Genomic DNA, 54,638 nt, shown 5'->3' on the forward strand with positions numbered 1-54,638 from the left:
AAAAGGCCCCATTCCGCCCTTGATCGGCAGACGCCTGACGACGCATATTGGGTAGGCTTGGAACAACAAGAAGCAGCATGAAACCTAAACCCGATACACCTTAGAAAAGCTGCAAACATGTCCGAAAAGGTGGGACCACTTCAATCTGCCTCGCCATCGATAACGATGCCGTCCACATATTCTGCAGCTTCCGTAAAGACTTCGCGGAACATGCCCTGATCTTCATCCGAAAGACCGTTCCACGCGGGCTGCGACATCGTCAGCCCGGAACTAGCAAGCATATGCCCGGTGAGGACAAGATAATCCTGCACCTCGAAAAGCTTCATAGCGCTAATCTGGGTGAAAGGATTTTCTTGCGCATCTACCACACCGTTTGACAGCGCGAGATAGACATCCGCGACGGGCAACGGAGTGCCAGTAGCTCCCAGCACAGTGGCCGCTTCGGGGTAGGGCGCAAAATTAACGACACGGAGCTTGAGTTTGCTAAAATCCTCAAGCGTTGTCGCAGGGGTGTCGCCTGTAGTGATATGACGGAAACCGAAGGTATACAGACTCAGCTGTTCGACTTCGCAAGCGTCGCTAATATCTCCCAGCAGTGAAGTATATACGTCACTCGCCTTGAACGCACGCCAATGATCGTAGTCCCGGAATGTATAGGGTGACAGCATCACGCCCGATGCGGGCAGGCAGTCGATGGCTGTGTCCAGAGGCGCCATGTCAAGCGTTCCCAACTGAACAGCGGTAATCGCGTCACGGTAGCTCGCAAAGGTGCCTGACGGAAAGACCTGCAGCGCAAAGCGTCCGTCAGACTTCTCCCGCAGAAGCTCATCGGCTTTCATCACTCCTAGATGCACCGGATGGTCAGTACTAAAGACGTGGGCTAGCTTGAACGTCTTTTCCTGCGCCATGGCACTACCGGCAGCGGATATGGCAGCGATTGTCATCGCCATAACTATAGAATTCACTCTCAAAATTCTTCCTCCCAGATTGCGTAACCTTTCATTCTCGTAACCTTGCGGAAAGAAAGGTTCCTTCGTTCTCGCCGATTAATGCAGATCAGGCAAACCGCATTGAGGTATATTAAGAATTTGACTTACTTATACGTTTAGCAGTTCGATCCGGGTTGAGGTAAGCGGAGTCGCAGCTACGCACTAAACATTGTTCCGCGACAGGCCCGCACGACTAGAGCAAAGACCGAGGTGTTGTCACGTTAACGGGTCTGCGGTTTCTGGTTCATTGATCCGGGCGAAGGCGGTGTCGATGCAGCCACAAAAGATCAGCTACAAGGGGCTCAATAATCGAGCAGAGAACAGTCATTTGCCTTTCCGAAAACGAGAGCGGGTAATGCAAGGGTTCTGATCGCCGGGTAGTTTACAACGCTTCGTCTCGATGCAACCCGTAATTCCTTCTCCGTACCAGCCTGCCGTCGTTCCGCTCTCACCATCCGCTACCATCGGCTCAAAGCTTCCGAGGCGTTGAAATTCGCGGGACATGCCGCTTGATCAACGACCGGCATGCCAAATTGCAAACTCGGCGAGTTATCGTGACAAACGCATTGGAACGGTTTCTGGTCGGACCGTTTTTCAAAACACCAGGCGTCGCGTCTATCAAAAGCTCGATCCCTTTGCGGCGGGTGAAGGCGGGACCGGCGCGGCTCGATTAGGATCAGCGTGCGGCGGGGACCATCGCCAAAGCTTCGACCTCGACCAGAAATTCGGGTTTGGTAAAGCCTGTGACGATCAGCAACGTCGATGCAGGTTTCACCGCGTGTGCGCGCACCAAGGCATCGCGTACCGCCATATAAGGCGCGAAATCCTCGCGGCGGGTGACATAGCCGGTAAAGCGCATCACATGGGAAAAATCCGCACCCGCTTCGGCCAGAATGACACGGATGTTCTCAAAACACATCTCGGCCTGTTCGCGAACATCCGCCGGAATCCGGCCATCGGGCGACATCGCCAACTGGCCCGAGGTGACGATCAATTGCCCCGCCTGAACGCCGTGTTCATAGGCACCGAAGGGGGCGGGCAGGCTATCGGGTGTCAGCCCCTTCATATGCGGCGACCTTTTTCGTCCATACCGCAGCGGCGCAAGAATAGCGCGGTCGCTTCGGCAGCGATGCGGTCCGCATCCATTGGCTGGCCGTCCGGTGCTTCCATCAACATACGCACCTGTGCTTCGTATTCGGCATAGTGCTGGGTGACGGCCCACATATTAATCTGGAACAGCAGCGGATCGACGGGTGCGATCTTGCCCGCGTCGATCCATCCGCGAATGGTGTTGTTGGCATCTTCGACAGACGCGCTCAGCGGGGCCCAATGGTCGCTCATCTCAGGTGCGCCGCGCGCCATTTCATTAGCAAAAAATCTGGATACATCAGGGTGCTCCAACGCGTGTTCGATTTTACGCCTGATGTAATGGGTGATTGCTTCGGCGGGGTTTTCCAACGAAGAAGAGAGCGAAAATAGCTCGCGCCAGTGCGACACGATATAGCCCAGAACGTCCTGATACAGGTCTTCTTTCGAAGTGATGTAATAGTGCAATTGCGCCTTGGATATGCCTGCCGATTTCGCAATCGCTTGTGTCGATGTACCCGCCAGACCGTTGCGCGCGAATTCGCGGATGGCCGCATCGCGGATCGCTTCTTGAATGGCGCTGCGGCGTATCTTTGCAGTGGTCATGGACGGTCCTTGGGTGATCACAGGGAAGCCTGAAATGGCAGATATAGCACAAGCTTTACCGCGCACTAGCCGGGAAAGGGTGGCGCGCAGTTGACCCACGCCGCCGCCATGTTCCAATCAGTTGCTTTTCAGCGCGGCCTTAATGTCCAGCCCGTGCCCCTTGTTGACGAACTGGCTGGTGGCCACTTTGGACAGATCAACAGCGCCCTCTTCGATAATGCCGCTGGACACGGCCAGATCGTGAAACGCCTTGATCCGCTCTTGCGACATTGCACCGATCCCGTGTTCCAGCGCATCGCCGCTGTCGATGATCTCAAGCGCCTTTAGTTGGGCCACTTCCTTGTCCAGTTTTTCGACTGTCATCTCGGGGTTGGCCGCCATGATCGCATCGTACGCGGGCGTGTGATCGCCATAGAGAAAGTTCACCCAGCCCTCAATTGTGGCATCCACGAATCGCTGGACCAATGTGGGGTTCTCGTCGATCAGTTCCTGACGGGTTTCAAGCGTAGCAGCATAGGTGTTCCAGCCGTTATCGGCCAACAGGAACACATCAACGTCGGCACCTTGAGCGCGGGCATAAATGGGTTCCGCAGTGCCATAGGCCTGTTGAACCAATCTTTCGTCGGCCAGAAACTGGGCAAGATTATAGCCGTAGGGACGCAATTGTTCGTTTTTAAAGCCTAGGGCCTGCACCATCCATTCCCAAAAGCTGAACTGCCCGTCTTTTGATACCAGCACCGTGGGCGCATCCGACAGGGCGGCGAAATCGGAGTATTGCCCTTTGTGTGTCATCAACGCTTGGGGGTCTTTTTGATAAAACGCAGCGACGACGGTGGTCGGAATACCGTTGCGCACGTTGTCAAAGGACAGCAACAGGTTGCCTGCCATCAGAAAGTCCAACCGCCCCGCCGAGAGCATCGGACGGTTGTTGACCTGCGGACCGCCGGGGCTGATTTCAACGTCTAACCCGTATTTTTCATAGGTGCCGTCGGCCAGCGCCTGATAGAACCCGCCGTGCCCGCCTTGGGCCAGCCAGTTGGTGCCCATCACGACCTTATCGTTGGCCCATGTGACCGTGGCAGAAAGCAGTGCGCAGGCGGCGGCGAATGCTGTAACTGTCTTCTTCATGCTGTTTCTCCTTGTCGGTGTTGGTCATCACGGCGCGCCATATCATCGGTCCAGCCGCGTGTTTTTCCGGGGTTCATCAGGCCATATGGGTCTGCCCGTTTTTTGAAATCGATCTGTGTGGTGTCGATTTCTTTCATGCCGCCATCTTCGATGGTGACGACATGGGGATCGAAAATTGTGCATCCGTCCGTCTGTTCCAGTTCGGCAATCAGGCGGTACATCTCTTCCTTGCCGCGATAGCGGACCAGAGGCAGGGCAAAAATCTGGATGTCGCCGTCCTGTCGCGCCATTTCGTGGTGCCAGAACATCTCGTCGCCGTGGCGTGCCATCTGTCGCATCACCAGATCAACGTCGAAGGGACGCGGATAGGCAACCTGCAGATAGGTCCAGCCCGGATCAACCTTGAGCGCCTGCAAAGTGGTATGGTTCCAGCCGCATTCATAGGCTGGTTGCAGGCCCGCTTCGCGGACCTTTTCCTTGGTCATGGCAAAGGACACATGCCCGCCCTGCGCTTCGGCCTCGGCTGTGAAACGGTCCATTTCATCCGGTGCCACCATCGCAAAAATAGCGTCGCGATCAGCTGGGAACAAATCTCCGAATTTGGTGTAATAGGGGGCAAAGCGCCGCTCTACCGCTGTCAGCAAATAGCAATCCATCCCGCCTTTTTGCGCCAGTGTCGCAAAGTTCAGAGCGCGGTCATAACCGTCAAACAGGGCGGCGGTGTGAATCCAATCGGTCTTGGGCGTCAGGGCCAGACCCATTTCCACCACGATCCCATTGGTGCCATAGGCGTGCTGCACCTTCTGGATGTCGTCGCCGTGCAGTTCGATCACCTGTGGCTCTTTCTCAACGGTGATCACTTTGACATAGCTGACATTTCCCGGATCGCGCAGCATCCCGTGACGCAGCGATCCGATGCCGCCCGACCCACCTGCCAGAAATCCGCCAATCGTCGCCATCTGGCGGGTTGACGGGTACATCAGCAACTCTTGTCCGGTTTCGTGCGCTGCATCGTCCAGCCGCGAAATCCGCGCGCCAGCCTGTGTGCGCACATGGCCTTGGGTGATCTCCAGCACCTTATCCAGACGGGTTAAATCCATGATCACCCCGCCCTCCATCGGTACGCACTGGCCATAGTTTCCAGTTCCGCCACCGCGCAAAGTCAGGGGCAGTTTGTATTTGGCGATCAGCCCTGCCACCTTTATCACTTCCTCGACCGATTGCGGGACGACCAGCAGCTCTCCCAGTTTGTCGGTGAGTTGGTCGTTCAGGATCGGGCTGTACCAGAAATAGTCGTGCGAGCGTGCTTCCAGATGTTTTTGGCCATCGTGAAAGCGAATGCCACCAAGTGCGGACTTAAAGTTATTCAGATCGGAAGTGCGGGACATCAAAGGTCTCCATGAAAAGGGGACAAAACCGCACCGTCACGCCAGACACGCCGCACAGCAGAGGGGCGGCTGATCACATCGTTCAGGTCGGTTGCGTCAAAGTGGATGAAATCGGCAGGACCGCCAGAGCGAAGGCTCAGGTCGTGGCCCATCCATGCGGCGGGCCGTGCGCTGATCCCGTCCAGCCAGTCTTCGGGTGGCAGATGACCCATCAGCACGCCCATTCTCAAAACGTCGATCAGGTCGTAGTCGCCATAAGGAAAGAACCCATCGCGCACATTGTCCGACCCGAGCATGACCGGAACGCCAGCGGCGGCGGCCTCTCGTAAGGGCGCAAGACCCCGCAGACGGGGGGTGCGGCCTGGACCTGCATCCTGAAGATAGCTGTTGGCACCGGGCAGGACGGTCAGGCCGATGCCCGCTTCGGCGGCGCGACCCAGCAGGGTTTCAACCTCGGCAGGGTCGCGCACGGACAGCGCACAGCCGTGTCCGCAAAGCACACGACTCGCCATGCCGCGCCGTGCGGTCTCGTCGATGATCGCGTCGATGCCTTGCGCCTCTGTGTCCAGACCTTCATCGACGTGAAAGTCAAGATGCAGGTCGTGGGTCTCGGCCAGATCAAAAACGGTCTTGAGATGCGTTGCCAGATCATCGTTGCGATAGACAAAGGCCCCCAGAATGCCACCGTCACGACGTAAGGCCGGTGCGATGTCAGCCCCTATCCGGGCCAGATCATCCAGAGCCGTCAGCGACGACAGTTGCAGATCGACCCGCCCACGCCAATCCTGCGCCAGTTCGTTCAGAACGTGCCAGCTGCGCGGTGCATCGGCGTGGGACCAATCCACGTGGCTGCGCATCAGAGCTGTGCCGTGGTGATAGGCCTTGGCCAGTCCCTCTGTCGCGCGGTTGCGTAGATCCTCGTCGGTCCAGCGGGTCGCGTCCTGCCCCATAATCTCAATCGCATCAAACAGCGATTGCGCCCGATGCGGCATGCGCGGCGCTGTCATGGTTTTGTCCAGATGGGTGTGCACATCCGCCAACAGCGGCATCACGTATCCGCCGCCGCCCGTGGGCGTAGGACGCAGCGCCGTAATGCGCCCCGCCTCCTGCTCTAGATCCCAAAAGCCGCTTTGTCCGGCCAGAGTGATGCCTTGCAACCTTGCACGCTTGTCGGTCATCAAAATTAGCCCTCGCGCTTTATCTCGCTCTCGTGCCAGTGGCCAAGAACGGCGCGGGACAGCCACGCGGTGCTCAGGAAAATACTAACGCCCAGGACCGACACCAGAAACAATGCGGCAAACATGCGGGGAATCTCGTTACGAAAGCTGGACTCAAGGATACGCGACGCAAGGCCGGTGTTCTGTCCCGCGGTGCCTGCCACAAACTCGGCCACCACCGCGCCAATCAACGCCAGCCCGCCCGCAATTTTCAGGGCGGCCATGAAATAGGGCAATGCCGTCGGGATCAGCAGATAGCGCAGACGCTGCCATGGCGTTGCCTGATACAAGCGAAACATATCGCGCAGGTTATGGTCGGCACTGCGCAACCCGATGGCCGTGTTCGACAGGATCGGGAAAAACGCCACGATCCACGCACAGATCAGCAGGGCGGCGAACGTATTGCTGACATAGATCAGGATCAGCGGCGCAATGGCCACCACCGGCGTGACCTGAAGGATTACGGCAAAGGGAAACAGGCTCATTTCAATCGGGCGCGACAGGGCGAACAACATGCCCAAGACCACACCGCCGACAATTGCCAGAGCCAAGGCCATCAGCGTCAGCTTGACGGTAAACATCGCGCTTTGCATCAGGCTGGCCCCGTCTGTCACCAATGTTTTGGCAATCAGGCTGGGGGCGGGGATCAGGTAGTGCGGCACGTCATTGTACCAGACCAGAAATTCCCACACCCCCAGCGCAAAGGTGATCGCAGCAAGGGGCAGGATGTAGCGCAATCGCTGTTCACGGCGTTCGCGAATAATGCGCGGGTCCAGCTGTGCGGCGGGGGATTCAGTGGTTAAGGTCGACATGGTCCATGGTCCCTTCCAGTGCTGTGCTGACACTGCGGCAGCTTTCTGCGTATTCCGGTGACATGCGGTAGGCCGCGTTGCGTGGATATCTCCCGCTGAGCGCTATATCATGCACCACACGTCCCGGACGGGCGGCCATGACAGTGACGCGGCTGGACAAATACACGGATTCAAACACTGAGTGGGTCACAAAGATCACCGTCAGACCCAGCGATTTCCACAGGGACAGAACCTCGTCATTCAGCTTGGTGCGCGACATCTCGTCCAGCGCGGCAAAGGGTTCGTCCATCAGCAGCAGCTTGGGTTTTGTCACCATAGCGCGGGCGATGGAGACGCGCATCTTCATGCCGCCCGACAGTTCGCGCGGGTATGATTTGGCAAAGTTTGCCAGCCCCACCATCGACAACGCCTCTTCGACACGGGTGCGGGCTTCGGCCTTGCTGACGCCTTGCAGTTTCAGCGGTAGATTGACGTTTTCAAAGACCGTGGCCCATGGCATCAACGTTGCCTCCTGAAAGACAAAGCCGATGTCGCTGCCTGTTGTGCTTTCGCCCGGACGGTGTCCGTTAACGGTGATTGTGCCTGCCGAGACCGACAACAGCCCCGAGATCATTTTCAATGCCGTGCTTTTTCCACACCCCGACGGGCCGAGGAAGCTGACAAATTCGCCTTGCCGGATCGTCAGTGACATATCTCGCACGGCGACGGTGCCATTGCCGAACCGTTTGTCGACATTGCGCATGTCGATCAGCGGCGTGTCGCCTTCGGGGGCTGGGATGGGTGTCATTGCTCAGACCTCCGGTTTGCTGTGCAGCCAGTCGGCTGGCATCGCGTCAATTTCGGCCATCGCCTCGGCCAGACGCGCAACCGCGTGATCCAGCGTGGCTTCGCCCTTTTCGGCAGTGGCCAGATGCGCCTCGCCGCAGGCACCCGAGGGGCTAAGATCCTGGGTCTTCCACGCAGGCTTGCCCGCACGGCTTAGGCCCAGATGAGTGGTTCCCTCGAACAAATCCTGCCCGCGCGACCGGAAATTGCGGGCTTGGGTCATGTCCACATTGTCCCCATCCAACGCCAGCATCACAGATGTTTCCATATCGCCTGCGTGAATGCCGTGGGTGCGTTCGGTTTCAGAATACACCCCGTCCGGCATGCCAAATCCGAACCAGTTCACCGAAAACACCAGCATATCGTGAGAGATACGCAATTGCCGCGCGGCTATGTCCATTACCGGAATGTTGCCGCCATGCCCGTTCAGCAGTACCAACTTGCGCACACCCGCCCGCGCCACGCTAGCGCCGATTTCGCTCAGAATGCGGATCAGCGTTTCCGCCGTCAGCGTGAGGGTGCCCGGAAAGTCGATATGTTCGTCACTTTTGCAAATGGCCTGTGTGGGTAGAAAAATCACCGGGCTTTCATCGGGCAGAGCATCGGCCAATCGGTGCGCCACGCCTGTCACGGTGCAACTGTCAACGGACATCGGCAGATGCGGCCCGTGCTGTTCAATCGCCCCGATAGGCAGAACCGCGATCAAGCGTTCGTGGTCGAGCGCCGCAAATTCACGCTGGCTGTGATCGGCCCAGAAACGTTTCATATCGTCACCCTGCAGGCGTGTAAATGATTGCAGAAATTCGTCATGCGCCCCCCGTGTTTCAGGCAAACATAGCCATCGTCATACCAAGCGGTCAAACTGTTCGTTCAGGCTTTTCAAGGTCTGCGCGTGGTCACCGCTTGGTTTGCCTGAAAAAGCAACAAATTACGCGGGACGATGGTATAGGATAGCCAAATTGGAGAGGGGATCAGTGACTTCGAATATTCAAAAACGGTCAATTTATAGGGCCGTTGGTATAAGCTGAGAACCTCATCACGCACCCCACCACCGGTAATTGCAACTGCCAGCTTGTCCTTCGAAACGCCGATCCCGGCATGGATCGTCGATTGTTCTTTTGTCATGCCTTTCTCCACCGCAAATAGACAGCGCTTGCCGCCATGCGATCAGAATGCAGGCTGAACCGTCATGCGCGCGCCGCTGGAGATAGGCATGCGGTCTTACAAGCGTCTATGCTTTGCCGATGCCGAAAGGGGCGGCGATTGGTTGTGGCGTACCTGGGATTGAGTGGCGTAACGGTGGTCCGATGAGTTCAAGCACGCCAGTAGATCAAGACGTTTCTAACGCGTCGGCTTCGGTCAAGTTTTCGTGATGCCTTGTTAGGTGACACTTTACCCTGAATGTGGTCTCGCTCGCCTTTGAAATGTTGTCTGTGAAGTGGAGATAATGTGATGGGTGTAAGACGGCTTTTTGCGCGCGCCAAGAATGTCGAAGCAGACCCATCAGGGTCAGAGACCGGACACTACATTCGATCTGTCATCGACCATGTGCCGCACGCATTTTCGATAGGGCCTTTTCTGGTGGTGGCGCTGTTTTTCTCCGTATCCAGTGCGAGCGCAGAAGGCCGGTCTGTTCGCGATCAGACCTTGCAAGCTTTGGGCGGTCTTCCTGCGCTTACAGCGGTCAAGGCCGTGGAAATCAAAGGAAGTGGTTCAAATTTCGAGCCCTTCGAGAATGTCGTGAGCGAAACACCCATCCACACATCCGATGATACAACTCAAGTCACCTGGCAGCCCGCATCGGGCGAATTTCACCGTGAGGTCGGCCTGCAGACAGCATTTCCCTTTCCCGGACATTGGGATTTTGTCGAAATCTTTGACGGTACAAGGGGATATCGAAACGGCAGGGACGGTTTTCGCCCCAGTACGGGCGGGATACTGGCGCCTGCGCGTATCGGAGCCACGCAAAAGGATATCTGGCTGCTCAACCCGCAATTCCTTGTGGCCTATGCCGAGGCGGTTTCCGAGAGGGCAGGATCAACCGGCGCGGATCAATATCGGCTGGCTCTGAAATTGCCCGATGCGGGCACCGTCTGGACTGTCGATCTGGATCACGCAACGATGCTACCCCGCCGGATTACCGTGACGGAAACAGATCCGCTTCTCGGTCAGGTGAAAGTTACCGCGAGCTATGATGATTGGCGGGCCGTCGCAGGGATCAAAACGCCGTTCCGGATTGCCAAACATGTCGATGGCGCATTGGTGCGCCGCGAGATCCGGGACGATATCAGCTACTCGCAAACTAACCTTGCGGGCCGGTTTTCCATTCCCGAAGGGCAGGGTGCGCCCGATGACACGGGTGACCTGTATGACTGGGGTTGGGACATGTCACATTGGTTTCTGCGCCGGGCGGGCATGGCGGCCCCGGCGGATGAGGATCAATCTTCAGATGTCGGGTTTCTCGAGGTCGGCAATGGCGTTTTTCAGATCACCGGGAGCAGTCACCATAATCTCGTGATTGAAGGCTCTGCCGGATTGATCATCGTCGACGCACCGCTTTATGATCGCCGCTCAAGAGCCGTCTTGCGCGCCCTCAAAGAGCGGTGGCCCGGTAAGCCGGTTACGCAGCTCGTCCTGACCCATCACCACAATGACCATGTTGGTGGTCTTCAGCCCTATATCTCTGCGGGCGCTGAATTGGTCGTACCCGCCGGCACCAGAGACCTCTTTGACGATGTTGTGAAAAGAACGCTTGGTGTCTCCGCTGAAATCACGGCTGTGACAGAACATGCGACGCTGGCCGGATCTGGGCGAGATGTGGCATTATACACGGTGCCAAACTCCCATGCCAACGACATGCTTGTCGTGTATCTGCCTTCCGAGCGCTTACTGTTCAACAGTGACCTGTTCTCGCCGGGGCGCGATACCCAACACCCGCTTTGGGCTGGTGAATTACTTGCCGCGATCCGCTTTCTGAACCTCGATGTTGCCAATATCGTCGGCGGGCACGGCCATGGAGCCGAGCCGTTACAGGCCCTTGAGAGAGCCGTCTCCGCGCAGTAGCGCCACCATAACCCGATCACTTACCTTTTGGATACAGGAAGACCAAATGCAAACCGATGACGCCATGGCGGTATCATCCGCCCCAAGCCCGACCCGGCACAGCGACACCCTTTTGCTCATCCTCTATGCGGGGGTTATCGGAGAGGTCGTGCTTGAATTTCTCGCGTGGTTCATCGCCCCGTCGATCGTCGGCATGCCGATGCGACCGCATTTGCTTCTTGAGGCTCTTGGTCAGAACCTTTTAGGGGTATCCCTTGGAACGCCGTTGGCGGTGAGCCTGCATTTGATTTTAGGCGTGGTCGTCATGCCGCTGAGCTTTGTTGCCTTGCGTAACCTGCTTGGATGGTATGGCGGAATAGGGGCGAGCATCGCATGGGGCGTGTTGCTGTGGTTGGTTGCTCAGGCTATTCTGGCACCGCTTGCTGGGCGGCCGATCTTTCTTGGCTTTATCGCCTATAGCTGGCTCTCCCTCGTGGCGCATGTGGTCTATGCGGTTACGGTGGATATCGCATTGAGAGGCCTTCATCGGCGGTTTGTCACGCCGTAGAGCAGACCCATCCAAACGAGGGGTGGTCGCAGAAATTCAGGCCCGTCGTTATGGTGGATCGCATGACGAGAGAGACGCTCCGAAATGACAAAGAGAAAGACGCATATGCCTGAGTTCAAGGCGAAGGTCGCGCTTGAAGCGACCCGAGAAGAGCTGACGCTGCACGAGCTGTCGAAGAGCTATTGACACATTAACTCGTCCAGTCTGCAATTTGGCATGCCGGTCGTTGATCAAGCGGCATGTGCCGCGGATTTCCAGGCGTCGAATGCTTCGAGCCGATGGTAGCGGATGGTGAGAGCGGAACGACGGCAGGCGAGGACGGAAAAGGAATTACGGATTACAGATTGCATCGAGACGAAGCGCTGCAATCTACCCAGTGATCGGAAGCCCTGCATTACCCGCTCTCGTTTCCTGAAGGGCAAATGGCGGTTCTCGGCCCGGTTATTGAGCCCCTTGTAGCTGACTTTTTGTGTCTGCATCGACAGCGCCTACGCCCAGATCAATGAACCAGCAACCTCAGCCCCGTTAATGTGACAACACCCCTGGTGTGCTATACCACCGGACGCGGCTCTGCTTTTGAGTCCAAACCCAGCCCTACAATCAAGGTGGCCACCAACACCGAAATGGCAACCCGCATGGCCGAGGATATCGACGTGGATGCCGGCACCATCCTTGGTATCGGCGCCAGCGACGCTGAGAAGGGCCGCGAGATTTACGAGATGTTTCTGAGGGAGGCATCCGAAGAGGCCGGCAAGTTCGAGGCGCTGGGGTTGGGAGATTACGAATTCGTGCCGTGGCAGATCGGGGCCGTCATGTGAAAGGCACTCGTAAGAACAATCTTGACAAATTTTTACAAAAAGTGTCAATTCTTGCTCTGTGGCTTGATTTACCTCGCGTAAACGTAAAGTCTAACAGACGAACGCGGTAGTCCCTTCGGCAAAGCCGCGTCACTTCAGGGAGGAATGACATGAAATCCACTAATACAATTGCGCTTGCCGCTTCCGCTGTTGCCGCGCTGGGGCTTTTGCCCAGCCTGGCCGCCGCCGAAACCAAATTGAAATGGGCCCACGTCTATGAAACGAGCGAACCTTACCACACCTGCGCCGTAGCCGCGAACGACCTGCTGATGAGCGCGACCGACAACCGCTATGGCATTGAAGTGTTCCCGGCATCCTCGCTGGGTAAAGAGGTCGACATCAACGAGGGACTCGGCTTTGGCACGGTCGATATCATCTACACCGGACAATTGTTTGCCGGCCGGTCGTTTGGACCCATCGCCATCGGCGGCGCGCCGTTCATGTTCCGTGACTATGAGCACTGGGATCACTATCGCAACTCGGATCTGTTCAAGGAATTGGCCCAAGGCTACACCGATGCCACAAACAACCACATCACCGCGATGACCTATTATGGCGCGCGCCATGTGACATCGAACAAGCCGGTTCTGAAGCCGGAAGACATGAACGGCATGAAAATCCGGGTGCCGAACGCCCCGCTTTACATGATGTTCCCCGAGGCCGTTAGCGCGAACCCGGCACCCATCGCCTTTGCCGAAGTCTATCTGGCGTTGCAGCAAGGCACCGTGGATGCGCAGGAAAACCCCCTGCCCACGATCCAGGCCAAGAAGTTCTATGAAGTCCAGGAAAACATCAACCTGACCGGCCACATCACCGACGCACTACTGACCATCGTGGGTGGCCCTGCGTGGGACGCCATGGACGATGCCGATCGCGCGGCCCTGAGCGACGTGACAAAGGAAACCGCTGTCTGTGCCACCAACGCCATCATCAAGGCCGAGGGCGAATTGGCCGAATGGTTCCGTGGCGAAGGTCTACAGGTGAACGAGGTCGACCGTGCCCCGTTCATCGAAGCGGTAAAAAAGCTGCATAACGGCCCGGCGGCAACATGGGATCAGGCGACTTATGACCGCCTGCAAGCCATCGAGTAACCCTTCCAATCCTTGCACTTTGTGACAGGGCGCAGAGCGCGCCCTGTCCATCTATCAAAGGATTTCGCGATGAAAACGCCCTCCGATGATGCCCCTCTCACTGCGCCGATCAAGCTAGACGAAGAAAAGATAGATCTGTCCGATCAGCAATGGGATGACGGCCTTGTGCTGATCCTGTTCTGGGTGTTGGCGGGAATCGTGTTCCTGCAGTTCTTCACGCGGTATATCCTCAACGATTCAGTCGCCTGGACCGAAGAAATCGCGCGGTTTCTTCTGATCGGCGTGACCTTCATCGGATCGGTCATGGCCACGCGCAAGCAAAGCCACATCGCGGTGGAGTTCATCTATCGTTGGGTGCCCCGTACGGGCCGGAAGATTGCGCAATTCCTGATCGACGCGATCACCACCGGGTTCTTTGTCGTGCTGGCAATCCTCAGCGGGCAAATTGCTGGTCGCACCCGGCAGTTGATGGTCTCTATCGAATTGCCGAAATCTTCCGTCTACTGGGTCGTCGCTGCGGCCTTTGTTTGTATGGCGCTCTATTCCGCCTGGAACATGTGGACCCACCTGCGGGACGGCACGTCAAAACTGATCGACCCCGAGAAATATGCGGATCAGGTCCGCGCAATCGACTAGGAGCGCACTTTTGGACATCATTTGGCTTTTTGCGATGCTGTTTGGCATGCTCGTGTTCGGGGTGCCCGTCGCTGTCGCCCTGGCAGGTGCTTCTGCAATCTTCATTTTTGCCAACGGGATGCCGCCCACGATGGTCGTCGCACACCGGATGATCAACGGGGTCGACAGCTTTCCACTGTTGGCGGTTCCGTTCTTCATTCTGGCGGGCAACCTGATGAACACTGCCGGTATCACCGAGCGGATATTTAATTTTGCCCTTGCAATGGTCGGCTGGATGCGCGGCGGGTTGGGCCATGTGAACGTCGGCGCCAGCGTAATCTTTGCCGGCATGTCAGGTGCGGCGGTGGCGGATGCTGGCGGCCTTGGCGCGATAGAAATCAAGGCGATGCGCGATGCCGGGTATGACCCCAAGTTCGCGGTGGGCATTACCGCCGCGTCCTCGACCATCGGGCCGATCATTCCGCCCTCGCTGCCGATGGTCATCTACGGTGTCGTTGCGGGCACCAGCATCGGGCAGTTGTTCGTGGCCGGGTTCATCCCCGGATTGCTGATGGCGGTGTCGCTGATGATCATGATTGCGATCATGGCCCGCACCCGTGGCTTTGGACGGGATCAGGCCTTCTACTGGCCGGTCCTGTTTTCCACGTTTCGGCGCGCATTCCTGTCGTTGCTGACCCCTGTCATCATTGTGGGCGGTATCCTTTCGGGTGCCTTCACCCCGACCGAGGCAGCGGTGGCGGCCTGTGCCTGGGCCCTATTCCTTGGAATGGTAGTCTATCGCACCCTGACGATCCCCCGGTTCCTGCGGGTCAGTTTCGACACCATCGAAACGACTGCCGTGGTTCTATTGGTTGTCGGCGCGGCGGCAATCTTTGCCTGGATACTGACCAGCAACCGCGTGCCCGAACAATTCGCCGCCGGGTTGCTGGCTGTGTCCGACAAGCCGTGGGTTATCCTGATCGTGATGAACCTGATTCTGCTGGCTGTCGGGTGTTTCATGGAAACGGTGGCCGCGATCACGATCCTGGTGCCGGTCATGCTGCCCATCGCAGTGACGCTGGGCATCGACCCCGTTCATTTTGGCGTCATCATGGTGCTGAACCTGATGCTGGGGCTTTTGACGCCGCCGGTGGGCATGGTGCTTTATGTGCTTTCGCGGGTTGCGAAGGTTTCGTTTGAACAATGCGTTGTCGGCACGGTGCCGTTCCTGATCCCGCTGGTGATTGTCCTGTTGCTGGTCACGTTCATTCCCAGCATCACGATGTGGCTGCCTACCCTGATCTATCGCTAGGATCTAGGCGTCGGGAGCAAGCTCTTTTAAAGGGACAATTGCCCCTTTGTGCCGGATCACCTGACCTGCGCAATTCTGTGCAGTGCGGATCGCATCCTTGATCGACAGCCCCCGCAGGAGCGACGCGATGTAAGCGCCGTTAAAGGAATCTCCGGCGGCGGTTGTGTCCACGACCCCCTCAACCGGTGCAACCGGAAACGCCGTCATCTGGCCTGCCTGAAGATGGATCGTGTCGGATGCGCCATTCTTGACCACGACATGATCCACACCCAGATTGGCATACCGCCTTGCACTGATTTCAGGCGTGGCGTCTCCAAAAGCTGTCGCCTCGTCATCGAAACTTGGCAGGACAAGATCGCTTTGCGTTGCAGCACGTGTTATGACATCCAGCATCCGGTTTTTATCCTGCCACAGATGGGGGCGGATGTTGGGGTCAAAGGCCAGAACCGCGCCGTCCTTCTTATGCTGCTCTAACCCGACTAGCAGGTCTTCCAGGTCCTCCTGCGGCAGGATCGCCAGCGTGATGCCCGAAAAATAGATAACATCCGCCGCCGCAACCTTGCGCCAAAGCGAACCGGGCTGACGCACCATCATCCGCGCGGCGGACGTGTCGCGCCAATAGGTAAAGCTGCGCTCTGCCCCGTGCAGGTGGATCGTATAAAGCCCCGGACGGCGATCTGCGATGCGCGGTGTGTCGTCACATCTGATCCCGCAGGATTGCACAAACGACAGCAATTGATCTGACATCGGATCGGTGCCGACAGCGGTATGAAACCCGATTTCCGTGTCGTTGAGGGAATGTGCCCGCGCGTACCACAAGGAATTGAAAACATCGCCCGAGAATTTCTGCCGCCACAGATCCCGCCCCTCGGAGGACAGTTCGATCATGCATTCGCCAATGCCGAGAATGGAAGTCATTGCAACGGGTTCCTGTCAGGTGCGGTAAGGGGATGATCGGCGACTGCAGAAAACGCAGCCCACGCGCCTCTGAGTTCAGCCAGCCCTTTCAGGCGGCCAAGATACGAATAGCCGGGATTGGTTTTCTGGTCCCGCTCGAATGCCAGAAGGTGGCCGTGGTCAGGGCGCATGGGAATGTTGCGGGCGGGATCTGCCCGTTCAGCCTGCCAAAGGGCTGCAAGCACGCCAAGCATCTCGGCGCTGCCATCCAGAACCGCTGCCTCAAAGAAACTGCCGTCCGCCTCACGTTGAACATTGCGCAGATGCGCAAAATGGATCTGTCCCGCAAACCTGTGCGCCATCGCGGGCAAATCGTTGTCGGCCCGCGCCCCCAGCGAGCCTGTGCAAAACGTCAGACCATTTGCCGGGCTGGGCTGGGCAGCAAGCAGAAACGCCAGATCATCAGCGGTAGAGACGCAGCGTGGCAAGCCAAATAATGGAAACGGAGGATCATCGGGGTGGATGGCCAGACGGACGCCCAATGCCTCGGCTTCGGGAACCACAGCCTCAAGAAATGATGCGAGGTTTGCTTGTAAATCGCTGTGGGACAGCGATGAGAAGTCGTCGATCCCGGCGGCCAGATCGGCGCGCGCAAAGCCTTTTGCACTGCCGGGCAGGCCCGCGATGATGTTACGCTCAAGTGCCGCCTGCGCGTCCGGGGACATCTGGCGCCATCTGGTCTGCGCCGCTGTCAGCAAATCAGACGCATGATCCGCCGCCGCATTTTCGCGGGCCAGAATGTGCACATCGTAGACCACGAAATCAACCATATCAAAGCGCAGGGCCTGCCCTTGTCCGGGCAGATCAAACGCCAGATCGGTGCGGGTCCAATCCAGCAGCGGCATGAAGTTGTAGCAGATCGTTTTCACCCCTGCGCCGGCGAGATGGCGCATCGTGTCAATCCACGCCGCGATTTCCGCCTGCGCCGCGCGGCCGTTCAGCTTGATCGCATCCGGCATCAAGATCGACTCGCACACATCCCATGTCAGCCCGCCGGCCTCTATCAGGGCTTTGCGGGTGTCTATGTCCGCGCGCGACCAGATCGCGCCGGGGGCGTATTCGTGCAGGGCCGTGACCACGCCGGTCGCCCCGGCCTGCCGAATGTTGTTCAAAGTGACCGGATCATCCGGACCAAACCAACGCCACGTTTGTTTCATGGTCCTATCCCCTCAAACCAGGCCGCAGTCACTGAAACGTCATCAGCATTAGCGCCCGGGGCAACCAAAGCGCGATCTCGGGAAAAAAGATCAACAACATTGGCACCAGAATGATGCACACGTCCTTGAGCACCTTCACGACATTCATGCCCCCGATTGCTGCTGATATCAACAGGCGCAAAGGTGTTGTCACGTCAACGGGCCTGAGGTTGCTGGTTCATTGATCCGGGCGTAGGCGGTGTCGATGCAGACAAAAAAGATCAGCTACAAGAGGTTCAATAACCGCGCAGAGAACAGCCATTTGCCTTTCCGAAAACCAGAGCGGGTAATGCAGGTCTTACGATCGCCGGGTGAATTGCAGCGCTTCGTCTCGATGCAATCTGCAACCCGTATCTTTTCTTCATGCCAGCCTGCCGTCGTTCCGCTCTCACCATCGGCTCGAAGTTTCTTCAGGGTCGGGACAAGACCGTTCTGCGTCAGCGACTAGATCGCTGACGCTATCTGTTTTTGGTCAGGAAAACAGCGTGCCGCCGTTGATATCCACATTTGTACCGGTGATGAACGCGGCATCATCGGATGCAAGGAACACAGCCAGCTTGGCCACGTCTTCGGATGTGCCTTCCCGCTTGAGCGGTGTGACATTCGCAACATGGGTGCGTACTTCGGGCTTGGTAAAGATGTTGTGGAAATCGGTGTCGATCATGCCGGGGCAAAGCGAATTGACGCGGATCTTTGGCCCCAGTTCCTTGGCCAGACCGCGCGTCAACGTCATCAGTGCCCCCTTGGAGGCGCCATAGGCGGACGCACCCGGCCCGCCGCCATCGCGACCCGCTTGCGACGCCAGCCCGACAATGGATGACCCTTCTGTCATATGCGGCAGGCAATCACGCACCATCAGCACAAAGGAGGTCAGATTGACATCCATCACCGCCTGCCAGTGATCCATTGTCATTTCGTCCATTTTGACACGTGCAAGGATACCGCCGGTCACATGGATCAGCGAATCTATTCCGCCGAATGTCTCGACCGTCTTGCTGACCAGCGCCTTTACATCGGCTTCTTTAGTCATGTCGCCTTGCAGGGCAAACGCCTTGCCACCAGCGGCTTGGATTTCGGCAACCGCGCTGTCGGCCCCTGCAGAGCTTGCGAAATAGTTGATGGCGACATTGGCACCCTGCGCCGCAAGTTCCATCACGCATGCGCGTCCGATGTCACGCCCGCCGCCGGTCACGATTGCGGTTTTTCCTTTAAGGTTCATATATTTCTCCTCCAAAGTTTTGCCTCTGGCCGGACCCTGGCGGGCGGGCACCTGAGCGCTGTGTTTAACACCGATGCCTTCACATCACTTCTCGCACTGGCATAGTCCAATGCCGCGCTCGCTACAATACAAATTATTACAAATAATCCGGCAATTTTTGCCCCGGCTCAATCGCAATGGAACGCCATCGACGGCCTGTTTCCAGAATCAACGTCTCCAAATATAAACCATATCACAGGGCTTTCCGCCCCTCTGCATCGTTTCAAGAACAACTGGGAATGGTTGACAAGTCACCGGAAAAATAACAAATTATTACAAATATCGAGATTTCTCAAAGGAAGGTTTTCCTGATGGTCGATACTTCTGAAACGCCGCAGGACTGGATGACGTCCGGGCCGGGCGCACAACGCCGCATTCTGTATCAGGACAAGGCGTCGATGATCGGCGAAAGGGATGGCGAGGGCATTCCACATTCCCACCCCCATGTCCAGACAACCTATGTCTCAGCAGGTCAGCTCCGGTTGAATGTCGCCGGGGTAACAACGGTTCTGAACCCGGGGGATGCCATTATCATCCCGTCCATTGCTGAACATTCCTGTGTTTGCCTGCAAGAAGGACGCCTGCTGGATAGCTTTGCACCGCGCAGCGATGACTTCATGACAGCCCAAGGGCTTGCATTGAACTGATCAGGCGCGGGCTAGCCCTGAAACACCCGTTTTCTCGCGTTTTCGACATGGCGACGCATCGCAACGCGCGCCCCGTCCTGATCGCCGCGTTCAAGCGCGTCCAGAACTAGAAAATGTTCCTGTTGCACAAGTTCCATACGCTCTTGTGATTTGGTCAACGATAGGTTCCGGGTCAGGTTGAGGCCGGTCAGGATGTTAGCCTTCATCGACGTCCGCGCCGCGGTGAAATACTGATTGCCCGAGGCCACAGAGATCGCCTCGTGAAAGGCTTCGTCGGCGTCCACGCCCAGTTCGCCCTCGCGGATGCAGTGGTCCAGCTTTTGGAGTTGTGCACGCATCTGCGCCAGATCACGGTCGGTGCGCCGTGCGGCGGCCAGATAGGCCGCCTCGCCTTCGATGGCGGCGCGAAACTCGAATGTGCGCTGGATATCCGCGATGGACCCCACCGGTGCGAATTCAAGAACTGCCGTTTCAGGGCGGCGCTTCACAAACGATCCCGAGCCCTGCCGCGATACGACCACGCCGTCCTCGCGCAGTTGTTTCAACGCCTGCCGCAGGACGGGCCGGGACACTTCGAGCATTTCGCTCATCGCATGTTCGGTCGGCAGTTTGGCCCCCACAGGCGTTTCCCCGCTCAGGATCATCGCGAGGATTTTTTCGTAGACTTGATCAGAAAGCGTCCGGTCTTTTCCGGTGCTTACAGGATTAGACCTGACCGCCGTCGCTCCTGCTACCTGTTGTTTTGCTGTCGCCATGTCTTAAATTTTTCTTTCGACTTTGGATCAGTGGGCGGATACAGGCCAAAGATCGACTCCCCATTCTGCACCATTTCCAAAACGAAGTCCTCAAATACTGTCATTTCTGCGGTTTCTTCTGCTACTTCTGTCACCAGATGCAGCGGGATGCAAACCACGCCTTCGTTGTCGCCCACCATGATATCGCCCGGAAATACCGAAACCCCGCCACAGGCGATAGGGTCATTGTTTGCGACAGCATGGTGCTTTGTCAAATTGGTCGGCGCACTGGGGCGCGTATGGTAGGCGGGCATCTGGAGAGCAGAGATTTCGGGTGTGTCGCGAAAACCGCCATCTGTCACAATCCCGTTGCATCCGCGCATCTGCAAACGGGTGGCAAGGATACACCCGGCAGACGCCGCTGATGAATCCTGCCGCGAGTCGATGACGAACACGGCACCTACCGGACATTCCTCGACCCCTTTGCGCTGCGGATTTTCCCGGTCGGCAAAGGAGTCAAGAACATCCAGGTCCTCGCGCGCGGGAATGTAGCGCAGAGTATAGGCAGGTCCGACCATGTTCGGCCCCGGATTCATTCGTTGTGGCCCCTGAATGAAGACGTTGCGAAAGCCACGGCGAAACAGTGAGGTTGTCAAAGTCGCAGTGCTGACATGGGCCAGCTTCTCAAGGGTTTCAGGTGTCGGGTTGGTCATTTTCAGAACCTCTTGCTAGCATTTTATCTTGGGCCGCATTTATTCAAGCAGCGATGGCAGAAACAGGGACACGGCGGGGACATAGGTCACTAGGACAAGCGCCGCCAGAATCGCAAGGTAGAAGGGCCAGATCGTTCTGAGCGTTTCCTCGATCCTGATCCGCCCTACGGCACAGCCCACGAACAGGCACGTGCCCACAGGTGGCGTACACAGGCCAAGGCCAAGATTGACCAAAAGCATGATCCCGAATTGCGTCGGGTCCATGCCGAGGTCTTTGACAATCGGCAAAAAGATTGGCGTGCAGATCAGGATCAGCGCTGCCATGTCCATGATCATGCCAAGGACCAGCAACATGATGTTGATCATCAGCAATACGGCGATTTTCTCTTCCGATATGCCCAGCATGAAGCCGCTCAGCTTTTCGGGCACCTGATAGAGCGCCAGAAGATAGGCAAACGAGCTTGCAAAGCCGATCAGCACCATGACCATAGCTGTCGTGCGTACGGCCGAAACGACAGAGGTTTTGAAACCCTGCCAATCCAGCGACCGATAGACAAAAAAGGTAAGCAACAGGGCGTAGATGGCCCCGAAGGCACCCGATTCCGTCACAGTGAAAACGCCCGACAGGACGCCGCCCACGATAATGACAGCCGTGACAAGGCCGGGGATCGCCTGCAAGGACGTGGTCCAGACGGCGTTCCAGCCGGGGAACGGCTCTGCGGGATAGTTGCGTTTGATCGCTATCACATAGGCCGCGATCGCCAGGCACAGACACATCAAAATGCCGGGGATTACCCCTGCAAGGAACAGCTTGGAGATCGAAATCCCACCGCCCGCCGCGACTGCAAAGATGATCATATTGTGGCTCGGCGGGATGACGATGCCCGCAATGGAGGAGGTTACCGTCACGTTGACTGCGTAATCAGCATGATACCCGCGCTCTTTCATCACCGGGATCAGGATCGAGCCAAGCGCAGAGATATCCGCGACCGCTGAGCCGGAAATGCCACCAAAAAGCATACTGGAAAAGATGTTTACCGACGCCAAACCTCCGCGCACATGTCCGACCAGGGCAGATGCAAACTTGACCAGCCTCATTGCGATGCCGCCATGCAGCATCAATTCGCCGGCAAAGACAAAGAACGGAATGGCCAGAAGGGAAAAGACCGAGATGCCAGAGATCGATCTTTGAAAGGTGATCAGCAAAGGAAAGCCTTCGTACCAGAACGCCGATGCAGCAGCGATCCCCATTGCGAAAGCAACCGGCACACCCAGCACCACGCAGACCCCGAAACTACCAAGTAGAAGTGCCAAGCCCATGATCAATAGCTGCCTTTTTCAATATATGGTTTGCCCTGCATCAGGCAGGCGATGCGAAAGGCGGCCCGCAGTCCGGTAAAGATAAAGACAAGGCCGCCGAACAGCGCCGCCGAGAGGGACCGAAAGCTTTCGGGGATGTTCAGCATAGGCAGCAACGTATCCCAGCCGAATTTGAACAGCTCGACACTGGCGATCATCATGATCAGCCCGAAACCCGCGAGAATGATATCAATCAACAGCTTCAGGAACGTGCTGATCCTCAACCCCATCATGTCACGAAAGATCGTCACACCCAGATGGGTATTTTCGTGAATGCCAACAGCCGCGCCCAGATAGGTGATGTAGCAGATCAGCAAGAGTGCCAGTTGTTCCACCCATGTCGGCGTGGCGTTCAGTACATAACGCCCAAAAACAAGCCAGCCAAACGTTGCAACCAAAACCACAAGGGCAACCGAAGCGGCAACCATACAAAGAAGGCTCAGTCCATCCAGCACGCATTCAGTCCGGTGCATCCAGCGGGGTTCCTGTTCCACGAACCAATTCCTTTGGGTTGAAGAGGGTCCGCCCCGGCATGAACAGGGCGGACATTGTTTCAAAGGCGCTGATCAGTCTGCGTTGCGGAACAGATTGACCAGATCGGTCATTTCAGGATTGGCCGCCAGAAATTTTTCATAAACCGGTGCCATTGCGGTTTGAAACGCGGCTTTGTCGGCAATCTCGTTCACTTCGACACCGCCATCCGCGATGATCTTCATCGAGGCCGCTTCGCGCTCGGCCCACAGCCTGCGTTGCAGATCGGTCGAGTTCTTACCAGCCGTCTTGACGATTTCCTGCTGCTCTGGCGTGAGTGCATAAAAGGTCTTTTTGCTCATGCACAGACACTCGGGAATGATCAGGTGCTGCGTCAGCGAGTAGTACTTTGCAACTTCGAAGTGGCTGGTGGATTCGTAGGACGGCGGGTTGTTCTCGGCTCCGTCGACCACACCGGTCTTGATCGACTGATAGACCTCGGCAAAGGCCATCGGTGTTGCGTTGCCGCCCATGGATTCGATCATGCCCACGAACAGGTCGTTGTTCATGACGCGCACCTTCATGCCCGCAACGTCTGCGGGCGTGTTGATCGGCTTGACCGAGTTATAGAATGACCGCGCACCGGCGTCATAATACCCGAGCGCTACGATGCCCTTTTCTTCCAGTGCCACACCAAGGGCCGCGCCGGGGGCACCGTCCATCAATTTATACATCTGCGGAACGCTTTTGAACACGAAAGGCAGGGAAACGACGTTTGTCGCCGGAACGGCCTGACCCATCGGCCCAAGACTGAAAACGCCAAAGTCCAGAATGCCAAGGCGCAGCTGTTCGATCGCATCAGGCTGAGAGCCCAGAACGCCTGCATGAAACACCTTGCCTTTGATCTCGCCGCCGGTCTCTTCGGTGACTTCGGCCATGAAGGCTTCCATGCCGTGCGACACGGGATAATCCTCGACGTGGATGTTCCAGCCGCGCCAGTCTTTTGCTTCGGCAACCAATGGCGTCATCGCCAGAGTCGTTGCGGCAGCAAGGACGAACGCTCCACGACTAATGATGTTGGGGATTTTCATTATTGTTTCCTCCTCAGGACAAATTATTGCAAAATAACTCACATAGGTTACAAATTTTTACAAGTAATATTTTTGGAGATCTCGCGTGCTCACGCCCGGCGTTCTTATTTCGTGGTTCCCGATTAGGGCGGTCTCTAGGACGCCGAGTTGGGGAGTTTTTTCAGTTTTGCAAAGGGATACGCGGGCTCTGGTCGCGTCTTGCGAGATGCAATGAACTGGGAGGGAACGTTAGCCAACAGAATGAAAACCGGCCCGTCCAACCTTTGAATCAGCGACAGAATCATTCGAACGGCGCCACTTGAGGGTCTCACTGCAAAAAAACCTAACCCACGGGTTGGATACGATCTATAGAAACGGCATCCCAAGACGGAAATGCGTCTCAAACCTGAAAGGTCATAAAATGACACAATCCACTTTGCCTGCTGGGTCCAAGCTTTGCGGCGGGGCGCGGTTTCCAGAATTTCAGGTTCCAAAATCTGGCGGCGGCACCCTTCGGTTTGGCGGCACCCAGGACCGCTGGTCCTTGCTGATTGTCTATCGCGGCAAACATTGCGGGCGGTGTAAGAATTACCTGAACAAGTTCGAAAAATCCTACGCAGACTGGAAAAATTCCGGATTTGATGTTGCCTGTGTTTCCGCAGACCCTCTTGAGAAAGTCACCGACGACATTGCTCGCTTTGGCTGGACATTCGATATCGGTTACGATCTGCAAGAAGACGACATGCGCAAGATGGGCCTTTATATCAGCGATCCGTTATCCGCGCAGGAAACCGACCGCCGGTTCGCCGAACCCGGCGTTTTCTGTATCAGACCGGATGGCACGGCCCAGATTATCGCCATCTCAAACGGCCCGGCTGCGCGGCCCGATCTTGATGAGTTGCTGGACGGTATGATCTTTACCATCGAAAATGAGCGTCCGGCGCGTGGCACTGTATGACCCTGCTGGATGAGAACCGGCTTTTCCCGACGCGGAAACCGGCGGCGTTTGTAGCTGACTTTTGTGTCTGCCCCGACTCCGCCTACGCCCGGATCAATGAACCAGCAACCTCAGCCCCGTTAATGTGACAACACCCCGCGTGAGGCATCCGACAGATGCCCCACGCGGTGCCGCCGGATCACATCGCGGCGAGTGCCTCGACCAGCTTGCCTGGCCCGAAGCGATACGGATCGGTCGCGGGCAGGCCCATCTCTGTCTCGACCTTGTCCAGATAGGCGCGCGCCTCGGCCTCGTTCATGTGCTGCGTGTTGACCGATACGCCAACCACCTGACACGCGGGATTGGCGACCCGCGCCAGCGGCAGCGCGGTGTCGCGCAACTGCTCCAGAGAGGGCAGGGTGTATCCAGGCAAACCGCGCATATGGGCGCGTGTCGGCTCGTGGCTGAGGATCAGCGCATCGGGCTGCCCGCCATGGATGAGCGCCATGGTCACCCCCGAAAAGGACACGTGAAAGAGGCTGCCCTGCCCCTCGATCAGGTCCCAGTGATCGGGGTCATTGTCGGGTGTCAGCCACTCCACCGACCCGGCCATGAAATCGGCGACAACGGCGTCGAGTGGCACGCCGTTCCCGGTGATCAGGATGCCGGTCTGCCCGGTGGCGCGAAAGGTCGCCTTCATACCGCGCGCGTGCATCTCGCGCTCCATCGCCATCGCGGTATACATCTTGCCGACCGAACAATCGGTGCCCACGGCCAGACAGCGCTTGCCGCGGCGTTTGGTGCCATCCGCGATCGGATATTTCACCGACGGCACCCGCACGTCATGCAACTTGCGCCCGGTCGCCTCGGCCACGGCCTTCAGATCGGGCTCGTCGTGCAGCAGGTTGTGCAGCCCGGAGGCGAGATCGAAGCCCTCCTCAAGCGCGGACACCAACACCTTCTTCCATTCGGGGCTAATGATGCCACCGCGATTGGCAACGCCGATAACGAGGGTGCGCACACCGGCGGCTTTCGCCTCCTCCAGCGTCATGTCGGTCAGACCCAGATCGGCCCCGCAGCCGGGCAGCCGGAACTGGCCCAGGGCATTCTCGGGCCGCCAGTCGCGGATGCCGATGGCCACCTTGGCGGCCAGCATGTCGGGCGCATCGCCCAGAAACAACAGATAGGGGGTCTCGATCATGGCAGATGCTCCAAGCATTCGGAATTCAGGGGAATTTCCGACGAGTCAAACGCGATTTCATACGTATTTCAATGCGAAAGGCAGAAATATCGCATGATCCTGTCGCGAATTATCCTCGCGCTCGAATTTTCTGCGATCCGTGCCAAAGCCTGACTAGCGTGATCTGCGACGGAAAAGCCGCTTGCGGAGCGGCGCGCAATTTCATACCCAAAGCCGCGACGTTCACGTAATTTCCTTAACCAACGGAGCGACCCCAAGATGAGCTTTCGCCTGCAACCGACGCCCCCCGCCCGTCCGAATCGCTGCCAGCTGTTCGGCCCCGGCTCCAACACCAAGCTGTTCGAGAAAATGGCGGCGAGTGCTGCGGACGTGATCAATATCGACCTTGAGGATTCAGTGGCCCCCACCGACAAGGACGTGGCGCGCAAGAATACGATTGAGGCGATCAATGAGGTGGAATGGGGCAAGAAAACCCTGTCGGTGCGCATCAACAGCCTCGATTCTCCGTTCTGGTATCGCGATGTGGTGGACCTGCTTGAACAGGCCGGTGACCGGCTCGATCAGATCATGATCCCCAAGGTGGGATGCGGCGGGGATATCTATGCCGTCGACGCGCTCGTCACCGCAATCGAGGCCGCCAAGGGGCGCAGAAAGCGGATCGGTTTCGAGGTGATCATCGAATCCGCCGCCGGCATCGCCCATGTTGAGGAGATCGCCGCCGCCAGCCCCCGCATGCAGGCGATGAGCCTGGGTGCCGCCGATTTCGCGGCTTCGATGGGCATGTCCACCACCGGCATCGGTGGCACGCAGGAAGATTACTACATGCTGCATGAGGGCGCAAAATACTGGGCCGACCCGTGGCATTGGGCGCAGACCGCGATTGTTGCGGCCTGCCGCACGCATGGTATCTTGCCGGTCGATGGTCCGTTCGGCGATTTCTCGGATGATGAGGGCTTTCGCGCGCAGGCGCGGCGCTCAGCCACCCTCGGGATGGTTGGAAAATGGGCGATCCACCCCAAGCAGATCGCGCTCTCCAACGAGATTTTCACCCCGTCCGACGAGGCGGTCGCGGAAGCGCGTGAGATTCTTCAGGCGATGGAAGAGGCGACCGCACGCGGCGAAGGCGCCACCACCTACAAGGGTCGCCTCGTCGATATCGCCTCGATCAAGCAGGCCGAGGTGATCGTGCGTCAGGCCGAGATGATCGCAGGGCAATAACCTTGGCAGGGGCGGCCCAAAGGGTCGCCCTTTTCGGTATTGGTGCAGGGCTCTTGTCAGGGGCCCGTGCGATGAAGTTCAATGTGTCATTCATCAGTGAAGCGGCCCTGGCCGCAGCGGTTCAGAAAAAGCAGGCGCGCGCCTGGGGCCAAGAGAATGCTGAGGCCATCCAGGAACGCCGCAGCGGGATCGAGGGTAACGCCCTGCCGCTCGCCGATCACCAGATCCTCAAGAACGACTGATGGCTCAGCTCCACGCTTGCCGCCTGCCGAGCGAAATTCTTGTTCTCGATTTGCAGACCGATCTGATCGACGTCGGATCGCGGATCGTGGCCCGGCTGATTCCGTTGAGCAACGGGCCGCGCCCTTTGACCCGGCTTGAACCGATTTTCGAGTTCGACGGCCTACCGCATGTCCTGCACCTCGCGGAAATGGCCGCTGTCAGATCGAGTGCGGTGTCCAGCGCCGCCGTCGCTGATCTCACCAACCGCGATTACGAAATTCGCGGCGCGCTCAACATGGGTTGCTTAGGGTTCTGAGCGAAAAGACCTTATTCCGCCGCGATCTTGATCACCGGCTCCATCCGGTCGAGCATCTCTTGTGACAGGTGGCATTTGACCTGATGGCCGGGGGCGAGGTCGCGCACCGGAGGCACCTCTCTCTCGCAGAGCCCGTTCGGTACCTCGGATTTCCAGCGGCAGCGCGTCTGAAACGGGCAGCCGGGCGGCGGATTCATCGCCGAAGGCACATCCCCCTCCAGCACGATATGGCGCTTTTCGACACTGGTATCGGCGATCGGCACCGCCGACAGGAGCGCCTCGGTATAGGGGTGATAGGGGGGTGAAAAGACCTGATCGGTTGTGCCCAGTTCGACCACATGTCCCAGATACATCACCATCACACGGTCGCTGAGATAACGCACGATGCTGAGATCATGAGAAATGAAAAGCAATGTCGTCTTCTGCTTGCGCTGGATCTCCATCAGCAGGTCGGTCACCGCCGCCTGTACGCTTACATCGAGCGCCGAGACGGGCTCGTCCGCCACCACGATGCGCGCGCCGCCGGCAAAGGCGCGGGCGATGCCGACACGCTGTTTCTGCCCACCCGAAAGCTGACGTGGCATGCGGTCGGCGAATTCGCGCGGTAGCTTGACCAGATCGAGCAGGCGCAGCATCTCGTCGCGGCGTTCCTGATCCGATGCGCCGATGCCGAACACTTCGAGCGCGCGGATGATCTGGCGGCCCACGGTCATCGACGGGTTGAGCGTATCGAACGGGTTCTGGAACACCATCTGCACATCCGCCACGGTCTGCGTGTCCCGCCTTTCAATGGGAATGTCCTCGATATTGCGGTTGTCGAGCAGGATCTGCCCTTCGGTCGCCGTCTCCAGGCCCATCAGCACCTTGGCGAAGGTGGATTTTCCGCAGCCCGATTCGCCGACAATGGCCAGCGTCTCGCTCTCGCGCGCCTCGAAGCTGAGGGTCTCGTTGGCCTTGACCACCTTTTTCGCGCCGCCCCCGCCGAAAAGCGCGTTGGCCGCCACCTCGTAATATTTCTTGAGCTTGTCCATCTTGAGCACGACCTGGCCCGGCTCGCCCGCCTCGTGCTGCGCCATCGCCTCCACGGGGGCGTGCCAGTCGATGTCGCGGTAGCGCAGGCAGCGGGTGAAATGCCGGTCGTTGTCTTCGATCACCGCCATGGGGATGTCACCGGCATCGCATTGCCCGCTCTGGAAATAGTCGCAGCGCGGCCCGAAATTGCACCCCTGTGGCCGCTCATGCGGCAGGGGAAAGTTGCCGGGAATGGCCTTGAGCGGGCGGCTGTTCTTGTTTGCGCCGGGCAGCGGGATCGAGCGAAAGAGCGCCTGCGTGTAGGGGTGCTGCATCTTGTCGAACACGTCCGTGATGCTGCCGGTCTCCACCGCCTCGCCGGAATACATCACGCAGATGCGGTCGCAGGTTTCCAGCACGAGCCCGAGATTATGCGAAATGAACAGCATCGAGGTGCCGTATTTGCGCCCCAGATCCTTGACGAGGTCCACCACCGCCGCCTCGACCGTCACATCGAGCGCGGTGGTCGGCTCGTCGAGAATGAGCAGCGACGGCTTGGACATCAGCGCCATGGCGATGACGATGCGTTGTTGCTGCCCGCCTGAGAGCTGATGTGGATAGCTTTTCATGATCCGCTCGGGATCGGGCAGCTTGACGTCGTTCACAACCTCGAGCGCGCGCGCCCAGGCGTCTTTCTCGGAAATACCCTCATGGATCATCGGCACTTCGATCAGCTGACGGCCCACCTTCATGGCGGGGTTCAGCGACGCCATCGGCTCCTGATAGATCATCGCGATCTCGTTGCCGCGAATGTGGCGCAGCTCCGCCGCGCTTATCTTGCTCAGATCCTGACCCTTGAAACGGACCGAGCCGCTGACGATACGACCGTTGACGCCCAGATCCTGCATCACGCCAAGCGCCACGGTGGATTTGCCGCAGCCGGATTCGCCCACCAGCCCCACGGCCTCGCCCGGCTGCACGGCGACGGAAAAATCCATCACCGCCGGGATTTCCCGCAGGCGGGTGAAAAAGGAAATCGACAGGTTCTCGATCTCGAGGATCGGTCCGTCATAGTCCGGCTTGGCCATGTCCATCTCTTTCATCGTTTTTTAAATACTCAATCCCGCAGGCTTTCCTCGCGCAGACCGTCGGCCAGCAGATTGAGCCCCAGAACAAGGCTCAAAAGCGCGAAGGCAGGCGGCAGGGCGGGGTGGAGATACATCGACAGGAGCTTGCGCCCCTCGTTGATCGTGCTGCCCCAATCCGGGCTCTCGGGGCTGAGGCCGAGGCCGAAGAAGCCGAGCGTGCCGAGCAGGATCGTCGTATAGCCGATGCGCAGGCAGAAATCGACCAGCAGAGGCCCGCGCACATTGGGCAGGATTTCCCACAGCATGATATACCACGGCCCCTCGCCCCGGGTCTGCGCGGCGGCGACATAGTCGCGGGTTTTGATATCCATGGTGAGGCCGCGCACGATGCGGAACACGGTGGGCGAGTTGACGAAGACCACCGCCACGAACACCACGAGCAGGTTGGGTGGAAAGCTTACGAGGCCGAGCGGATCGGCATTCCACGCGATGCCCGAATAGAGCCAGAGCCCAACCACCAGCGTCGCGCCGACATAGAGGTTACGCGTCGCGGGCTGCGTGTGAAAGCGCGAGTTCCACAGGAGCACGAGGAACACGATGGGAAAGATGAAGAGCACGGCGGCCATATAGACCGGGATGCCGGTCAGCACGATCTCGGGGGTGACCAGCAGGTAGAAGAGCAGGATCACGGGAAAGGCGAGGATCAGGTTGGCGAGGAAGGACAACAAGGTGTCGAGCTTGCCACCGTAATACCCCGCCGGAAGGCCGAGCGTGATGCCCACCATGAAGGCGAAGAGGCTGGCAAAAGGCGCGATCTTGATCACCTCCCAGGCGCCAACAATCATGCGGCTGAACACGTCGCGCCCCAGATTGTCGCCGCCCAGCAGGTAATAGGGGTAGGCATCCGGCGCGACCTCGCCCATCAGCTTGGTATAGGGTGTGCCGGGGACCTTGTTCTTCATCGAGGCCGATTGGTCGAGCACGTCATGCGTGGTGATCAGATCGAAAGCGCCACCGAGGATGCCGGTGAACACCCAGAACATCACGAGGGCAAAGCCGGCCATGCCAATGGGGCTGTCAAAGAGCTTGCCATAAAGCCCGAGCCGCCGCTTGAAAGTGATCGACAGAGCAAAGGTGGCGATGAGCGCGATCCAGACGGGCGTGAACTGCCCCAGTATCCGCAGGATGATCTCGGCCCAGCTTAGTGCATCCATGGTTCGACCCTTCCTGTTCTGGCCTGTCCGGCCTCGCATCCCGCCGTGATGTCCCGGTTCGACCGGGGTATCTCCGCCACGGCCCCGAACCGCAGGAGAGATTGTCCGGTCAAGCCGGACAAGGGCGCGGTCTTTGGGGCAAAATCCGCGCTCATGTTACGCTGATCCGGGGGTTGAGATAGACATATCCGATATCCGATATCAGTTGCGTCACCAGCACGACAACGACGGACACCACCGACACGGCGAGCAGCAGCTCGATATCGTTGTTGCTCGCCGCCTGAACCAGCGTCCAGCCGAAGCCCTTGTAGTTGAACAGCGTCTCGACGATCACCACGCCGTTCAGCAGCCACGGGAATTGCAGCATGATCACCGTGAAGGGTGCGATCAGTGCATTCCTCAGCGCGTGTTTCATCACGATATTGGGGAAACTCACCCCCTTGAGCCGGGCGGTGCGGATATATTGCGCGGTCATCACCTCGGCCATCGAGGCGCGGGTCATCCGCGCGATATAGCCCATCCCATAGAGCGCGATGGTCAGCACCGGAAGAAAGAAATTCTCGAAGGTCGGGTTCTCCATCGCGCTGGTCGCCGTGCCCTTGAACCATCTGAGGCCCACGGCGGTGCTGGCGAAGACCGCGATGAACAGCACGCCCGAGACATATTCCGGCGTCGCCGTGGTGGTGATCGCTAAGGTCGAGAGCGTCCGGTCGGTGCGCGAGCCTTCACGCATCCCCGCCATGACGCCCAGGATCAGCGCCGATGGCACCATCAAGAGCATCACCCAGAACATCAGTCGTCCGGTCAGTGCCAGCTTTTCGCCGATGATCTCGCCCACGTCCTTCTTGAACACGGTGGAATGGCCCCAATGGCCCTGCAGGATGCCGCAGAAACGCGGGGCCTCTTCGGCTGGCGTGTCGGGGCCGATGCAACGCCCGCGCAGGGTGCCGTCCTCGGCCTGGGTTGTCCAGCCGGGCAACACGCCCATCCATTGCCCGTATTTGACCGGCAGCGGCTCAAGATAGCCGTTGCGCCCGAGATAGCTGGCTACCTCCTCATCGGTCATGCGGAAATTGCCCTGTGTCTTGGCCAGTTTTTCGAGATTGGGATAGAGGTTCGTCAGGAAGAAGACGACAAACGTCAGGCATAGCGCAGTCAGGATCATAACCCCGAGCCTGCGCAGGATAAACATGGCCATTTTTCGCCCCCCGTTGGCGTTTTCAGAAAACGCTAGTCTACAGGGCGCGGTCGGTCCAGCATCATTTGCGACACGGATAGTCGTTTTGCGTCCCCGCACCGGGCGGATCGAGGACGCAGAACACGCTCAGAGCAGCGATTTGGGATCGACGGTCTCGATCCCGAGCGCTTCGCCCACGGCGGCATAGGTCAACTGGCCCGCGTGAACGTTGAGGCCGTTGAGCAGATGCGGATCCTCGGCGCAGGCGCGTTTCCAGCCCTTGTCGGCAAGCGCCAGCATGAACGGCATCGTGGCGTTGCCAAGCGCCAGCGTTGACGTGCGCGCGACGGCGCCGGGCATGTTGGCCACGCAGTAATGCATGATGCCGTCGACCTCGTAGATCGGATCCTGGTGCGTGGTGGCTTTCGAGGTCTCGAAACAGCCCCCCTGATCAATCGCCACATCCACCAGCACCGCACCGGGTTTCATCATCGCGAACTGATCGCGGCGGACCAGCTTGGGCGCGGCGGCGCCGGGGATCAGCACCGCACCGATCACCATATCGGCGAGCGGCAGCAATTCCTCCAGCAGGCCGACTGAGGAATAGCCGGTCTTGAACGTGCCGCCGAATACATCATCCAGATAGCGCAGCCGCGGCAACGAGCGGTCGAGCACGGTGACATCCGCGCCCATGCCCGCCGCGATCTTGGCGGCATGCGTGCCCACCACGCCGCCACCGATCACGATGACACGGGCCGGGCCCACCCCGGGCACGCCGCCCATCAGCACACCGCGCCCGCCATTGGCCTTTTGCAGCGTCCATGCGCCGACCTGCGGGGCAAGGCGGCCGGCGACCTCGGACATCGGCGCCAGCAGCGGCAGGCCGCCCGAGCGGTCCGTCACCGTCTCATAGGCAATCGCGGTGCAGCCCGACGCCAGCAGATCGCGCGTCTGCGCCTCATCGGGGGCGAGATGCAGGTAGGTGAACAAAAGCTGCCCCTCGCGCAGCATCTTACGCTCGGCGGCCTGGGGCTCCTTGACCTTGACGATCATGTCGGCGGTTGCGAAGATCTCGGCGGCGGTGTCGATGATGGTGGCACCCGTGGCCTCATAGGCGGCGTCGTCAAAGCCTGCGCCGATGCCCGCGCCCGCCTGAATGATCACCTCGTGACCATGGCTCACGGCTTCCTGCGCGGCATTGGGTGTCATGCCGACGCGAAATTCCTGGGGTTTGATTTCCGTGGGGCAGCCGATTTTCATGTCAAGGTTCTCCTCCGATTGACTTAGCATGAGAATGCCGCAGACAGCGCGCAAGGCGGTTGAATTTTTCCTCGTCCAGACGGACTTTTTGTGAATAATGTTCACTGGAATTGCATTTGCTTCGAAAGGTCTTGTGCGTATGTCCCTGGATCAGACAGACCGGCGCTTGTTGCAGGTGCTTCAGCGGCGCGGCCGTATCTCCAATGCGGACCTCGCTGAGGAGGTCAATCTCTCGGCCTCGGCCTGTCACAGACGGGTGCAACGGCTCGAGGCGGATGAGTATATCAAGGGATATGTCGCGCTGCTGGATGTTCGCAAGATGGGGGTGCCCGCGACCATATTCGTCGAGATCAGGCTGAGCACGCAGGCGGATGAGGTTCTGGAGGCGTTCGAGAAGGCGGTGGCGCGGGTGCCGGATGTCCTGGAATGTCATTTGACCGCAGGGGCGGCGGATTACATTCTCAAGATCGTCGCCGAAGACACCGAGGACTTTGCCCGCATTCACCGGCAATACCTGACGCGCCTGCCGGGCGTGGCCAAGATGCAGTCGAGTTTTGCCTTGCGTACAGTCTTTTCCACGACAGCCCTGCCGGTGTGACCGGACGGATATGAAAATCGGCCCCGGTGTTTCCACCGGGGCCTACTGGTACGCGAAACCGTGAGTGGTGTCGCACCTGCACTGAACTCGAACCCAAGTCACTCGTATCTGGAACGCTCAATCCAATTTTATGGTGCAATTATGGAGGAAAAATCGACGCTTGTCGGGTCAGGAAAACCTTACCTTTGGCATGGAAATGCGGATGATGTTACGTAAAAAGGGCCCCGGCGCGGCGCGGCGGGGCCCTTTTATGAGTGTCAATCGGATCAGGCGTCGTCTTTTTCGCGCGCGTCGGGCTGGATTTCCTCGCCGGTCTGCTGATCGACCATCTTCATCGACAGCCGCACCTTGCCGCGATCGTCAAAGCCCAGGAGCTTGACCTTCACATCCTGCCCTTCCTTGAGCACGTCGCTCGGATGGTTCAGGCGGCGGTTCTCGATCTGGCTGACATGCACCAGCCCGTCACGCTTGCCGAAGAAGTTCACGAAGGCCCCGAAATCGACGATCTTGACGACCTTGCCGTCATAGATCTGGCCCTCTTCCGGCTCGGCCACGATTGACCAGATCATGTCATAGGCCTTCTTGATCGACTCGCCGTTGGGCGACGCGATCTTGATGATGCCTTCGTCGTTGATATCGACCTTGGCACCTGACACTTCAACGATCTCGCGGATCACCTTGCCGCCCGACCCGATGACTTCGCGGATCTTGTCGGTGGGGATCTGCATGGTCTCGATGCGCGGCGCGTGGATGCTGAAATCAGCAGCACCAGACAGCGCCTTGTCCATCTCGCCCAGGATATGCATGCGCCCGGCTTTCGCCTGTTCCAGCGCCTGCTTCATGATCTCGGGCGTGATGCCCGCGACCTTGATATCCATCTGCAAGGAGGTGATGCCCTCCGCGGTGCCCGCCACCTTGAAATCCATGTCGCCAAGGTGATCTTCATCACCCAGGATATCCGACAGGATCGCGAACTCGCCGTCCTCTTCGAGCACGAGGCCCATGGCCACACCGGCCACCGAGGTCTTGAGCGGCACGCCCGCATCCATCATCGACAGCGACCCGCCACAGACCGAGGCCATGGAGGAAGAACCGTTCGATTCCGTGATCTCCGAGACCAGACGGATGGTGTAGGGGAAATCGGTCGCGGGCGGCAGCACCGCCTGAAGCGCGCGCCAAGCAAGCTTGCCATGACCGATTTCACGACGACCCGGAGGGCCCACGCGTCCGGCTTCACCCACCGAATAGGGAGGGAAGTTGTAATGCAGCAGGAAGTTCGATTTGAAGTTCCCGTGCAGCGCGTCGATGAACTGCTCGTCGTCGCCGGTGCCGAGCGTGGTCACCACGAGGCCCTGCGTCTCGCCGCGGGTAAACAGCGCCGAGCCGTGGGTGCGCGGAAGCAGGCCGGTTTCACAGACGATCGGGCGGATTTCATCCAGACGGCGCCCGTCGATGCGGTTGCCGTTCTTGACGACATCGCCGCGCAGGACGACCGACTCGAGCTTTTTCAAGGCCGACCCGAGATTGCCGTCTTCAAGCTGCTCTTCGCTCAACTGCGCCTTGATGGCCTCTTTTGCAGCAGAGATTGCATGCGTCCGCTCCTGCTTGTCGCGGATGGCAAAGGCGGCGCGCATCTGCTCTTCACCGGCGGCTTTGACGGCTGCGTAGAGGTCGGAGTAATCCGGCGGGGTGAAGTTGAACGGCTCCTTGGCACAATCTTCGGCCAGCGAGATGATCAGGTCACAGACCGGCTGGATCTGCTCATGCGCGAAGGTCACCGCGCCAAGCATCTCTTCCTCGGTCAGCTCATAGGCCTCGGACTCGACCATCATCACCGCGTCCTTGGTGCCCGCGACAACCAGATCGAGACGCTGCTCGGGGTTGTTGCGCAGGTTGTGCATGTCGTCGATCTCGGGGTTGAGGATATATTCCCCATCCGAGAAGCCGACGCGGCAGCCTGCGATCGGGCCCCGGAACGGCGCGCCAGAAATGGTCAGCGCGGCGGAAGTCGCGATCATCGCGACGATATCGGGATCATTGACCAGATCGTGGCTGAGAACGGTACACATCACCAGCGTTTCGTTCTTGAAACCCGGCACGAAAAGCGGGCGGATCGGACGGTCGATCAGACGCGCGGTCAGGGTCTCTTTCTCGGTGGGGCGGGCCTCACGCTTGAAGAAGCCACCCGGCACCTTGCCCGCCGCGTAGTATTTTTCCTGATAATGAACGGTCAGCGGAAAGAAATCCATTCCCGGCTTCTGTTCCTTGGCAAAGGTCACGTTCGCCATGACCGAGGTCTCACCAAGGGTGGCGATCACCGACCCGTCGGCCTGACGGGCGATCTTGCCGGTTTCCAGTGTGAGCGTTTCCTCGCCCCACTGCATCGATTTTTTCGTCTCTTTGAACATCTGTCGTTTCCTAGCTGAGAGCACTCCCGGGCGTATCCCGGGTCTCCCGTTACAATGACGGCCCCATTGCCGCCGACCCCAATCATTCACATGCGCCCAGGGTCAAAGGCATCACGTCTCAGATGCGCGCGCATTACAGGAGTTTGCTTTGGATTGAAAGCGGCATGTGTCGCGGTCCTCGCGAGGTGCCGGGCGCGGAGATCGTCGCGCCGCGCTTACATGTATCCGCGCACCAGGGCCTCGGCAAGCAGCGTCCAGCCATCAGCGATCACGAAGAACGCGAGCTTGAACGGCAGTGAAACGATGGCCGGCGGCACCATCATCATGCCCATCGACATCAGGATCGCCGCGATCACCAGATCGATGATCAGGAAGGGCAGGAAGATCAGGAACCCGATCTGGAAGGCCCGCGCGATCTCGGACAGCATGAAGCTGGGGATCAGCACCGAAAGCGGGGCCTCCGGCCCGCTCGGGATCTGGCTAGCATCGGGGCGCAGTGCCGCCATTGCGGCGAAGGTGTCGGGGTCGAGCCGCTGTGCCATGAAGCCGCGAAACGGAGTGATGGCGCGGGTAAGCCCCTCGTCCAGTGGGACCGTCTCTTCGAGCAGCGGGGCGATGCCCTGCGTCCAGGCCTCGGAAAAGACCGGCTCCATCACGAAATAGGTCAAAAAGAGCGCGAGGCTGACGATCAGCATGTTAGGCGGCGATTGCTGAAGGCCGATACCGGTGCGCAGGATCGACAGCACGGTCACGATGAAGGGAAAGCAGGTGATCATGATGGCGATGCCCGGTGCAAGGCTGAGCACCGTGACAAGCGCGATCAGCTGCACCGTGCGCGCGGTGATCGAGCCGCCCTCGCCAAACGAGATCGACAGGTCCTGGGCCATCGCGGCGCTCGCGCAGAAGAGCGTCAGCGTGGCGATCAGCCAGACCCGCGCGCGCAGGATCGTCATCCGAGGCCGTCCTGAAGATTGGCCACCTCGGTCAGGCGCACGGCGAGCTGACCCGCTTGGTCGCCTTCCATCTCCTCGAGCTGACCGCGCGCGATCAGACGTTCGCCGATATAGAGCTCAACCGCGTCATCGACCCGGCGATCGAGCGGCAGCACCGCGTCCTTGCCGAGTTTCAGCAGGTCGCGGATCAGGGGGCGCGCCTTGCCGACCGAAATCGTGATCTCGATCGGTACGGTGGAAAACGGATTGCTCAAATCCGGTTTGGCCGATGTCGGCGGGGCGGTTGCGGGCTCGGTCATGCGATTGCCTTTCTGTTCTCTTCGAAAAAGCCGGAGACGGCGTGCTCGATCGCCCGGAGCACCGAGTCGAGGTTGACCTCCTCCTCGGTCTCGCCGAAGCGCAGGAAAATCTGGCCGGGGGCCAGGGTGTCGTCCTCGGCAAGGGTGATGTCGAGGCCGGGCAGGGTCTCGGTCAGCGTTTCCATGCGGTTCATGTCGCCGGGGGCGGCCGCGATCACGATGGGTTGGCGGCCGTGGTCCAGGGCCTTTTCCTGCAGGATTTCGGCCAGACGGGGCGCGAGCGTGTCCTGGCTCAGGGGGGGCAGGACCGTCGCCACCATCTGTTCGAGCAAAGGGTGCAGGGCATTGAGCACGGCGGCATAGGCTTCCTCATAGGTGAAGGTGAGATCCTGCAGGTTCTGGGCGAGGTCGGCGGTGATCCTGCGCTCGTCCTCTTTCTGGGATTTGACCGCGTCGTCCCACCCGGCCTGATAGCCGGTCTCGAAGGCGGCCAGCCGCTCTTCCTCGAGCGAGATATCGGTGATCGAGATCGCGGTGCCGCGCAGGCTCTCGCCGAAATCTTCAAGCAGATGCGCGATTGTCATCGGGCCTTCTCCTCTTCCTCGCCTTCCAGCCAACTGCGCAGGATCTCGATGGTTTCCTCCTGCCGCTGGCCGATCAGGTTGCGCAGGCGGGCGACCGGATCGTCGTCCTGGCCGATCCGCTCGGACGTGTCCGTCGATTTGTCGGAGACCAGCGCAAGTCGGCTGCTGTCGAACTCGCCCTCGTCGATTTCACCAGTGAGCGGGGTTGCCGCCTCGGGCGCGGCCGGGGCGGCATCAGGCCCGGGCGACGCCTCAAGCCGCGCTGCGGCGGGCGTCGGGGGACGGGCCAGGATGGGCCGCACCACGAAAAGCCCCAGGATGATCGCCACGAGCGCCAGCACGATGCCCTGGATCAGCGCCATGACGTCAAGCGCGAGCCGGTCGAAGAGCCCTGGCACGGCCAGCGTACCTGCGGGTTCGAGGGTTTCGAATGTCATCATCCTGAGGGTCAGCACATCGCCGCGTTCGGGATTAAGCCCGACCGCCGAGGCCACCAGTTCGCGCAGTGCGTCGAGTTCTTCCTGCGGGCGCGGCTCGACCGTGGTTGCGCCGGTCGCATCGGTGTCGGTGATCCCGTTGACCAGCACGGCGACGCTCAGACGCTTGATCGCGCCCGGCCCCTGGGTGATCTCGCGTTCGGTTGTTGAGACCTCGTAATTCACCCGTTCGCGGGTCTCGGTGTTCTGGCTCGACGAGGTGTTTTCGGCCCCTGCATCGCCATCGGGCAGGTTCGAGGCCACGGTGACGCCTCCGCCCTGATCGGAGGAGGTTTCCGCGCTTTCCTCGGAATCGGTGCTGATCGCCACCCGGCTTTCGGGATCGAATCGCCGCTCGCGGATCGCCTCGCTGCGCATCACCGTCTCGAGCGTCACCTCGACCACGGCATTGCCGCGCCCGACCCGCGCCTCGAGCAGCCGCTCGGCGCGTTGCCGCAGGGCCGCGGCACGATCGTCGGGGGCGTTGGCCGGGGCGTCCTCAACACCGATCAGCCCGCCCTCTGCATCAATGATCGCGACATCCTCCGGGGCCAGACCCGGCACCGCAGAGGCGACGAGAAACCGCAGCGCGCGCGCATGTTTGGGGCTGATTCCACCCGGTTGCGTCGTCACCGAAACCGAGGCCGATTGGCGAATGTCGCGCTGAAACGGGTTGTTGCCGGAGGAGGCGAGATGCACGCGCGCGCTGCGGATCGCGGGGTGGGCGAGGATGGTGCGGGCCAGCTCGCCTTCCTTTGCGCGCCAATAGGCGGCATCGAACATCTGCGATGTGGTGCCGAAACCCGACAGCCCATCGAGCAGCTCGTATCCCTTGGCGGAGGAGGCCGGAAGCCCCTCTCCGGCCAGGGTCATGCGCAGCGCGTCGCGTTGCGCGCCATCGACGAAGATCGAATCGCCGCGCACCTCATGGGCCACGCCGCGCTGTTGCAGCGCTGCGACCACCTCGCCCGCAGCCCCGCCTTCGAGTCCCGCGTAAAGCAGGCTCAACTGCGGCTCCGAGGCCATGCGGGCCAACGCCAGGACCGCCCAGAACATGGCGAGGGTCGCCACCCCCACGATCACGCGCCGCCGCATGTCGAGGGAGTGCCAGAGGGTCACAATTTGCTGCAAGGTGTTGCCTCCTGATCCGCGGCGTTCTGCCGGTCGATGGGGTCATCATTCGCCGATCAGGCTTAACAATCGGTTAGTTTCTCTGGGTCATATTGGCCGCGAGGCAAGTCGAGGATTTTAGCATGGCGGACGAGGACAAGACCGAAGATCTCCCCGAGGCAGGTCGCAAACGCGGAAAATGGCCGCTGATGCTCGGGCTGGGGCTGGCACTGGTCGGTGGCGGGGCGGGATTCTACGCAGCGACGTCCGGGCTCTTGCCGTTTTTCCGCGTGCCACAGCAACAGGCCAATGAGGCCGGAGCCGGGGCGACGGTCGATTTCGGTGATGTGGTCTTTGTTCCGGTCGAGCCGCTGGTGATCTCGCTCAGTCAAGGCGGCGTGACCCGCCACCTGCGCTTTCGCGCCGAACTAGAGGTCGATCATGGGCAAGAGAGAGACGTCACGCGCCTGATGCCGCGCATCGTCGATGTGCTCAACACCTATCTGCGCGCGCTCAGCCTTGCCGACATTGAGGAGCGCGCCGCGCTTCTGCGCCTGCGCGCGCAGATGTTGCGCCGGGTGCAGATTGTCGCTGGGGCGGGCCGGATCAACGATCTTCTGGTGATGGAATTCGTATTGAACTGAAAGGGGACGGAATGGAACTGATCGCCGATATTCTGCTGGTTGCCGGGGCGCTGGGGGCCGGATTCTACTGCTACGTGCTTGCCCGTCGGCTCAGCCGCTTCAACGATCTGGAAAACGGGGTCGGCGGGGCCGTGGCCGTGCTCTCGGCGCAGGTCGACGATCTTACGCGGACGTTACGTGCGGCACAGCAAACGGCGGGCGAATCGACCCGGTCGCTGGACGATCTGACCGACCGGGCCGAGCGCGTGGCCAAGCGTCTCGAACTTATGGTCGCCTCGATGCATGATTTGCCGGACGAGCCGCAGGTGCCGAATCAGACAGCGGCTGCGGGCGGCCTCCAGGACGGTGCGGTCTTTCATCGCCATGCCATGGCCCACGACGAGGAGGCCACGTGATGAGGCGTGCCCGCCCCCGCCAGACGCGCCTGAGGGCCCGAGGTGCCCTCGGGCTGATCGCGGCCCTGTTGGTGACCTCGGCCTTCGTGCGGCTCGGCGGCGGTGTCGGTCAGGCGGTCGCGCGCGTGTCCGTCGGTGCGGTCGATGCGGTTGCGACGATGCCGGAAACACATGCGCCGGAAACCTGCGAACGGCCGCAGGATCTGCAGGCCATGCTGAGCGCGCTGCAAGCGCGCGAGGTCCGTCTCGACGAACGCGAAGCGAGCCTCGCCGACCGCATGCAGGCCCTGCGAATCGCGGATGGCGAAATCGCCCGCAGGCTGGCCGCGCTTCAAGAAGCCGAGGTGAGCCTGCGCGCTACGCTGGAGATCGCGGAAACCGCGGCCGAGGACGATCTTGTCCGTCTGACGAAGGTCTACGAGACGATGAAGCCGAAACAGGCCGCAGCCCTCTTCGAACAGATGGACCCGCGATTCGCCGCCGGGTTTCTCGCCCGTATGCGCCCCGAAGCCGCAGCCGAGATCATGGCGGGCCTGACGCCGGGTGCCGCGCATATGTTCAGCGTCGTGCTGGCCGGGCGCAATGCGGATGTTCCGAGCGAATGACCGGGCCGCGCTCAGCTTTTCTTAACCCGGCGGTGAAAGACTGCCCGGAGGTCTGAACGGCGGAGAAGGTGATGATCGGTATCATTGGCATTGTGGTGATTTTTGTGATGGTCTTCGGGGGCTACCTTGCCGCGGGGGGCAAGCTAGGCATCATCCTGCATGCCCTGCCGTTCGAGTTGATGATAATTGGCGGCGCGGCGATTGGGGCCTTTCTGATCAGCAATGGCGCGGGCGCGGTCAAACATACGCTTCGCGATGTCGCCAAGGTATTCAAGGGGCCGAAGTGGCAACCGGACGATTACCGCGACCTGCTGTGTCTGCTCTTCACGCTGATCCGTCTCGGGCGGCAGAACCCAGTCGCGGTGGAGGAACATATCGAGGCCCCCGAAGACTCCGCGATCTTCTCGAAATACCCGCGCATCCTCGCGGATCGCGAGGCGGTGGAGCTGATCGGCGACACGCTGCGCTCGGCCTCGATGAACTACGATGATCCCCATCAGGTCGAGGAGGTGCTCGACAAGCGCATGGAGGCGACCCAGCACCACGCTCTGCATTCGAGCCATGCGCTGCAGACCATGGCCGACGGCTTGCCCGCGCTCGGGATCGTCGCGGCGGTTCTCGGCGTCATCAAGACCATGGCTTCGATCGACCAGCCGCCGGAAATCCTCGGCAAGATGATCGGCGGGGCGCTTGTCGGGACGTTTCTCGGGGTTTTTCTGTCTTACGGGCTCGTCGGGCCCTTCGCCAGCAAGGTGCGCGACGTGGTCGAGGAGGACGCCCATTTCTACAAGCTAATTCGCGAGGTCCTGATTGCCAATCTTCACAACCACGCGGCAAATATCTGCATCGAGGTTGGCCGGCAGAATACCCCGTCGCATAAACGCCCCGGCTTTGGCGACCTGGAAGAGGCGCTGCGGGCCGTGAAGCAGGACGTCGCATGATCCGGCTCCTCGTCACTCTGCTCGCGCTGATCTTGCCCGCGATCACCGTAGCGCAAACGGTGCCGGTGCGCTCCGGAACGCATCCAGAATTCACACGTCTGGTGCTCGATATGCCACGCCGGGTCGCGTGGCGCGTCGAGAAGCGAGAGACGGGGGCATCGCTGATCTTCGAAACGCCCGACACCGTGCCCGGCCTCGATTTCGATCTCGATGCCGTCTTTGAGCGTATCGGGCGCGAGAGGGTGGGTGCGGTATCGTCCGGCCCCGGACGGCTGGAGGTCGACTTTGCCTGCGCGTGCGATGTGAGCGTGTTCTGGCATGGTGCCAGCATGCTGGTGCTCGACGTCGCGCCGATGCCGAAAACAGCCTCGGAAAAGGCTGTGTTGCGGCCATCATCGCGGCCTGTGACCATGCCGGACCGATCGCGTTCGGCCGCGTTTGGCTCGCTGACCGACCGGCTTGATGTCATGACCGGCACCGCCGCCTCGCAAGATGGGGGCGATCCGCCGGAGCCGAGGGCGATGCGCGCAGACCTCTCCGCCATGCGCGATGCACTGGTCGAACAGCTTGGCCGTGCGGCAAGCCAGGGATTGCTGACCCCGGCACGCCGCGATGTCGCCGGACCAGAGACCGACATGGCCGGTGGCGATGCGCGTGCGCCGGTGGATAGGGTGGATCCGGCACTCTCGGGCCTCGCGCCGCCCGCCGCCGTCAACCTGCGTGCCCATAGCAGCGTCGATATGGCGATCAGCGGTGCCGCGCGGCCCCCGGTCGCCGCCGTTCAGGCACAAAACTGCCCCGAATCAGACTGGGTGAATGTCGCCGCGTGGGGCGGTACGGATTCGTTCTACGAAGAACTTGGTCGCCTGAATCGTAACCTGCTGGGTGAATTCGACCGTCCGAATGACGGGGTCGCGCTGGAACTGACCCGGTTCTATCTGCATCACGGGTTCGGAGCCGAGGCCCGACTGGCCCTGACGCTGCGCAGCCACGCGGATTCGCAAAGTGACCTTCTGCGGGAGATGTCGTTCATCGTCGATCAGGAGGCTGCCGGGGACATGCCCGGCCTCGCCAGTATGCTGGCCTGCGATGCGCCTGCGATGCTCTGGGCAATGCTTGCCATCCCGGATGTGCCCAAGGATATGACCCTCGATCACAAGGGTCTGCTGCGCGCCTTCGCGCTCTTGCCGGACGGGCTGCGGCAGTCGCTCGGCCCGCCTCTCGCCCGGCGCTTGCTGAGTGCAGGGCACCGCGAGACGTCGCAATCGATCCTGCGCGTCATCGACCGCCATGAGGAGACGGATGACCCGGAAACCGCGCTTGCGCGCGCGGAGCTGGCCCGGGCCCGGAAGGAGCCCGAGCTGGAACGCAGCGCCTTGCGCGTTGCGGTGCAGGGGAATGCGACCGCCTCGGCAGAGGCGGTATTGGCTCTGGTCGAGGGGGCGTTGGAGACCGGCGAACCGGTGCCGCTCGACAGGGCCGAACTCGCCGGTGCCTATGCGCAGGAGTATCGCGGTACCGCGCTCGGGCATCGCATGACGCGTGCCTATATCGGGGCGCTGGCGCATGCGGGTGCCTATCAGGAAGCGGTGAGCGAACTCGAAAGGTTGCGCGCGGATATCGATCCCGCACGCACGGATCAGGCGACGGCCGACATGCTGATCGATCAGATGGCACGGCATGCCGACGATGTCACCTTCCTGCGCCATGTGCTGTCCGGTCGGCTCGGGGGGCCTGCGGATGTCCATCCGGCCATCGGGCGCACTATTGCCAATCGCCTGCTGGCAACGGGATTTGCGGACCGGGCGGCCGGGTTCGTGGCACCGAAACTTGCCGGGCACGAGGCGCCGGACTCGCGGCGCTTGCGGGCCGAGATCGCCCTCGCGAAGGGGCGTCCGAGAGCCGCTGAGGTGGAGTTGCTGGGCCTTGAGGGGCCAGAGGCCGACCGGCTGCGCGCGCGTGCACGCAGCCTTGCCGGGGACCATGGTGCCGCAGCACGGCTTTATGCTCTGGCCGGGCAGCCGGATGCGGCCGAGCGAGCGGCGTTTTTCGCGGCGGACCCTGCTCCACTGTCCGGTGCGAAGGACCCGATCTTGCGGGATGTCGCGGAGTTGCTGCGACAACCCGATGCCACAGAGGCCGCCGACGAGGCGCCGCCGCTCGCGCGGCACCGCCGGGCGCTCGACGCGGCGGCAACGGCGCGACAGGTGCTCGACCGGCTTCTGGCCGAGACGCCGGGCCCGGATATTCCTGTCAATTGACGGTCTCTTGCGGTGCTTACGGAATATCAACCTCCCGCCGCTATCGATGATCACGCAACGTGAGATGGATGACCCAGAAAGGGCCAAGCATGCGTAGGATAGTCCAGGGCCTGACGGCCTGCTTCTTGCCGGATGAGCGCGTGCGCCGGGCTGCGGTGGTCTGGCTTATCCTCGGGTCCGTCGCCCTGTCGCTGCCACATGCCGCGACGGCGCGCCCCGCGCATCTGTGCGACCGGGCCGCCGAACGCGCGGCGCGGGAGCATGACGTGCCGCTTGCGGTTCTGCGCGCGATCACACGGACCGAGACCGGGCGCGTGCATGCGGGGCGGATGGAACCTTGGCCATGGACGGTCAACATGGAAGGCAAGGGGCGATGGTTCGAAGATGCCGACGCGGCACGTGCTTATGTCTATCAGGCCTTTCGCCGGGGCGTGCGCAGTTTCGATGTCGGCTGCTTCCAGATCAATTACAAATGGCACGGCGCGCAGTTCCGCTCGATCATGCATATGTTTGACCCCGAGGCCAATGCCTCCTACGCCGCGCGCTTTCTGAAGACACTTCATGACGAGACCGGCGATTGGTCGGTCGCGGCGGGGCATTTTCATTCGCGCACGCCCGAACTCGCGGGCCGGTATCGCGCGCGATTTGAACGGATTCGCAGCGCACTGCCGGATGCGGGTGGTACGCACGACGGAGAGGTGCTCCGCTCTGCGCGCCTGCCTGCCGCGCCCCGTGAGAATTCCTTCCCCTTGCTGGGTGCCGCGCAGGGAAAGGGCGGTCTTGCCTCGCTGGTTCCACTGGGGAATGGCACGCGCGCGCCTCTCATCGCGCTAGGAGGATCGTGAGTGATGAAATCCCTGTCCGTCGCCAATCTCTTCCAGCCGACCGTGATGCTGGCGCTCGCGCTCATGGCGATCATCGTGATGATGATCCTGCCGATGCCGCCATGGATCCTTGACGTCGGTCTCGCGCTGTCCTTCGCGCTGGCCATCCTGATCTTCACGATCACGCTTTTCATCGAACGCCCGCTGGATTTCTCGGCCTTCCCGACGATCCTGCTCGCGTCGCTAATGCTACGTCTGTCGCTCAATGTCTCCTCGACCAAGCTGATCATCGGCCAGGGGCATACCGGCACCGCTGCGGCGGGCGAGGTGATCCGGGGATTTGCCGATTTCATCATGGGAGGCAGCGTGTTTCTCGGACTTGTCGTGTTCGGCGTTCTTCTGATCGTGAATTTCATGGTCATCACCAAGGGCGCGGCCCGCATGGCCGAGGTGGGCGCGCGGTTCGCGCTCGATGGCATGCCGGGCAAGCAGATGGCCATCGACAGCGACATGTCAGCGGGTGCGATCACCCATGAGGAGGCCCGCGAGAGACGCGAACGCGAGCAGCAGGAGACGACGTTTTTCGGATCGCTCGACGGGGCGTCGAAATTCGTCAAGGGTGATGCGGTTGCCGGGCTGCTGATCACGCTGCTCAACCTCGTGATGGGGCTGATCATGGGGACGGTGGTGCATGACATGCCGCTGCGCGAGGCGTTCGAGACCTACACGATCCTGACCGTGGGCGACGGGCTGGTGACGCAGATCCCGGCGGTGATCATCTCGATCGCCTCTGCGCTGATGCTGGCCCGTGGCGGCACGCTCGGGGCCACCGATACCGCGATCTCGGCGCAACTCGCGCGTCACCCGTCAGCACTTGCCACCGTGGCGGTCCTGATGGGGCTTTTCGCGCTGGTGCCGGGCCTGCCCTTTGTGCCGTTCATCCTGGGGGCGGCGATCCTCGGCCTGACTGCCCTGCTGAGCCTGCGCCGTGTCACGGATACTGCGGATTCGGCCGAATCCGAAGAGACCCGGCCGCGCCCACCGGAGGCCTCGATGGGCGATCTGCTGGAACTGGACGATATCCATGTCGAGTTCGCCACGGATCTGGTGAACATGGTGCTCGATCCGGGGGTTGGGCTCGATGCCCGGATCGCCAACATGCGCCGCTACACGGCCACGCAATACGGGCTGATCCTGCCGGAAATCCGCCTGACGGACGAGCCCGGGCTCGCCCTCGGCGGCTACGTGATCCGGGTGCACGGTGCCGAACAGGCGCGTGGGACGTTGCGCGCCGAGGCGGTGCTCGCGCTCGATCCGGACCGTCATCCGGCGCTACCGCCCGGGGATACGGTGACCGAGCCGGTCTATGGGGCGCCGGCGCGCTGGATTTCGGCGGCGGAGCGCGATGCGGCGGAACTGGACGGCGTGACGCTGGTCGCGCCGACCGAAGTGCTCGCCACCCACCTGCTCGAGGTGATCCGGCGCAACCTTGGTCGACTGCTCACGCTCAAGGCCATGCGCCGCCTGCTCGACGAAATGGTCAACCTTACGGATCGCACCCGCGCAGAGGCCAATCGCAAACTGCTCGAGGAGACGATCCCCGACCGGGTCACGCCCGATCTGCTGCATGCGGTTCTGCGCCTTTTGCTGGCAGAACGTGTCTCGATCCGCAATCTGCCGCTGATCATCGAGGCCACGGCGGAAGGGCGTCAGATATTGCCCACCCCCGATGCGATATGTGAGCATGTCCGCCAGCGTCTCGGCTTCCAGATCGTGGCCGAGTTGCAGCGCCCCGACGGGACGCTGCCGCTGATTCAGTTGGCCCCGGAATGGGAGGACACCTTTGCCGGTTACCAGGTCGAGGGCGACAAGGGGCGGCGCGACGTGGCTCTGCCGCCCGAAATTTTCAACAGTCTGACCGACGCCATAGGCGCGGAGGTCAGCCGCGCAGCCGACCAGGGGATCGCGCCGGCCGTGGTCACCTCGACGCAACGACGGCGTTTCCTGCACACCGCACTTTCGGCCAAGCATGTCAGCGTGCCGGTCCTGTCGTTCGAGGAAATCGGGATTGACGCCCGCCCGGCGCTTGTCGGGGTCGTGGCGGCATGAGCGGGACGGCGGATCTGATCGCGCTGTCGCGGGACATTCTGACCCTGCATTTCATTGTCTTTCTGAGGGTGGCGCCGCTGATCGCCCTCTTTCCGGGCTTCGGCGAGATGTCCGTGCCGATGCGGATCAAGCTGGGCCTCGCGCTCGCGCTCACGCTTTTGGTTGCCGCTGCGGCCGGGCCTGACATGGCGGGCCCTGATCGGGGCGCGGTTCCTCTCGTCCGGCTGGTTCTGGTCGAGAGCGGGATCGGCCTCTTGCTCGGCATCGGCGTTCGGCTCTTCGTGCTCGCCTTGCAGACTGCGGGCTCAATCGCGGCGCAATCCACCTCGCTGTCGCAGATTCTCGGCAATGCCAGCATCACGCCGATGCCGGCCATGGGGCATGTTCTGGTCACCGGTGCGATCGCGCTTGCGATGGTCCTCGATCTGCATGTGCGCCTGGCGGAAATGGTCGTGCTGAGCTACCGGATCTTTCCGCTGGCCGAGGGCCTCTCGGGGGCCGAGGTTGCGCATTGGGGGGTGGGGCGTGTGGCGCATGCGTTCGGCTTTGCCTTCACGCTGGCGGCCCCCTTCGTGATTGCATCGATGCTCTACAACCTGACGCTGGGCATCATCAATCGCGCGATGCCGCAGCTGATGGTCGTCTTCGTCGGTGCGCCGGCGATTACCGGGGCGGGGCTGTTCCTGCTGATGCTGCTCGCGCCGACCATGCTTGCGATCTGGGTCGAGGCGTTGCAGGGCTTTCTCGCCGATCCGGTGGGAGGCGGCTGATGCAGGGAGCAGAGGACGACGCCGACAAGACCCACGAGGCGACGCAACATAAGCTCGACGAGGCGCGCAAGAAGGGCGAATTGGCCCGTTCTGCTGATCTGAACACTGCCGGGTCCTATGGCGGGTTCCTGCTTGCGGCGCTGGCGGCGGGGGGGGCGTCGATCACCGATACGAGTTCGATCCTGATGCTCTTTCTCGACCGGCCCGACCGGCTCGCCGATCTCATTTTTGCGGCCGAGGGCGGTGGCGGCGGGGCGGTGCTCGGCGGGGCCGTGTGGGCGGTGACAGGCGCGCTCGCGATCTGGTTCGTGCTGCCCGGGATCATGGCGCTGCTGTCGGTACTTGGGCAGCGCAGCCTGGTCTTTGCCCCCTCACGGCTTGAGCCGAAACTCTCGCGCATCGACCCGGTCGAGAACGCGCGCAACAAATACGGGCTGAGCGGAATTTTCGAATTCGCCAAAAGTGCGGTGAAACTGTTGCTCTACGGCATCCTGCTCGGGCTCTACCTGAACTGGCGGCTGCCCGTGATTGCGGGGGCCCTGCATGGCGAGCCGCTGATCATCGGCGCGTTGATGGCGCAGATGACGCTGGAATTCCTGCTGGTGGTGCTGCTCATCGCGCTCGCTATCGGCGCGGTGGATTACCTCTGGCAGCACTACGATCATCGCCGCAAGCAGATGATGTCGCACAAGGAGCTGCGCGATGAACACAAGGAGCACGAGGGCGATCCCCATATGAAGCAGCAACGGCGGCAGAAGGCCATGCAGATCGCGGGCAACAAGATGATGGCGGATGTGCCGCAGGCGGATGTGGTGATCGTGAACCCGACCCATTACGCGGTGGCGTTGAAATGGAGCCGTGCGCCCGGCTCGGCACCGGTCTGCGTGGCCAAGGGCGTCGATCACATGGCGCATGCGATCCGCGACCTGGCCTTCGAGCATGGTGTGCCGGTGCATAGCGATCCGCCCACGGCGCGCGCCCTTCATGCCGGAACCGAGATCGGCGAGGAGATTGATCCGGCGCATTACCGCGCCGTCGCCGCCGCGATCCGTTTTGCCGAGGCGATGCGGCGCAAGGCGGGGCGTCCGGCATGAGCCGCGCGGAGTTCGACGATCTGGCCGAGGTGACCGAGGCGCTCTATCAGGCCGAATTGGCGCGCGTGCAGGACATCCTGCGCGACGAGACCCGGCTCCGGCAGGATCTGGCCCGGCTCTCGGCGCATCATCAGGCCAACCGGGCCCTGCCCCAGGCCGATCTCGACGGATTGCGGCGGATCGGAGCGGATGTGCTGTGGCACGGCTGGGTCGGGCGCAACCGGGTGCGGCTTCAGGAAGAGCTGGCGCGCGTTCTCGTTCGCAAGGCGGGCGCGTTGCGCAAGCTGCGCGCGGGATTCGGTAAGGCGGAGGCGGTCCGCCAGCTACGTGCAGAGACGCGAGAGGCTGACACGCGGGCGCGGCTGGCGCATGAAAGCGCGATCCTCACGCGGCTGGCGCTGCTACGAGACCGCAGCGGCAGCGGCTGAGCGGCTCAGACGTCCTGTCGGGCGATCTCGGTGATCAGTACGTCGCGGGCGGTCTCGCCCAGGACGCGGGCGGCGACGTCGCGCAGCGCCCGGCGCAAGGCATCCATCCTGTCCGCGCCGGTGAATTCGCCGTCAAAGCCCCCCATGTTGGCGTGATCGAACAGCACCTGGAGAAACCCGTCACGCAGCTTGGGCTCGCGCGCATAGACAGTCTGTGTCTGACCGCCGGTGACCTCGAGGCTGAGCGACAGCACGACCAATGCGTCGATCCGCGCATCGCTGACCACGGGGATGACGAACTGGTTGTTGAGCCTGACGAAGTCGCTGTCGCCTGCCGTCTCTTCGGCATGTGCGGTCTCTGGCCTGTCCGTTTCCGCCGGGCTGTCCTGGGTCTGTTCCAACGCATGCGCGTCCTGCGCGGCGGGGCGAAGGACAAGCCCCGCCGCGATGCCGCCGACGGTTCCGAGCAAGGCGAGGAAAAGGGGCAAAAGCATGCGCATCATCCGGTCGGTCTCCGTCGCAGGGTCAGAAGGGCAGGATCGCGTCCAGCACCTGCTGGCCGATCCGGGGTTGCTGTACGTCGGTGATCTGGCCGCGCCCGCCGTAGGAAATGCGCGCCGCCGCGATCTTGTCATAGGTGATCTCGTTCTGCCGCGAGATATCCTCGGGCCGCACAAAGCCGTTGACCAGAAGTTCGCGCAGTTCGAAATTCACCCGCATTTCCTGCGAGCCTTGGATTTCCAGCACGCCGTTGGGCAACACCTGAGTCACGGTGGCGGCCACGCGCAGGGTGATTTCCTCGCTGCGGCTGACCGAGCCGTCGCCACCCGACTGGCTGGAGGAGTTGATGCCGACGGCGCGGTCAAGGCTCGCGCCCTCGGGCAGGCTGCGGTTGATACGTTGCGGGAGGCCGAAAAGATCCGGGATGCCCAGATCTTCCGAGCCGCTGCGCGAGCGTTCCGTGGTGTTGGAAATCTCGGCCTCCTCGTCAAGCTCGATCACCACGGTCAGGATGTCGCCTCGCGTCGCGGCGCGCCGGTCGCCAAGCAGCGACTCGCGATCACCGCTCCAGAGCGAGGCGCGCTCCAGCAGGGCAGGATCTTGCGCGTGCCGGGGCAGGCCCGGGTTGAACATGGCGAGTTGCTCGCGCGAGTCCATGGTCGGGGTGAAATCCGGTGCCTTGCCGACATGGTCGAGGCGCGCGCAGGCAGCGAGCGCGCAGGCGGTGACAATCAGGGTCAATGTCCGGAACATGGCTTTGCTTTCTCTTCGTTTCATCGAGATACCGCGATCCGGCCATCGTCGGTTACCCGGCCCGTGACCGTGGCGCGCGAACCCAGATTCATCACACGTACATATTCCCCGGCTCCGGCCCGCGAGAGGGCGCGCCCCTCGGTCAGGATTTGCAGGCCGCCATGGGCATAGATCAGCGGCACGATCTGGTTGCGCTCGATCAGCGTGGGCGGCTGCACGTGATGGGCCAGAACCGGGCGCCCGGGATAGAGCGCGACCCGCGCCTCCATGCCGATCAGATCGGCGAGCGTGGTGGGGCCCGCCCCCTCGCCGGGCTTGAGCAGCAAATCGCCGGGGCCGATGACCTCCTGCGCGCGGATCGTGCGGGTGGGCACGATCACATCGGGAAGGGCGGGGCCCGCGACGCAACACAGCAGGATCAGCACGCGAAGCATCAGCGCACCTGCGTCGTCGCGGCGAGCATCTGGTCGGCGGCCGTGATCACCTTGGAGTTCAGTTCATAGCCGCGCTGTGCCTCGATCAACTCGGTGATCTCGCGCACCGGATCGACGGAACTGTCCTCGAGATAGCCCTGCCGCAGGGTGCCGAGCCCGTCCTGGCCCGCGGTGGTCACATTGGGCGGCCCCGAGGCCTCGGTCTCGATGAAGAGGTTGCTGCCGATCGCTTCGAGCCCCTTGGCATTGCTGAAGCCTACGAGGTTGAGTTGGCCTATGGACTGCGCCTCGGCCTCCTCCTGAAAGAAGGCGAAGACCTCACCCTCGGCATTGATCGAGATGCTGCGCGCGTCTTCGGGAATGGTGACCTCGGGGGCGACCGGGTAGCCTTCGGAATTCACGATCAGCCCGTCCGCCGAGCGTTTGAGCGCGCCGTCGCGGGTATAGCCCGACTGGCCCGACGGCAAGGTCACCTCGAGATAGCCTAACCCCTCGATCGCGAGATCGAGATCGCCGCCGGTCGCGCTCAGCGGTCCCTGCGCGAGATCGACCGAAATGGCCGAGGGCCGCACGCCGAGGCCGAGTTGCACGCCGGTCGGCAGGACCGTGCCATCGGCAGCGTTGATGGTGCCCGCACGGGTCAGTTGCTGGTAATGCAGATCGGCGAATTCGGCGCGGCGCGCATTGTAGCCCGTGGTCGACATGTTGGCGAGATTGTTGGAAATCGTTTCCACCCGCATCTGCTGGGCGGCCATGCCGGTCGCGGCGATCTTGAGAATACGCATCGGGCGTTCCTTTCAGGGTCAGCGGGTGAGGGAGTCGAGCGCGTTCATCACCCGCTCGTTTTCGGAATCGAGAAAGCTCTGGCCCATCTCGTAGGCGCGCTGCACTTCGACCATGCGCGCGATCTGGCCGATCGGATCGACGTTGGAGCCTTCGATAAAGCCTTGCAGGATGCGGGCATTCGGCTCTGGATCGAAGCCGCCTTCGGCGCGGAACATCACCCCGTCCTCGCGCAGCAGCACGGCCCCTTCGGCGGGCCGCACGAGGCCGATCTGCGCCAGCGGGCGCCCGTCGGAACTCAGCGTGCCATCGGACGACAGGCCCAGATCGGATGCATCGGGCGGCACGAAGACCGGTGCACCGCCCGCATCGAGCAGTCGGAACCCGTCGCCGGTGACCAGGTCGCCCGCCGCCGATAGCGAGAAGCTGCCCGCCCGCGTCAGGCGTTCGCCCGCCGGGGTCTCGATCAGAAAAAAGCCATCGCCCTCGATCGCCATGTCGAGCGGCCCGCCGGTATGGTTGAGCGGGCCTTGCAGGCTGGAGAGGCTGCGCACATTGCCCTGTGCCATCGACACCGAGGCATCATCCGCCGTGCGCCGGACATATTCCGAGAACACCAGCCCCTCTTGCCGAAAGCCGGTGGTCGCTGCATTGGCGATATTGTTGGCGATGATCTGCATCTCGCGCATCAGCCCCGTCTGGCGTGTCAGGGTGGTATAGCCTGCGGTTTCCATGGTCAGCCTCCTGTGATCATCGGCACAAGCCGGTCCTGAAAGAATGTCACCAGTGTCTGGGTCATGAACCCCATGGTCAGCCAGAACACCACGACGATGGCACCGAGTTTCGGCACGAAGGTGAGGGTCAGTTCCTGGATCGAGGTCAGCGCCTGAAAGAGACCGACCAGAAGCCCGGCGACAAGCGCGACCGCGAGGATCGGGAAGGAGATGATTACCGAGACCCACAGCCCCTCGCGCAGGGTGTCGAAGAAGAGAACCTCATCTAGCATCTGCCTAGACCGGCATCCGCAGGATTTCCTGATAGGCCTCGACCACGCGGTCGCGCACCGTGACCGCCGCCTCGACCGCAAGCTCGGTCTGGGCGAGCGCCTGCACCAGCGCATGCGGATCCGCGCCGCCGGTCATCGACGCCTGGGCGAGGTCTTCGCTTTGTTGCAGCGTGGCGGCAAAATCCCGGGCGAGTCCCTGAAAGGCGGCCCCCGCCTCCTGCGGTTCGGTGGCCGGGCGGGTGGCGGCGTATTGTCGGGCGGCGTTGACTGCGCTGATATCCATTCTGGATCTCCTGTATTGCGGGTTAACGTCTGAGCAATTCCATCAATCGCGACGACATCTGCCGCGTCTGATCGAACATTTTGAGATTGGCCTCGTAGCTGCGTTGCGCCTCGCGAGCGTCCGCGATCTCGATCATAAGATCGACATTGGAGCCGTCGAAATGCCCGCTCTCATCGGCGAGCGGATGTCCAGGGTCGTAGACGCGCTGCAGTTCGCTGCGATCGAGGCGCACCGGTCCGGTCTCGACCGTGCCGACCGCGTCGCGCAGGCCGAGCGCGGTCTCGAAGGCTACGGTCTTGCGCCGGTAGCCGGGTGTGTCGGCATTGGCGATATTCTCGGAGACATGCTGCAAGCGCTGGGCCTGTGCCTGCAGGCCGCTGGACGACACCGAGAGGGCCTTGGAAAACTCGCTCATTCTAATCCTCCTTATCCGCGTCCCAATGCGGTACGCAGCACGGTCAGCGACGAGCGGTAGATCGCGAGGGCTCGGCTGTGCTGGCGCTGCACGTCGATGGCACGCAGCATTTCGGTTTCCAGGGAAACGGAGTTGCCATTGGGATCTTGCGTCGCCGCGTCGTCGCGGATGGGCTCGAACCTGCCCGGTCCGTCGCCGAGCAAATGCCCGGGCCGTGTTGCACGCGGTGCCGTGGCTTGCCCGCCGGTTTCATAGAGCGCGGCGAATGGCGCGATGTCGCGGGCCGCGTAGCCCGGCGTGTCGGCATTGGCCATGTTCTGCGCGACCACGGCCTGACGCGCCCCGGCATGGCGGGCCATCGCATGCGACATGCGAAAGA

58 protein-coding genes and 4 pseudogenes (1 of these 62 running past the window's edge) are annotated in these 54,638 nt (G+C 61.0%); 24 read left to right on the top strand and 38 right to left on the bottom strand.

Going from position 1 to position 54,638, the window contains the following annotated elements; all coding sequences use genetic code 11:
- Positions 1 to 140: 140 nt before the first annotated feature.
- On the bottom strand, positions 141 to 950 hold the full coding sequence (locus tag BHD06_RS17030; protein WP_080458186.1) for a TRAP transporter substrate-binding protein: 810 nt from the start codon (positions 948 to 950) through the stop codon (positions 141 to 143).
- Between the two features lie 328 nt (positions 951 to 1,278).
- On the opposite strand from BHD06_RS17030, the pseudogene BHD06_RS24810 reads away from it, so the two are divergent.
- Positions 1,279 to 1,502 (top strand): annotated as a pseudogene (locus BHD06_RS24810) (IS6 family transposase); the annotation flags it as partial.
- Positions 1,503 to 1,665: 163 nt separating this feature from the next.
- Here the strand turns inward: BHD06_RS24810 and BHD06_RS17040 are convergent.
- The 9 genes from BHD06_RS17040 to BHD06_RS17080 all read right to left on the bottom strand — a co-directional run bounded on the left by BHD06_RS17040 (position 1,666) and on the right by BHD06_RS17080 (position 9,176).
- A complete protein-coding gene (locus BHD06_RS17040; protein ID WP_080458187.1) occupies positions 1,666 to 2,055 on the bottom strand; it encodes a RidA family protein in 390 nt (129 codons plus the stop codon).
- Positions 2,052 to 2,681 (bottom strand): TetR family transcriptional regulator C-terminal domain-containing protein, encoded by a 630-nt coding sequence (locus tag BHD06_RS17045; protein ID WP_080458188.1) that lies wholly within the window; start codon positions 2,679 to 2,681, stop codon positions 2,052 to 2,054. Before BHD06_RS17045 ends, BHD06_RS17040 begins: the two co-directional genes overlap by 4 nt.
- A gap of 117 nt (positions 2,682 to 2,798) precedes the next feature.
- On the bottom strand, positions 2,799 to 3,809 hold the full coding sequence (locus tag BHD06_RS17050) for an ABC transporter substrate-binding protein (protein ID WP_080458189.1): 1,011 nt from the start codon (positions 3,807 to 3,809) through the stop codon (positions 2,799 to 2,801).
- Positions 3,806 to 5,197, bottom strand: a complete 1,392-nt coding sequence (locus BHD06_RS17055) for an FAD-binding oxidoreductase (RefSeq protein WP_080458190.1) — start codon at positions 5,195 to 5,197, stop codon at positions 3,806 to 3,808. Before BHD06_RS17055 ends, BHD06_RS17050 begins: the two co-directional genes overlap by 4 nt.
- The gene (locus BHD06_RS17060) at positions 5,197 to 6,375 is read right to left on the bottom strand and encodes an amidohydrolase family protein (protein ID WP_080458191.1); all 1,179 of its coding nucleotides are present in this window, start codon (positions 6,373 to 6,375) and stop codon (positions 5,197 to 5,199) included. The genes BHD06_RS17055 and BHD06_RS17060 overlap by 1 nt, the downstream gene beginning before the upstream one ends.
- A gap of 5 nt (positions 6,376 to 6,380) precedes the next feature.
- The gene (locus BHD06_RS17065) at positions 6,381 to 7,226 is read right to left on the bottom strand and encodes an ABC transporter permease (RefSeq protein WP_080458192.1); all 846 of its coding nucleotides are present in this window, start codon (positions 7,224 to 7,226) and stop codon (positions 6,381 to 6,383) included.
- Positions 7,207 to 8,013: an ABC transporter ATP-binding protein gene (locus tag BHD06_RS17070; RefSeq protein ID WP_080458193.1), complete on the bottom strand. Its 807-nt coding sequence runs from the start codon at positions 8,011 to 8,013 to the stop codon at positions 7,207 to 7,209. Before BHD06_RS17070 ends, BHD06_RS17065 begins: the two co-directional genes overlap by 20 nt.
- A 3-nt stretch (positions 8,014 to 8,016) precedes the next feature.
- Positions 8,017 to 8,817 (bottom strand): creatininase family protein, encoded by an 801-nt coding sequence (locus tag BHD06_RS17075; protein ID WP_080458268.1) that lies wholly within the window; start codon positions 8,815 to 8,817, stop codon positions 8,017 to 8,019.
- Between the two features lie 113 nt (positions 8,818 to 8,930).
- Positions 8,931 to 9,176: a hypothetical protein gene (locus BHD06_RS17080; protein ID WP_080458194.1), complete on the bottom strand. Its 246-nt coding sequence runs from the start codon at positions 9,174 to 9,176 to the stop codon at positions 8,931 to 8,933.
- Between the two features lie 327 nt (positions 9,177 to 9,503).
- Between BHD06_RS17080 and BHD06_RS17085 the strand changes: the two genes are divergently transcribed.
- Together BHD06_RS17085 and BHD06_RS17090 are read left to right on the top strand one after the other, a co-directional pair.
- Positions 9,504 to 11,114: an MBL fold metallo-hydrolase gene (locus tag BHD06_RS17085; protein WP_080458195.1), complete on the top strand. Its 1,611-nt coding sequence runs from the start codon at positions 9,504 to 9,506 to the stop codon at positions 11,112 to 11,114.
- Positions 11,115 to 11,160: 46 nt separating this feature from the next.
- A complete protein-coding gene (locus BHD06_RS17090) occupies positions 11,161 to 11,661 on the top strand; it encodes a hypothetical protein (protein WP_080458196.1) in 501 nt (166 codons plus the stop codon).
- 230 nt (positions 11,662 to 11,891) lie between these two features.
- Here BHD06_RS17090 and BHD06_RS17095 read toward each other — a convergent pair.
- Positions 11,892 to 12,122 (bottom strand): annotated as a pseudogene (locus BHD06_RS17095) (DDE-type integrase/transposase/recombinase); the annotation flags it as partial.
- An 81-nt stretch (positions 12,123 to 12,203) separates the two neighbouring features.
- Between BHD06_RS17095 and BHD06_RS17100 the strand changes: the two are divergent.
- From BHD06_RS17100 to BHD06_RS17115, 4 genes and pseudogenes are all read left to right on the top strand, one after another.
- Positions 12,204 to 12,479, top strand: a pseudogene (locus tag BHD06_RS17100) (altronate dehydratase); the annotation flags it as partial.
- 149 nt (positions 12,480 to 12,628) lie between these two features.
- Positions 12,629 to 13,609, top strand: a complete 981-nt coding sequence (locus BHD06_RS17105; RefSeq protein ID WP_080458197.1) for a sialic acid TRAP transporter substrate-binding protein SiaP — start codon at positions 12,629 to 12,631, stop codon at positions 13,607 to 13,609.
- A gap of 69 nt (positions 13,610 to 13,678) precedes the next feature.
- A complete protein-coding gene (locus tag BHD06_RS17110; protein WP_080458198.1) occupies positions 13,679 to 14,245 on the top strand; it encodes a TRAP transporter small permease in 567 nt (188 codons plus the stop codon).
- Between the two features lie 10 nt (positions 14,246 to 14,255).
- Positions 14,256 to 15,536: a TRAP transporter large permease gene (locus tag BHD06_RS17115; protein WP_217805686.1), complete on the top strand. Its 1,281-nt coding sequence runs from the start codon at positions 14,256 to 14,258 to the stop codon at positions 15,534 to 15,536.
- A gap of 3 nt (positions 15,537 to 15,539) precedes the next feature.
- Here BHD06_RS17115 and BHD06_RS17120 read toward each other — a convergent pair whose 3' ends face one another.
- Together BHD06_RS17120 and uxuA are read right to left on the bottom strand one after the other, a co-directional pair.
- Complete coding sequence (locus BHD06_RS17120; RefSeq protein ID WP_080458200.1) at positions 15,540 to 16,454, bottom strand: sugar kinase; 915 nt, start codon at positions 16,452 to 16,454, stop codon at positions 15,540 to 15,542.
- Positions 16,451 to 17,650: a mannonate dehydratase gene (gene uxuA / locus BHD06_RS17125; protein ID WP_080458201.1), complete on the bottom strand. Its 1,200-nt coding sequence runs from the start codon at positions 17,648 to 17,650 to the stop codon at positions 16,451 to 16,453. Before uxuA ends, BHD06_RS17120 begins: the two co-directional genes overlap by 4 nt.
- Positions 17,651 to 17,912: 262 nt before the next feature.
- Between uxuA and BHD06_RS24415 the strand changes: the two are divergent.
- A pseudogene (locus BHD06_RS24415) lies at positions 17,913 to 18,145 on the top strand (hypothetical protein); the annotation flags it as partial.
- A gap of 16 nt (positions 18,146 to 18,161) precedes the next feature.
- Here BHD06_RS24415 and BHD06_RS17135 read toward each other — a convergent pair.
- Positions 18,162 to 18,908 (bottom strand): SDR family NAD(P)-dependent oxidoreductase, encoded by a 747-nt coding sequence (locus BHD06_RS17135; RefSeq protein ID WP_080458202.1) that lies wholly within the window; start codon positions 18,906 to 18,908, stop codon positions 18,162 to 18,164.
- Positions 18,909 to 19,258: 350 nt separating this feature from the next.
- Between BHD06_RS17135 and BHD06_RS17140 the strand changes: the two genes are divergently transcribed.
- Positions 19,259 to 19,594, top strand: coding sequence for a cupin domain-containing protein (locus tag BHD06_RS17140; protein ID WP_080458203.1), 336 nt, complete (start codon positions 19,259 to 19,261; stop codon positions 19,592 to 19,594).
- 11 nt (positions 19,595 to 19,605) lie between these two features.
- On the opposite strand, the gene BHD06_RS17145 is transcribed toward BHD06_RS17140, so the two are convergent.
- The 5 genes from BHD06_RS17145 to BHD06_RS17165 form a co-directional block, all read right to left on the bottom strand.
- Positions 19,606 to 20,349, bottom strand: a complete 744-nt coding sequence (locus BHD06_RS17145; RefSeq protein WP_080458204.1) for a FadR/GntR family transcriptional regulator — start codon at positions 20,347 to 20,349, stop codon at positions 19,606 to 19,608.
- Positions 20,325 to 21,041, bottom strand: coding sequence for a ribonuclease activity regulator RraA (locus BHD06_RS17150; protein ID WP_080458205.1), 717 nt, complete (start codon positions 21,039 to 21,041; stop codon positions 20,325 to 20,327). The genes BHD06_RS17145 and BHD06_RS17150 overlap by 25 nt, the downstream gene beginning before the upstream one ends.
- Positions 21,042 to 21,080: 39 nt before the next feature.
- Positions 21,081 to 22,361 carry a TRAP transporter large permease gene (locus tag BHD06_RS17155; protein WP_080458206.1) on the bottom strand — a complete coding sequence of 427 codons (1,281 nt, stop codon included), beginning with the start codon at positions 22,359 to 22,361 and terminating at the stop codon, positions 21,081 to 21,083.
- A 2-nt stretch (positions 22,362 to 22,363) separates the two neighbouring features.
- Positions 22,364 to 22,894, bottom strand: a complete 531-nt coding sequence (locus BHD06_RS17160; protein WP_254892457.1) for a TRAP transporter small permease — start codon at positions 22,892 to 22,894, stop codon at positions 22,364 to 22,366.
- Positions 22,895 to 22,966: 72 nt separating this feature from the next.
- Positions 22,967 to 23,962 (bottom strand): TRAP transporter substrate-binding protein, encoded by a 996-nt coding sequence (locus BHD06_RS17165; RefSeq protein ID WP_080458208.1) that lies wholly within the window; start codon positions 23,960 to 23,962, stop codon positions 22,967 to 22,969.
- Between the two features lie 400 nt (positions 23,963 to 24,362).
- On the opposite strand from BHD06_RS17165, the gene BHD06_RS17170 reads away from it, so the two are divergent.
- Entirely contained in the window at positions 24,363 to 24,899 is a 537-nt protein-coding gene (locus tag BHD06_RS17170) for a redoxin domain-containing protein (protein WP_080458209.1), read from the top strand.
- Positions 24,900 to 25,077: 178 nt separating this feature from the next.
- Here BHD06_RS17170 and dgcN read toward each other — a convergent pair whose 3' ends face one another.
- Entirely contained in the window at positions 25,078 to 26,079 is a 1,002-nt protein-coding gene (gene dgcN / locus BHD06_RS17175) for an N-acetyltransferase DgcN (protein ID WP_080458210.1), read from the bottom strand.
- Positions 26,080 to 26,337: 258 nt separating this feature from the next.
- Between dgcN and BHD06_RS17180 the strand changes: the two genes are divergently transcribed.
- Genes BHD06_RS17180 through BHD06_RS17190 form a run of 3 tightly spaced genes read left to right on the top strand, consistent with a single transcriptional unit; the run spans position 26,338 to position 27,835 of the window.
- Positions 26,338 to 27,297, top strand: coding sequence for an L-malyl-CoA/beta-methylmalyl-CoA lyase (locus tag BHD06_RS17180; protein ID WP_080458211.1), 960 nt, complete (start codon positions 26,338 to 26,340; stop codon positions 27,295 to 27,297).
- Between the two features lie 53 nt (positions 27,298 to 27,350).
- The gene (locus tag BHD06_RS17185) at positions 27,351 to 27,539 is read left to right on the top strand and encodes a type II toxin-antitoxin system CcdA family antitoxin (protein WP_254892461.1); all 189 of its coding nucleotides are present in this window, start codon (positions 27,351 to 27,353) and stop codon (positions 27,537 to 27,539) included.
- Positions 27,539 to 27,835 carry a CcdB family protein gene (locus tag BHD06_RS17190; protein WP_080458213.1) on the top strand — a complete coding sequence of 99 codons (297 nt, stop codon included), beginning with the start codon at positions 27,539 to 27,541 and terminating at the stop codon, positions 27,833 to 27,835. The genes BHD06_RS17185 and BHD06_RS17190 overlap by 1 nt, the downstream gene beginning before the upstream one ends.
- Before the next feature lie 11 nt (positions 27,836 to 27,846).
- Here the strand turns inward: BHD06_RS17190 and BHD06_RS17195 are convergent, their stop codons facing one another.
- From BHD06_RS17195 to ald, 4 genes are all read right to left on the bottom strand, one after another.
- Positions 27,847 to 29,940 (bottom strand): dipeptide ABC transporter ATP-binding protein, encoded by a 2,094-nt coding sequence (locus BHD06_RS17195; protein WP_376764858.1) that lies wholly within the window; start codon positions 29,938 to 29,940, stop codon positions 27,847 to 27,849.
- Positions 29,941 to 29,963: 23 nt separating this feature from the next.
- The gene (locus BHD06_RS17200) at positions 29,964 to 31,148 is read right to left on the bottom strand and encodes an ABC transporter permease (RefSeq protein WP_080458214.1); all 1,185 of its coding nucleotides are present in this window, start codon (positions 31,146 to 31,148) and stop codon (positions 29,964 to 29,966) included.
- Between the two features lie 151 nt (positions 31,149 to 31,299).
- Positions 31,300 to 32,346 carry an ABC transporter permease gene (locus BHD06_RS17205; protein WP_080458215.1) on the bottom strand — a complete coding sequence of 349 codons (1,047 nt, stop codon included), beginning with the start codon at positions 32,344 to 32,346 and terminating at the stop codon, positions 31,300 to 31,302.
- 126 nt (positions 32,347 to 32,472) lie between these two features.
- Positions 32,473 to 33,585: an alanine dehydrogenase gene (ald, locus tag BHD06_RS17210; RefSeq protein WP_080458216.1), complete on the bottom strand. Its 1,113-nt coding sequence runs from the start codon at positions 33,583 to 33,585 to the stop codon at positions 32,473 to 32,475.
- Positions 33,586 to 33,724: 139 nt separating this feature from the next.
- Between ald and BHD06_RS17215 the strand changes: the two genes are divergently transcribed.
- Complete coding sequence (locus BHD06_RS17215) at positions 33,725 to 34,183, top strand: Lrp/AsnC family transcriptional regulator (protein WP_080458217.1); 459 nt, start codon at positions 33,725 to 33,727, stop codon at positions 34,181 to 34,183.
- A 266-nt stretch (positions 34,184 to 34,449) separates the two neighbouring features.
- On the opposite strand, the gene pnp is transcribed toward BHD06_RS17215, so the two are convergent.
- The 5 genes from pnp to fliF all read right to left on the bottom strand — a co-directional run bounded on the left by pnp (position 34,450) and on the right by fliF (position 40,034).
- Positions 34,450 to 36,591 carry a polyribonucleotide nucleotidyltransferase gene (gene pnp, locus BHD06_RS17220; protein WP_080458218.1) on the bottom strand — a complete coding sequence of 714 codons (2,142 nt, stop codon included), beginning with the start codon at positions 36,589 to 36,591 and terminating at the stop codon, positions 34,450 to 34,452.
- A 215-nt stretch (positions 36,592 to 36,806) separates the two neighbouring features.
- A complete protein-coding gene (fliP, locus tag BHD06_RS17225; protein WP_080458219.1) occupies positions 36,807 to 37,544 on the bottom strand; it encodes a flagellar type III secretion system pore protein FliP in 738 nt (245 codons plus the stop codon).
- On the bottom strand, positions 37,541 to 37,843 hold the full coding sequence (locus BHD06_RS17230; protein ID WP_080458220.1) for a FliM/FliN family flagellar motor C-terminal domain-containing protein: 303 nt from the start codon (positions 37,841 to 37,843) through the stop codon (positions 37,541 to 37,543). Before BHD06_RS17230 ends, fliP begins: the two co-directional genes overlap by 4 nt.
- Positions 37,840 to 38,427 (bottom strand): flagellar biosynthesis protein, encoded by a 588-nt coding sequence (locus BHD06_RS17235; protein WP_080458221.1) that lies wholly within the window; start codon positions 38,425 to 38,427, stop codon positions 37,840 to 37,842. Before BHD06_RS17235 ends, BHD06_RS17230 begins: the two co-directional genes overlap by 4 nt.
- Positions 38,424 to 40,034: a flagellar basal-body MS-ring/collar protein FliF gene (gene fliF / locus BHD06_RS17240; RefSeq protein ID WP_080458222.1), complete on the bottom strand. Its 1,611-nt coding sequence runs from the start codon at positions 40,032 to 40,034 to the stop codon at positions 38,424 to 38,426. Before fliF ends, BHD06_RS17235 begins: the two co-directional genes overlap by 4 nt.
- Positions 40,035 to 40,156: 122 nt before the next feature.
- On the opposite strand from fliF, the gene fliL reads away from it, so the two are divergent.
- The 10 genes from fliL (at position 40,157) to BHD06_RS17290 (ending at position 50,084) form a co-directional block, all read left to right on the top strand.
- A complete protein-coding gene (fliL, locus tag BHD06_RS17245) occupies positions 40,157 to 40,657 on the top strand; it encodes a flagellar basal body-associated protein FliL (RefSeq protein ID WP_080458223.1) in 501 nt (166 codons plus the stop codon).
- Between the two features lie 11 nt (positions 40,658 to 40,668).
- Positions 40,669 to 41,052: a DUF6468 domain-containing protein gene (locus BHD06_RS17250; protein WP_080458224.1), complete on the top strand. Its 384-nt coding sequence runs from the start codon at positions 40,669 to 40,671 to the stop codon at positions 41,050 to 41,052.
- Positions 41,052 to 41,657 carry a MotE family protein gene (locus BHD06_RS17255; protein ID WP_080458225.1) on the top strand — a complete coding sequence of 202 codons (606 nt, stop codon included), beginning with the start codon at positions 41,052 to 41,054 and terminating at the stop codon, positions 41,655 to 41,657. Before BHD06_RS17250 ends, BHD06_RS17255 begins: the two co-directional genes overlap by 1 nt.
- A gap of 71 nt (positions 41,658 to 41,728) precedes the next feature.
- Entirely contained in the window at positions 41,729 to 42,598 is an 870-nt protein-coding gene (gene motA / locus BHD06_RS17260) for a flagellar motor stator protein MotA (protein WP_080458226.1), read from the top strand.
- Positions 42,595 to 44,859: a hypothetical protein gene (locus BHD06_RS17265; protein ID WP_080458227.1), complete on the top strand. Its 2,265-nt coding sequence runs from the start codon at positions 42,595 to 42,597 to the stop codon at positions 44,857 to 44,859. Before motA ends, BHD06_RS17265 begins: the two co-directional genes overlap by 4 nt.
- 89 nt (positions 44,860 to 44,948) lie before the next feature.
- Positions 44,949 to 45,704 carry a lytic transglycosylase domain-containing protein gene (locus tag BHD06_RS17270; RefSeq protein ID WP_254892458.1) on the top strand — a complete coding sequence of 252 codons (756 nt, stop codon included), beginning with the start codon at positions 44,949 to 44,951 and terminating at the stop codon, positions 45,702 to 45,704.
- A 3-nt stretch (positions 45,705 to 45,707) separates the two neighbouring features.
- Positions 45,708 to 47,792: a flagellar biosynthesis protein FlhA gene (gene flhA / locus BHD06_RS17275; RefSeq protein WP_080458228.1), complete on the top strand. Its 2,085-nt coding sequence runs from the start codon at positions 45,708 to 45,710 to the stop codon at positions 47,790 to 47,792.
- A complete protein-coding gene (locus BHD06_RS17280; RefSeq protein ID WP_080458229.1) occupies positions 47,789 to 48,562 on the top strand; it encodes a flagellar biosynthetic protein FliR in 774 nt (257 codons plus the stop codon). Before flhA ends, BHD06_RS17280 begins: the two co-directional genes overlap by 4 nt.
- On the top strand, positions 48,562 to 49,656 hold the full coding sequence (locus BHD06_RS17285; protein ID WP_080458230.1) for a flagellar biosynthesis protein FlhB: 1,095 nt from the start codon (positions 48,562 to 48,564) through the stop codon (positions 49,654 to 49,656). Before BHD06_RS17280 ends, BHD06_RS17285 begins: the two co-directional genes overlap by 1 nt.
- Positions 49,653 to 50,084: a hypothetical protein gene (locus tag BHD06_RS17290; protein ID WP_080458231.1), complete on the top strand. Its 432-nt coding sequence runs from the start codon at positions 49,653 to 49,655 to the stop codon at positions 50,082 to 50,084. The genes BHD06_RS17285 and BHD06_RS17290 overlap by 4 nt, the downstream gene beginning before the upstream one ends.
- Positions 50,085 to 50,089: 5 nt before the next feature.
- Here the strand turns inward: BHD06_RS17290 and BHD06_RS17295 are convergent, their stop codons facing one another.
- The 9 genes in view from BHD06_RS17295 to BHD06_RS17335 are tightly spaced (at most 31 nt apart) and all read right to left on the bottom strand, a layout consistent with a single transcriptional unit that may run on beyond the window.
- Positions 50,090 to 50,578, bottom strand: coding sequence for a flagellar basal body-associated FliL family protein (locus tag BHD06_RS17295; RefSeq protein WP_376764859.1), 489 nt, complete (start codon positions 50,576 to 50,578; stop codon positions 50,090 to 50,092).
- A gap of 31 nt (positions 50,579 to 50,609) precedes the next feature.
- Positions 50,610 to 51,338 (bottom strand): flagellar basal body L-ring protein FlgH, encoded by a 729-nt coding sequence (gene flgH, locus BHD06_RS17300; RefSeq protein ID WP_139784776.1) that lies wholly within the window; start codon positions 51,336 to 51,338, stop codon positions 50,610 to 50,612.
- Between the two features lie 20 nt (positions 51,339 to 51,358).
- On the bottom strand, positions 51,359 to 51,772 hold the full coding sequence (gene flgA / locus BHD06_RS17305; protein ID WP_080458234.1) for a flagellar basal body P-ring formation chaperone FlgA: 414 nt from the start codon (positions 51,770 to 51,772) through the stop codon (positions 51,359 to 51,361).
- Positions 51,772 to 52,557 (bottom strand): flagellar basal-body rod protein FlgG, encoded by a 786-nt coding sequence (gene flgG, locus BHD06_RS17310; protein ID WP_080458235.1) that lies wholly within the window; start codon positions 52,555 to 52,557, stop codon positions 51,772 to 51,774. Before flgG ends, flgA begins: the two co-directional genes overlap by 1 nt.
- A gap of 18 nt (positions 52,558 to 52,575) precedes the next feature.
- Positions 52,576 to 53,289, bottom strand: coding sequence for a flagellar hook-basal body complex protein (locus tag BHD06_RS17315; RefSeq protein ID WP_080458236.1), 714 nt, complete (start codon positions 53,287 to 53,289; stop codon positions 52,576 to 52,578).
- Between the two features lie 2 nt (positions 53,290 to 53,291).
- Positions 53,292 to 53,561, bottom strand: coding sequence for a flagellar biosynthetic protein FliQ (locus BHD06_RS17320; RefSeq protein ID WP_080458237.1), 270 nt, complete (start codon positions 53,559 to 53,561; stop codon positions 53,292 to 53,294).
- A gap of 4 nt (positions 53,562 to 53,565) precedes the next feature.
- Entirely contained in the window at positions 53,566 to 53,844 is a 279-nt protein-coding gene (fliE, locus tag BHD06_RS17325) for a flagellar hook-basal body complex protein FliE (RefSeq protein ID WP_080458238.1), read from the bottom strand.
- A 22-nt stretch (positions 53,845 to 53,866) separates the two neighbouring features.
- A complete protein-coding gene (gene flgC, locus BHD06_RS17330) occupies positions 53,867 to 54,259 on the bottom strand; it encodes a flagellar basal body rod protein FlgC (RefSeq protein WP_080458239.1) in 393 nt (130 codons plus the stop codon).
- An 11-nt stretch (positions 54,260 to 54,270) separates the two neighbouring features.
- Positions 54,271 to 54,638, bottom strand: the 3' portion of a protein-coding gene (locus BHD06_RS17335; protein ID WP_176214390.1) for a FlgB family protein. Its footprint extends 19 nt past the window's final position; 368 of the gene's 387 nt are visible here — the last part of the coding sequence; the start codon falls outside the window, past its right edge; its stop codon occupies positions 54,271 to 54,273.

Source organism: Roseovarius sp. A-2 (assembly GCF_002072155.1).
In the GTDB taxonomy this organism is placed as follows: Bacteria; Pseudomonadota; Alphaproteobacteria; order Rhodobacterales; family Rhodobacteraceae; genus Roseovarius.

Excerpts from the sequence above, each read along its gene's own strand:
- motA (WP_080458226.1), top strand. The coding sequence starts at position 41,729 with ATGATCGGTATCATTGGCATTGTGGTGATTTTTGTGATGGTCTTCGGG.
- BHD06_RS17270 (WP_254892458.1), top strand. The coding sequence starts at position 44,949 with ATGCGTAGGATAGTCCAGGGCCTGACGGCCTGCTTCTTGCCGGATGAG.
- fliP (WP_080458219.1), bottom strand. The coding sequence starts at position 37,544 with ATGACGATCCTGCGCGCGCGGGTCTGGCTGATCGCCACGCTGACGCTC.
- BHD06_RS17290 (WP_080458231.1), top strand. The coding sequence starts at position 49,653 with ATGAGCCGCGCGGAGTTCGACGATCTGGCCGAGGTGACCGAGGCGCTC.
- BHD06_RS17040 (WP_080458187.1), bottom strand. The coding sequence starts at position 2,055 with ATGAAGGGGCTGACACCCGATAGCCTGCCCGCCCCCTTCGGTGCCTAT.
- pnp (WP_080458218.1), bottom strand. The coding sequence starts at position 36,591 with ATGTTCAAAGAGACGAAAAAATCGATGCAGTGGGGCGAGGAAACGCTC.
- BHD06_RS17295 (WP_376764859.1), bottom strand. The coding sequence starts at position 50,578 with ATGCTTTTGCCCCTTTTCCTCGCCTTGCTCGGAACCGTCGGCGGCATC.
- BHD06_RS17265 (WP_080458227.1), top strand. The coding sequence starts at position 42,595 with ATGATCCGGCTCCTCGTCACTCTGCTCGCGCTGATCTTGCCCGCGATC.
- flhA (WP_080458228.1), top strand. The coding sequence starts at position 45,708 with ATGAAATCCCTGTCCGTCGCCAATCTCTTCCAGCCGACCGTGATGCTG.
- BHD06_RS17280 (WP_080458229.1), top strand. The coding sequence starts at position 47,789 with ATGAGCGGGACGGCGGATCTGATCGCGCTGTCGCGGGACATTCTGACC.
- BHD06_RS17255 (WP_080458225.1), top strand. The coding sequence starts at position 41,052 with ATGAGGCGTGCCCGCCCCCGCCAGACGCGCCTGAGGGCCCGAGGTGCC.
- BHD06_RS17170 (WP_080458209.1), top strand. The coding sequence starts at position 24,363 with ATGACACAATCCACTTTGCCTGCTGGGTCCAAGCTTTGCGGCGGGGCG.
- uxuA (WP_080458201.1), bottom strand. The coding sequence starts at position 17,650 with ATGAAACAAACGTGGCGTTGGTTTGGTCCGGATGATCCGGTCACTTTG.
- BHD06_RS17250 (WP_080458224.1), top strand. The coding sequence starts at position 40,669 with ATGGAACTGATCGCCGATATTCTGCTGGTTGCCGGGGCGCTGGGGGCC.
- BHD06_RS17110 (WP_080458198.1), top strand. The coding sequence starts at position 13,679 with ATGAAAACGCCCTCCGATGATGCCCCTCTCACTGCGCCGATCAAGCTA.
- BHD06_RS17060 (WP_080458191.1), bottom strand. The coding sequence starts at position 6,375 with ATGACCGACAAGCGTGCAAGGTTGCAAGGCATCACTCTGGCCGGACAA.
- BHD06_RS17105 (WP_080458197.1), top strand. The coding sequence starts at position 12,629 with ATGAAATCCACTAATACAATTGCGCTTGCCGCTTCCGCTGTTGCCGCG.
- dgcN (WP_080458210.1), bottom strand. The coding sequence starts at position 26,079 with ATGATCGAGACCCCCTATCTGTTGTTTCTGGGCGATGCGCCCGACATG.
- BHD06_RS17215 (WP_080458217.1), top strand. The coding sequence starts at position 33,725 with ATGTCCCTGGATCAGACAGACCGGCGCTTGTTGCAGGTGCTTCAGCGG.
- fliE (WP_080458238.1), bottom strand. The coding sequence starts at position 53,844 with ATGGATATCAGCGCAGTCAACGCCGCCCGACAATACGCCGCCACCCGC.
- BHD06_RS17205 (WP_080458215.1), bottom strand. The coding sequence starts at position 32,346 with ATGGCCATGTTTATCCTGCGCAGGCTCGGGGTTATGATCCTGACTGCG.
- BHD06_RS17235 (WP_080458221.1), bottom strand. The coding sequence starts at position 38,427 with ATGACAATCGCGCATCTGCTTGAAGATTTCGGCGAGAGCCTGCGCGGC.
- BHD06_RS17230 (WP_080458220.1), bottom strand. The coding sequence starts at position 37,843 with ATGACCGAGCCCGCAACCGCCCCGCCGACATCGGCCAAACCGGATTTG.
- BHD06_RS17155 (WP_080458206.1), bottom strand. The coding sequence starts at position 22,361 with ATGGGCTTGGCACTTCTACTTGGTAGTTTCGGGGTCTGCGTGGTGCTG.
- BHD06_RS17120 (WP_080458200.1), bottom strand. The coding sequence starts at position 16,454 with ATGACTTCCATTCTCGGCATTGGCGAATGCATGATCGAACTGTCCTCC.
- BHD06_RS17070 (WP_080458193.1), bottom strand. The coding sequence starts at position 8,013 with ATGACACCCATCCCAGCCCCCGAAGGCGACACGCCGCTGATCGACATG.
- BHD06_RS17320 (WP_080458237.1), bottom strand. The coding sequence starts at position 53,561 with ATGCTAGATGAGGTTCTCTTCTTCGACACCCTGCGCGAGGGGCTGTGG.
- BHD06_RS17030 (WP_080458186.1), bottom strand. The coding sequence starts at position 950 with ATGGCGATGACAATCGCTGCCATATCCGCTGCCGGTAGTGCCATGGCG.
- BHD06_RS17145 (WP_080458204.1), bottom strand. The coding sequence starts at position 20,349 with ATGGCGACAGCAAAACAACAGGTAGCAGGAGCGACGGCGGTCAGGTCT.
- fliL (WP_080458223.1), top strand. The coding sequence starts at position 40,157 with ATGGCGGACGAGGACAAGACCGAAGATCTCCCCGAGGCAGGTCGCAAA.
- BHD06_RS17090 (WP_080458196.1), top strand. The coding sequence starts at position 11,161 with ATGCAAACCGATGACGCCATGGCGGTATCATCCGCCCCAAGCCCGACC.
- BHD06_RS17055 (WP_080458190.1), bottom strand. The coding sequence starts at position 5,197 with ATGTCCCGCACTTCCGATCTGAATAACTTTAAGTCCGCACTTGGTGGC.
- BHD06_RS17180 (WP_080458211.1), top strand. The coding sequence starts at position 26,338 with ATGAGCTTTCGCCTGCAACCGACGCCCCCCGCCCGTCCGAATCGCTGC.
- flgC (WP_080458239.1), bottom strand. The coding sequence starts at position 54,259 with ATGAGCGAGTTTTCCAAGGCCCTCTCGGTGTCGTCCAGCGGCCTGCAG.
- BHD06_RS17045 (WP_080458188.1), bottom strand. The coding sequence starts at position 2,681 with ATGACCACTGCAAAGATACGCCGCAGCGCCATTCAAGAAGCGATCCGC.
- flgG (WP_080458235.1), bottom strand. The coding sequence starts at position 52,557 with ATGCGTATTCTCAAGATCGCCGCGACCGGCATGGCCGCCCAGCAGATG.
- flgH (WP_139784776.1), bottom strand. The coding sequence starts at position 51,338 with ATGTTCCGGACATTGACCCTGATTGTCACCGCCTGCGCGCTCGCTGCC.
- flgA (WP_080458234.1), bottom strand. The coding sequence starts at position 51,772 with ATGCTTCGCGTGCTGATCCTGCTGTGTTGCGTCGCGGGCCCCGCCCTT.
- BHD06_RS17140 (WP_080458203.1), top strand. The coding sequence starts at position 19,259 with ATGGTCGATACTTCTGAAACGCCGCAGGACTGGATGACGTCCGGGCCG.
- BHD06_RS17050 (WP_080458189.1), bottom strand. The coding sequence starts at position 3,809 with ATGAAGAAGACAGTTACAGCATTCGCCGCCGCCTGCGCACTGCTTTCT.
- BHD06_RS17315 (WP_080458236.1), bottom strand. The coding sequence starts at position 53,289 with ATGGAAACCGCAGGCTATACCACCCTGACACGCCAGACGGGGCTGATG.
- BHD06_RS17200 (WP_080458214.1), bottom strand. The coding sequence starts at position 31,148 with ATGGATGCACTAAGCTGGGCCGAGATCATCCTGCGGATACTGGGGCAG.
- BHD06_RS17080 (WP_080458194.1), bottom strand. The coding sequence starts at position 9,176 with ATGACAAAAGAACAATCGACGATCCATGCCGGGATCGGCGTTTCGAAG.
- BHD06_RS17165 (WP_080458208.1), bottom strand. The coding sequence starts at position 23,962 with ATGAAAATCCCCAACATCATTAGTCGTGGAGCGTTCGTCCTTGCTGCC.
- BHD06_RS17135 (WP_080458202.1), bottom strand. The coding sequence starts at position 18,908 with ATGAACCTTAAAGGAAAAACCGCAATCGTGACCGGCGGCGGGCGTGAC.
- BHD06_RS17075 (WP_080458268.1), bottom strand. The coding sequence starts at position 8,817 with ATGAAACGTTTCTGGGCCGATCACAGCCAGCGTGAATTTGCGGCGCTC.
- BHD06_RS17085 (WP_080458195.1), top strand. The coding sequence starts at position 9,504 with ATGGGTGTAAGACGGCTTTTTGCGCGCGCCAAGAATGTCGAAGCAGAC.
- ald (WP_080458216.1), bottom strand. The coding sequence starts at position 33,585 with ATGAAAATCGGCTGCCCCACGGAAATCAAACCCCAGGAATTTCGCGTC.
- BHD06_RS17150 (WP_080458205.1), bottom strand. The coding sequence starts at position 21,041 with ATGACCAACCCGACACCTGAAACCCTTGAGAAGCTGGCCCATGTCAGC.
- BHD06_RS17190 (WP_080458213.1), top strand. The coding sequence starts at position 27,539 with ATGGCTCAGCTCCACGCTTGCCGCCTGCCGAGCGAAATTCTTGTTCTC.
- BHD06_RS17195 (WP_376764858.1), bottom strand. The coding sequence starts at position 29,940 with ATGGACATGGCCAAGCCGGACTATGACGGACCGATCCTCGAGATCGAG.
- BHD06_RS17285 (WP_080458230.1), top strand. The coding sequence starts at position 48,562 with ATGCAGGGAGCAGAGGACGACGCCGACAAGACCCACGAGGCGACGCAA.
- BHD06_RS17065 (WP_080458192.1), bottom strand. The coding sequence starts at position 7,226 with ATGTCGACCTTAACCACTGAATCCCCCGCCGCACAGCTGGACCCGCGC.